A 56,632-nucleotide genomic window follows, 5' to 3' on the forward strand; every position below is an offset into this window, starting at 1 on the left:
GTCGGAGAAACCGAGGTCGGCCTGGGCGGAGGGCAGGGCGATGTTCACGATGGTGGCGTCGAGGACCACCATCAGCTGGGCGATGCCGATGATCGAGAGGATCCACCATCGCCGCTTCGACGCGGGTGCGGGCGCCGGGTCCGCGGCACCCGCGCCGGTGCCTTGGGTCAGGGTCTGGGACATGGGAGAAGCCCTCCAGGGGCGTTGCTCGTTACGTGTACGTAAACGAAACGGTTTCGTACACATCGACGCTCCGACCCTAATCCCCGTCGAGCGAAACGGCAAAGTTTCGCTCGATGGCCGGTGTGTGACGTCCGTCCCATGTATTCCTTGACGGTCATATAACTTCTGAGGCATATTAGGGTCCATGTCCGACGACGCCTCCCTCTGGGCCGCCCTCGCCGATCCCCACCGGCGGGCCATCGTGGCGCTGCTCCTGGAGCGCCCCAGGGCCGTCGGTGAGATCGTCGAGGCGTGCGGGCTCAGCCAGCCGGGCACCTCGAAGCATCTGCGGGTGCTGCGCGACGCCGGGCTCGTCCGGGTACGACAGGAAGCGCAACGCCGGGTCTACGCCCTCGACCCGGCCCCGATCGCCGCACTCGACGCCTGGCTCACCCCGTACCGCACGCTGTGGAACGCGAGCCTGGACGCCCTCGGCCGCCGCCTGGACGGGGATCCGGACCGAGTGGCGGGCGAGCCGTCGGACCACCCCGAAGAGCCGTTCCCGCACGATCGAAGGCAGCCGAACGGCGAAGCACCCCCACTGGACGCACCTTCATCGGAAGCACCCTCACCGAAGGACTGAGCCATGTCCGCCGAAGCCACCGCCCGCACCGGGACGTACCTCACCCTGGACGACGGCCGCCCCGCCGTCCGCTTCAGCCGCACCTACGACCACCCCGTCGACCGCGTCTGGCGGTTCGTGACCGACCCCGGCGAGCTGGCCGCGTGGTTCCCCTCGCGCGCCGAGATGGAGCTGCGGCCGGGCGGCACGATCACGTTCAGCGGCGATCCGAACATGCCGGAGTCGACGGGCCGCGTCCTCGCCGTCGACCCGCCCTGCCATCTCTCCTTCGAGTGGGGCGGCGACGAACTGCGCTTCGACCTCGAAGCCCTCGACGACGGGCGCACCCGCTTCACGCTCACCGACGTGCTCGCCGAACCGAACACGGCCGCCCGCAACGGCGCGGGCTGGGAGGTGTGCCTCACCGCTCTCGACGCGACGGCCCGCGGCGAACGGTCCGAGGGCCCGCACGCCGGCGGGATCGCCGTCTGGAAGGAGATCTACGAAGCCTACGTCGAGGCGGGTGTCCCCTCCGGCGCGCCGGTCCCGGGGACGGACTGACCGCTCACCCCGGTCGCGGGGACGGACCGGCCGCTCAGGCCAGCTGCCGTCGCACCAGCTCGTGCAGCCGCCCGCCCGTGTCCGCCAACAGCTCCGCGGGCGGACCCTGCTGGGCGACCCGGCCGTTCTCCATCACGATGACACGGTCCGCGTCCAGCACGGTCGACAGCCGGTGGGCGATCACCAGCCGGGTGGCGTTGAGCGCCTTGGTGCTCTCGATCACCGTGCGCTGCGTCGCGTTGTCGAGCGCGCTGGTCGCCTCGTCGAAGAAGAGGATGCGTGGCCGACGTATCAACGCCTGGGCGATCATCAGACGCTGGCGCTGGCCGCCCGAGACCGCGCCGCTGCCCGCGACGAGGGTGTGCAGGCCCATCGGCATCCGCCTGATGTCCTCGGCGAGGCCCGCCATCTCGGCCGCCTCCATCGCCTCCTCCGGCGTGTACGGCTCGGTGCCGCAGATGCAGTCGAGGACCGACCCGGTGAACGGCTGAGCGTGCTGGAGCACCACACCGCACTGACGGCGTACGGCGGACTGGTCGAGGGCTCCGAGGTCCTGGCCGTCGTAGAGCACGCTGCCCGACACCGGCCTGTCGAAGCCGATCAGCAGCCGCAGCAGGGTGGACTTGCCGCAGCCGCTCGGTCCGACGATCGCCACGAACTCGCCCGGACCGATCGTGAACGACACGTCGTCGAGGACGAGCGGACCGTCGTCGGCGTACCGGAACGACAGCCGCCGCGCCTCGATCCCGCCGGACAGCACACCGGGCCGGGTGCTCGCGCCTCGCACCTCGGGCGTCGCGTCGAGCACCGGCCTGATCTCCTCGAACATCGGCAGCGCCGCCGCCGCGGAGACGAACGCGCCGGTGATCTGGGTGACCGCGGTCAGCAGCATCGTCATCGACGTGTTGAAGGTGAGGAAGTCCGCGGCCGACAGCGAGCCGTGCGCCGGGCCGGCCAGCAGCATGAACATCAGCAGGGAGCACAGCGGCAGATACACCGCGCCCATCACCGTCGTCAGGTTCTTGACGCGGCCGACCCGCTGCTGGAGTTCACGGCTGCGGGCGAACTCGCCCGCCCAGGCCGCGTACGCGTAGTTCTCGGCCGCCGCGACCCGCAGCTTGGGCAGACCGCGAAGGGTCTGGAAGGCCTGGTTGTTGAGCTTGTTGCCCAGCACCACCAGACGGCGCTGCCCGCGCACCTGCCACAGTCCGAGACCGAGGAACACGGCCGCGATCACCACGAGCATGCCGATCGCGGCCAGCGCCATGGGCACGCTGTACCAGAGCAGCAGACCCAGGTTCATCGCGCCGACCGTGCCCGCCTGCGCGAGTGTCGGGCCCACCCCCGCGAGCAGCCGGCGGATCGCGCTGACGCCCATCGCGGCACTGGCGAGCTCACCGGTCGAGCGGGACGCGAAGAACGCCGTCGGCAGCCGCAACAGCCGGTCCCACACGGCTGGTTGGAGACTCGCCTCGATCCGGCCCTCCATCCGCAGCAGCGTGAGGTTCTGCATCAGCGTGAAGGCCGCCGACACGACACTGGTGACCATGAGCGCGAGACAGACCTGCACGATCAGGCCGTGCTCGGCCTTCGGCACGTACTCGCCGAGCACTCTGCCGGTCGCGATCGGCACCAGCGCCCCGATCGCCACGGTCACCAGAGAACTGATCGCGAGGTTCCGCAGATCGCCGCCGGTGCCCGTGAGACAGAACCGCAGCAGCCGCAGCGGACTCAGCCTCCGCTCGGGCAGCGGGCGGTAGAACATCACCGCCCGCGGCTCGAACTCCGCCGCGTTGGCCTTCTCGACCGGCGTCTCCCGCCCGGACGACGGCTGGACGGCCACGTATCCGCCGCGCCGCCACAGCAGCGCGACCGGCGCGCCGGAAACCGCCCGGTGGCCGACCAGCGGGCCGATGTCGTCGCGCCACCAGCGCCCGTCGAGCCGTACGGCACGGGTACGCACCCGCGAGGCCAGAGCTATCCGCTCGACGGGGTCCAGCCGGTCGCTCTCCGTGCCGCTGCGCGCCTGCTCGGCGAGGGTGATCCCGGCCGCCCGGGCGACCAGCTCGCAGGCCGCGTACGTGGCGTCCGTCCCGGCCGCGGTCGGGCGCTTCGCCGACGGCCTGCCGATCGAGGCGAGCAGCGTGCGGTCGGCCCGGGCGCGCACGGCCTCACCGGCCTCGATGCCCGCCGCCGTACGGTCCTCGTGACCGGCCTCCAGCTCCTCGATCCAGCGGTCGAGCGTGGACAGCAGCCGGTACTGCTGGTCGACCATCCCCTGCCAGACCCCGGAGTCCATCAGCAGATCGGCGGCCGCCTCGGCCCCGTACAGCGAGCCGTACCGCACACTCCCCGGCGGGACCCGCATCCAGAACACGTCTTCGTCGGTGGGCGCCGCCGCGAACTCGGTGGCCATCGGCGCCTGGAAGAGGATGGACAGACCGCGTCCGACGCCGAGCGCGAGGGCGTACTCCAGCGGGCTCTCCGTCGGTGGCACGTGCTGCGGGTTGCCGTAGGCGTCGTACGACCAGGTCGCGGTGTCGGCCTGCTGATACAGCTCCCGCAACCCGATCCGGCGTATCGCGCAGTCCCGCAACGGCCGCCCCACCAGTGTGTGCTGAGGACCCGTCACCGGGCCGAGCAGCAGAGTGCCCGCTTCGAGCCGGCCGAGGTGATGCCAGTGCCCCTGCTGCGCGGCGTCGACCGCGAACAGGTCCATGGCGCCCGCGACCACCAGCCACAGGACCTGCGGACCTTCCAGATCGAGGCGGCTCAGCCCCCCGCAGCCGACCGGCGTGCCCAGGCCGCCGAGCGCGCCGAGCACCATGTCGCCCTCGTGGACACCCTCGTGAACCGTGGTCATCTCAACGCTCCCTGACCAGAGCGGCGTACGGACCGCCGGCCACCACCAGTGCCTCGTGCCGCCCTCGTTCCACGATCGTGCCGTGGTCGAGTACGACGATCTCGTCGCTGTCCCGCACGGTGCTGAGCCGGTGGGCGATCACCACACAGGCGCAGCCGCGCCGGCGCAGGTTGTCCATGACGGTCTGCTCCGTCTCCGCGTCCAGGGCGCTGGTCACCTCGTCGAGCACCAGGATGCTGGGCCTGCGCACCAACGCCCGCGCGATCTCCAGGCGTTGCCGCTGCCCGCCGGAGAAGTTCCGCCCGTCCTGCTCGACCCGGCCGTGGATCCCGCCGGGGCGGCGTGTCACGACCTCGTACAGCGCCGCGTCCACAAGGGCGGCGGCCACCGCGTCGTCCGGGATCGAGGGATCCCACAGGGCCACGTTGTCGCGGACGGTGCCCTCGAAGAGGAACACGTCCTGGTCGACGAAGGACACGGAGGCCGCGAGCGCGCCGCGCGGGATGTCCTCCAGCAGCCGGCCGTCGATACGGATCGTGCCCTCCCACGGCGCGTACAGGCCCGAAATCAGCCGGGACACCGTCGACTTGCCGCTGCCCGACCCGCCGACCAGCGCGACCTGCTGACCCGGGCCGACCGTGAGCGAGAACCCGGTCAGCAGCGGCTTGTCGAGCGGGCTGTAGCCGAACGTGATGTTCTCCAGCTCCACATGACCACGCAGACGCCTGGTCGACTCGCCGGTGCCCGAGCGGGCGTAGAGCGGGTCGGCCCGGAAGTTCTCCACGTCCTTGAGGCGGGCCACGTCAGCGGCGAAGTCCTGGATACGGCCCGCGACGCCGTTGAGCCGCGTGATCGGCGCGGTGAACCGGGTGACCAGCGCCTGGAAGGCGACCAGCAGTCCCACCGAGACATGTCCCTCGACCGCCCGCAGGCCGCCGATCCACAGGATCAGCGCGCTGTTGAGCGCCGCGAGCGTCGGAGCGACCACCCCCAGCCACGCGCTCGGCACACCGAGGCGCTGCTGCTCCTCCAAGGTGGTGGCGTGCTGTCCGGCCCACTTGCGGAAGTAGCCGTCCTCCCCACCGGTGGCCTTCAACGTCTCGATCAACTGGAGCCCGGTGTAAGCGGTGTTGGTCAGCCGGGCGGTGTCGGCCCGGAGCTTGGCGGTGCGGGTCGCGCGCAGCCGGATCACCACCCGCATCGCCACCACGTTGAGCAGCGCGACACCTATGCCGACGGCCGTCAGCTGGGGGTCGTACGTGTAGAGCAGTACGGCGTACAGGACGACGACGACCGCGTCGACGCCCGCGGCGGCGACGTCTCGGGCCAGTGTCTCGGCGACCGCGTCGTTCGACTGGAGCCGCTGCACCAGGTCGGCCGGACTGCGCTGGGAGAAGAAGGTGACCGGCAGCCTCAGCAGATGGCGCAGGAACCGGGCGCTGGAGAGCGTGGAGGAGATGACGCGGCCGCGCAGCAGATTCGCCTGCTGCAACCAGGTCAGCAGTACCGTCAGCAGCACGGAGGCGCCCATCGACGCGAACAGCACCCCGAGCAGCGAGCTCTGACCACCGATCAGATACTGGTCGATGAACGTCCGGCTGAGCGCGGGCACCGCCGCGCCGACCGCCACCAGCAACAGACTCGCCAGCACCGCGGTGGGCATCGTGCCCGAAGTGCCGCGCAGCCGGGCCGGTATGGCGCCGAGCACCCCCGGCCTGCGGCCGCCCCTGCGGAACCCGGGGCCCGGTTCCATGACCAGGACGACTCCGGTGAAGCCGGTGTCGAAGTCCTCCATCGGCACGAAACGGCGGCCCTTGCCGGGGTCGTTGATGTGCACGCCCCGGCGTCCGAAGCGGCGCCCCGTGCCGTCGTACACGACGTAGTGGTTGAACTCCCAGAACAGGATCGCGGGCGCCCGCACCTCGGCGAGCGCGGCCGTGTCCATCTGCATGCCCTTGGCGGTCAGGCCGTAACTGCGCGCAGCCTTCAGCAGGTTGCTCGCGCGGGAACCGTCCCGTGAGACCCCGCACGCGATGCGCAGCTCTTCGAGCGGGATGTGCCGGCCGTAGTGGCCGAGCACCATGGCGAGGGAAGCCGCGCCGCACTCCACGGCCTCCATCTGCAGAACGGTGGGCGTGCGGACGCTCTTGACCCGGCTCCGGGGCACGCTGCGCCGGGGCGGGGCGGCGCGCCGTCTGCCGCGGGTGTCGGGTGCGGTGGTCACGGCAGGAGCCAATCGACGGGGCGTTGACCGGCCAGCCGGATCGAAGCCGTGGCGAGGGTCATGGAGGTGAGGGCGTACGGCGGCCCGTCGGCGGACGACCACTTCAGGCCGCTCCCGGTGGCGGAGGAACGGTCGAGCCGGACCAGGACGGCCACCGGTCTGCCCTTCGCGGTGAACTGCTCGCCCAGCTGGTCGTCGCCCAGATAGGCGGCGATCTGCTGCCGGGTCCGCACGCTCCGGCCCACCGTCCTCACATGGCCGCGCAGCACTCCGTACCGCTGGGTCGGCACCGACTGGACGGTGAGGTCGACGGCCGCGTCGGCGGGAATCGCGGCGGCGCTCCCGGCGGAGACGTACACCGTCGCGTACAGCGGGTCGTGGGCGTGGGCGACCTTCTCCACCGCGGCCACGTTCGCGCCGGTCGGGACGATCGCGCCGATGGCGGCGGCGAGCGTGGTGACACGGCCCGCGGCGACCGTTCGGACGACGGCCGTCTCCCCTCGCGCCGTACAGACCCTGAGCACGGGAGCGTTCGCGGCGAGTTGTTCGCCCTCCCTCGCGAGGACCGCGGTGACCTGCCCGGCGACGGGGCTCTGCAGGATGTAACTGCCCTCCGCGTGCGTCAGGACGGCGGGCGCGTCGACGGTGGAGGTGACGGTGCCGGTCACGGCCCACACGGACGCGGCGGCCATGGCGACGATCGTGACGGACAGGACGAGCCAGCCCTGCGGGCGGGCGAAGCGCACCGGAAGGTCGAGCTCTTCGGGCGACCGCAGCTTGGCGAGGGCCTGTTGGCGGAACTGCACGGGACTTCCCTCACCTGTTCGAGAGGTCTACGGCACCCGAGAGTCCCGGAACCGGTGGGGCGGCTCCGGGACTCGGCGGCGTGAAACGCGATCAGAGACCGGCGACCAGGCCGGTGACCGAGGCGGTGTTCAGGCCGGTCACACCCTCGACGGTGCCGACGGCCGTGCCCAGGACGCCGGAGACCGGGGCAACGCCGTCCACCAGGCCGGTGACGGTGCCGACGGCGTTCAGCGCGAGGCCGCCGGAGACGTTGTCGAGGTCGGCGTCCGAGATCTCGGCGGTCTCGACACGGGGGGTGGAGTTCATGGTGGAACTTCCCTTCATATGGATATTCACAAGGGGGAGAGCGGCCCCCTCCGGGGGACAGACGACGGCCGCCACCGCAGGGGTGCGGCTCCCGTTCCCGGGAGCTGTGCCGCGACCTCCGCGGTGCCACGGATCAAAGCACGGGCGCGGGGCGCGCTTCCAATCAACCAGGGCTCTCACCTGGGAACTTGTGCCCCACGGGCGGTGAACCGTGCAGGCGCCCACACGCCTCTGCGGCCACTTCTTCACATGCTGCGCGGCATCGGTTCACCCGAACCCTTGCCGCTCCCGCACCGAATGGGACAGTCCCGGCGCAATGGCACGCAGGGGGGCGCACGCCTGTGCAGATCCCCCGTACGCGGTGACCTCGTTGAGCACGGGCTGTGCAGATTCCCTGAACCCCGGATTCCGTTCTTGATCGCGGACGGAGCGTCGTCGTCCGGTCGCGCAGCGTGGTGACGGGTGGCCGTGTTCAGGCTTCCGTCGGCCGGGCGGGGAGTGGGCCGTCCGCTTCGAATTCCCGGCCCCGTGCGGCGGAAATGGTCCGGTTGTCGCCGCAATCCACGTCTTTGTGTAGGCCAACTCCCGCTATTTGCAATGGCAGTTGAACGCCCCGGGTGACGCACGCGTATCAACAGGCAACCAGGCGCCCCCCAGTCAGCTGCCGGACGCGGCATCGACCCCGTCCCCAGGAGGTCAAGAGTTGAGTCACAAACGGATACCCAAGCGCAAGGCCGCCATCGCGGTAGGCAGTGTCGCGGCGCTCGGAGCAGCGGCTCTGCTGCTGCCCCACGCCAACGCCTCGCAGTCGCACGGGGACGACGCCACTCCCAGAACGTTCAAGGCGACCGATGTCTCGAGCGTCGCCTCCATGCTCGCCACCCAACTGGGTGACGCCTTCGCGGGGTCCTACTACGACCCGGCGAAGAAGCAGCTGGTCGTCAATGTCGTCGGTAACAACAGCAACGTCGTCAATCAGATCGAGCAGGCGGGCGCCGTGGCGCACCAGGTGCAGAACAGCACCTCGGCGCTGCAGGCCGCCGCCAAGACGCTGAAGGCGGACGCGACGATCCCGGGCACGGCCTGGGCCGTCGACCCGAAGACCAACGAGATCCGGGTGACCGCCGACTCCACCGTCACGGGCACCAAGTGGAACACCGTGGAGTCGACCGTCAAGGACCTCGGTTCGGGCGTGGCGACCCTCAAGAAGTCCGCGGGAACCTTCAAGACGTTCGTCGACGGCGGTGACGCCATCTTCGGCGGCAATGTGCGCTGTTCGCTCGGCTTCAACGTCACCGCGGGCGACGGCACGCCGGCCTTCCTCACCGCGGGCCACTGCGGTGTCGCCGCCGCCAAGTGGTCGGACTCGCAGACCGGTGCGTCCATCGCGACCGTCGACCAGGCCACCTTCCCCGGCAACGGCGACTTCGCCCTCGTCAAGTACGACGACCCGGCCACGCAGACGAACAGCGCGGTCAACGTCGGCAACGGGCAGAGCGTCCAGATCAACGCGGCCGTCGACGCCACCGTCGGCACGCAGGTCTTCCGGATGGGCAGCACCACCGGTCTGCACAACGGCAACGTGACCGGTCTCGACGCCACCGTGAACTATCCGGAGGGCACGGTCACCGGACTCATCCAGACCGACGTGTGCGCCGAGGCGGGCGACAGCGGCGGCTCCCTGTTCACCCAGGACGGCGGCGCGGTCGGCCTGACCTCGGGCGGCAGCGGTGACTGCACCGCGGGCGGCGAGACCTTCTTCCAGCCGGTCACCACCGCGCTGGCGGCGGTCGGCGCGACGCTGGGCGCGGGGGACGCGGGTGCGGGTGCCGGTGCCGGTGCCGTGGACCCGAGCGCGAGCGCGGGCGGTGCCGCGGACCCGAGCGCCGGTGCGGCGGACCCGAGCGCCGGTGCGGGCGGTGCCGCGGACCCGAGCGCGGGCGCCAGTGACGCGGCGGGCGCCGGCGGCCAGGCCAACGGCGCGGCCGACCAGAACGGGGCGGCGGCCGACCAGAACGGCGCGGCGGGTTACCAGTCCGGAGCCGGAATGAACGACGGCTCGGGCATGGTGTCCGCCACTCCGTGAAGCCGGTGACTCCGGCGATCAAGAACCACTGACCGGCCAACGGAACAGGGAATTCCGGTCGACAGTGGACAGGTCCGGCCCTCCGGCGGGAGGGTCGGACCGCTCCTTCTCCGCGCCCGGTCAGCCGGGCGGCCGTACCCTCAGCAGAAGCAGCGCGACATCGTCCGGCCGCTCCCGGTCGTCCCCCTCGCCCTGCTGGAGCAGACTGTCGGCCAGTTCGTCCAGGGGCTGCTCCCCGGTCGCGGCGAGGCGTCGTGCGAGGTCGGCGAGGGCGTCCTCGATGTCGACACCGGGGGACTCGATCAGACCGTCGGTGTAGAGGGCGAGCACGGATCCCGGGACGAGCGGCACCTCCGTCGCCGGATAGACGGCGTGGACGTCGATCCCGAGCAGCGGCCCGCCGGCCAGGTCGAGCACCTTGACCCTGCCGTCCGGCCGGCGCAGCAGCGGCGGCGGATGCCCCGCGCGGGCCATCACGGCCACCCCGCGTGCCGGATCCAGACGCAGATACAGACAACTGGCGAACAGCTCGGTGCCCAGGTCGATGAGCAGCCGGTTGGTGCTCCCCATCACCTCCTCCGGCGCCTGGCCGACCGCCGTGTACGCGCGTACGGCGGTGCGGATCTGTCCCATCAGGCCCGCGGCCGTCACGTTGTGCCCCTGTACATCCCCGATCACCGCCGCCGCCCGCCCGTGCGAGTCCACCAGGTCGTAGAAGTCCCCGCCGATGTCCATTCCCTGAGTGGCCGGCAGATAGCGCGCGGCCGCCTCGATCGAGGCCAGCGGCGGGAGCGAGCTCGGCAGCAGCGCGGCCTGCAGGCCCTGCGCCAGCTGGAGTTTGGCGTCGTAGAGCAGGGCCCGTTCCAGCGCCTGGGCGATCAGCCCGCCCAGACTGGTCAGGACCGCCTGTTCGTCGGTCGCGAAATGGTGGGACTGCGCGTACCCGAGGACGCAGGTGCCCACCGGTCGCCCGGAGGCGATCAGGGGCAGATACGCCCACGCGCCCATGCCGTCGGGTGTCGCGTACTGCGACGGATACAGCCGTTCCAGCTGCTCGCGCGAGTCGAAGAACGCGGGCACACCGGTGTTCAGCGCCTGGGTGCCCGGGGTCTGCTCGCTCAGCGGCAGCCCGTCGAACTGCTCCACGGTGTGAGCGTCCGGATAACCGCGGTGCCCGAGCACGTGCAGGCGGCCGGCCCGGCTGCCGAGGACGGCCAGGGCCTGACTGCCGACGGCGGGCGAGATCTCGTCCGCGATCAGCTGCACCACGTCCTGCACGCCCGCCGCCTCCGTCAGCGCGCTCGCCAGGCTCAGCACATGGGAGATCGTCACCAGCCGCGGACTGCCGTCGCTGTGCCGCGGCCCCGCCCGCGTCATCTCGGACACCGGCCGGGCCCGCGAGATACGGACGCTCAGCCCGTTCGTACTGGGATACAGGCGAAACGACAGCCAGTCGCCCGGCGGGCGCAGCGCGACGAACGAGGTCACGTGCTGGCTGATCAGCGCCGCCCGGTAACGGTCCTCGTAGACCGGGTCGTTCAGCCAGGGCACGGCCGCCCACAGCTGGGTGCCCAGGAGCCGGCTGACGGGCACGCCGAGCAGCTCGGCCGTCGCCGCGTTGGCGAAACCGACCCGCCCGTGCAGATCCAGCGAGCACAGCCCGTACGGCAGTCGGGCCACCATCCGCGTGGCCTCCACCGTGCCGGACGTGCCGGACGGCGATGTCGCGCCCGGTGTCAGCAGATCGGGCTCGGCCTGCAGCGGGCGGTTCTCCGCGACGGCCCGCTCCAGTCGCAGGGCGAGCCGGTCACAGGCCGCGGTGAGGTGTGCCCGCTCCCAGTCGGAGAGTTCCGGCGGATGTGAGCCGGGCCAGGTCAGGAAGGCCGCGCCGTACACGGTGGTCTCCGTCGCCACGGGAAGCGCCGCGAGGGCGAAGGGATAGGGGAGCACCACGGAGATCCGGGGATATCTGCGGGCCATCTCGTGCTCGCCCCCCACCCAGATCAGCCGCCGCTCCCGTACTGCCTCGGCGACCGGGATCGGCGCGCTGAGCCCCACGCGTTCCCACGGCGCCGCGAAGGCCCGCGGCAGCCCGGCGGAGACCGCCATCTCCAGTACCGGCTCGTGGGAGGCCAGCAGGTACACGGCTCCCGAGTGGGCGTGCACGTCGTCCAGGATCGCGGCCAGCGTCAGCGACAGCAACGGCCGTCCCACCGCGGTCGGCCGGCCGGCCGGTGCCTGTGCGGCCTCCTGCCCGTCGGACACGCCGACCACCTCCTCGCGGGGCCGTCGAAGGCCTCCGCACCTCCAGGGATCAAGGCTCCTCCCTGGAGACCCATCGCGCACGGCGAGCGGAGCCGGTTCCCCCGACCCGGCGTCCGTGCCTTCGGCCGCCCCGAGGCACGGACCGGCACACCCGCCGTGAGATCACTGTGCGAAACGCATGAATCAAGACGGATTCGATTTCGTTCGATCGGCCGTCCCGCACGGGCTTCCCCGCAGGCCCGACGCGTCCGGAACGGTCACAGGGGCTGCGCCGGAGCCCCGGAAGCGCTGTAATTACGGCGTGGTCAGTGAGGGTGCTGCGGAACACGGAACGAGAATGTCGCGCGCCGAACTTGCCCTGAAGACGCTTACCGCGGACCTCGACCCGCGCGAACGGCTGCACCGCCTGCTCGAACAGGCACTCGTCTTCACCGGTGCGACCGTCGCCGCCGTGTACTCACCGAGCGTGAGCGGCGGCGAACTGCATCTGGCCGAGTCCGCGGGGGTGCCCAGGACGCTGTACGGGCTCCGCGACAGCTACCCCCTGTCCGACGGCTCCCCGGCCGCCGAGGCCCTGCGCTCGGGGCAGCCGCGCTGGCTCGGGCCGCGGGAGCTCGCCCGCTGCTCCGACGCCCGGCGGCTGTCCTCCCAGGACTTCTCCATGGCCGTGCTGCCCCTGCGGGACAGCGGCTGCATGGTCGCCGTCAGCGAGGGCCCCGAAGGCTTCGGCCCCGTGGACCGGGCCTGTCTGGGGATGCTCGCCGAGGCCGTGATCTGCCCGCCGGCCCCGCTGCCCGACGACGCGGCCGACCTGCCGCCCAGCTCGTTCAGCCTCGCGATGGACACCGGGCGCGTCGAGGTCGACAACGAGGTGCTCGACCTGTTCGGCCTGTCCTCCACCGCCTTCGACGGCAAGGTCGAGACCCTGCTGTCGATGACCGTCCCGGAGGACGTCCCCTCGCTGATGTCCGCGGTGGAGCCGGACCACATGACTCCCGGCGACCGCGAGCTGGAGTTCCGCATCCTCCAGCCGTCCGGCGGACACAAGTGGCTCCGGCTGCGCGCCCGCCTGCTGCCCTCCGGAGAGGGCCTCCCCGCACGGCTCGTGGGCACCGTCTCCGACGCCTCCAAACTGCGCTCAGGCCTGAACGACGTGGGCCGCGTCCAGCGGCTCGCCGCCGCGCTCGCCACCGCCGGCACCGTCCGCGACGTCGGCCAGGCCGTCGTGGCAGCCCTGCGCAAGCCCCTCCAGGCCGACCGGATCGCCGTCGCCGAGCTGGAGGGCGACCGGCTCGTCGTCACGCTCCTGGACCCGCCCCAGGCTGAGTTCTGGCCGGAGCTGTGGCGCAGCGAATGGCGCTCGGAGTGGCCCGACGCCCCGGTCCGCGCCATGCCCACGCTCGCGGCGGCCCTCAACGAGGGGCGGCCCGCCATCTGGCCCGCCGGCGCGGACCTGGAACCCGCGCTCGCCGAGGTCGGCCCCGGCGGCCTCGCCGTCCTGCCGCTGCCCGCGGGCGGGCGTATGGCCGGCGCCTGCCTGATCGGCTGGAACACCCCGCACGATTTCGGCCCGGACGAGCGCGCCCTGCTCACCGCCTCCGCCGGCCTCGCCGGGCAGGCCCTCGTGCGGGCCCACGCCTTCGACGCCGAGCACGAACTGATCGGCATGCTCCAGCGGACCCTGCTCCCGCGACGGCTGCCCCGGCTGCCCGGCGCGGTCGCCGTCGCCCGCTATCTGCCGACCACGTCGGGCCTGGACGTCGGCGGCGACTGGTACGACGTGATCCCGCTGCCCGACAATCATGTCGCCCTCGTCATCGGCGACGTCCAGGGACACAACGCCTCGGCCGCGACCCTCATGGGCCAGATGCGCACCGCTCTGCGCGCCTACGCCGTCGAGGGCCACCCCCCGGACGTGGTGGTCTCGCACGCCAACCGGCTGCTGCTCGATCTGGAGACCGACCTCTTCGCCACCTGCTGCTATGTCGACGTCGACATGGAGGAGGGGTCTGCCTGGTACGTGCGTGCCGGACACATCCCGCCCGTCCTCCGTCACCCGAACGGCGGTACCGAGGTCCCCGAATCCGAGCCCGGCCCGCCGCTCGGCGTCATCCGGCAGACAGATTTCCCCATGAGCCCGCTGCGGCTGCTGCCCGGCACCATCGTGGCGCTGACCACCGACGGTCTGGTCGAGTCCGTCGAGGTCGACATCGAGGACGGTCTGAAACGGCTCGCCGCGGGCCTGGCCGGGTCCGACCCCGCCCACCTCGGTCTCGTCGCCGACGAACTGCTCACGGGCGCCAACCGCAGCGACGACGTGGCCCTCCTGCTGATGCGCTACGACGGCATGGAGGTCCTCCCGCTCCGCGAGAGCTGGACCGTCTGGCGGGTCCCCGAGGCGGTCCGGCACGCCCGCCGGTACACCCGGCGCGCTCTGCGCGCCTGGGGCGTCGGCGCCTACACGGACGCCGCCCTGCTGATCGTCTCGGAACTCGTCACCAACGCCCTGGTGCACACGGACGGCCAGGTCAGGCTCGACCTCACCCTCATCAACCACCGACTGCGCATCTCGGTCGCCGACAACTCGCCCCGCACGCCGATCAAGCCCACCAGCATCGGCTGGGAGGCCACCGGAGGCCGCGGCATCCTCCTTGTCGAGGCCATGTCGGCGACGTGGGGCACGGTGCCGGTGAGCGGCGGGAAACAGGTCTGGAGCGAGATCGCGCTGGACTGACGGGACCGTGCCGGAGCCGCACGGGACCGCGTCGGCCCCCGTTCCGACGGGCGAAGTGACACCCTGAGGCCGTGCGTCTCCTGCTGCTGTCCGACACCCACCTCCCGAAGCGGGCCGGGGAACTCCCCGCCCCGCTGCTCGCCGGACTCCCGCTCGCCGACGTGGTGATCCACGCGGGGGACTGGGTGGACACCGCCACCCTCGACCTGCTGGAGGCCCGTTCGCGACGCGTCATCGGGGTGTACGGCAACAACGACGGCCCCGAGCTGCGGGACCGCCTCCCTGAGATCGCCCGCGCCGAACTGGGCGGCCTGCGCTTCGGTGTCGTCCACGAGACCGGCTCGGCGCGGCGCCGCGAACCGCACTGCGCGGAACGCTTCCCCGATCTCGACGTCCTGGTCTTCGGCCACAGCCACATTCCCTGGGACAGCACCGCGCCGACCGGACTGCGCCTGCTCAACCCCGGCTCGCCGACCGACCGCCGCAGCCAGCCTCACTGCACGTACATGACGGCGACAGTGACCGACGACGGGCGGCTCACGGACGTGATCCTGCACCGACTGCCTCCGCGCACCGGCTGATCCACGGGCTAGCGCGGGTGGATCGCCCCGCCCCGTGCCGTCAGGGGCAGCCCGCTGCCGCCCCAGCGCAGTGCGACGATCTCCGCGGCGACGGACACGGCCACCTCCTCCGGTGTACGTGCCCCGAGGTCGAGGCCGACGGGGGAGCGCAGCCGGGACAGCTCTCGGGCCGACACGCCGGACGCGAGCAGCCGTTCGACGCGGTCGTCGTGGGTACGGCGGCTGCCCATCGCCCCGATGTACGCGGCCGGGCGGCGCAGCGCCTCCTCCAGCAACGGCACGTCGAACTTGGGGTCGTGGGTCAGGACGCAGATCACCGTGCGCGCGTCGGTCGTCGTGCCGCTCAGATAGCGGTGCGGCCAGTCCACGACGACCTCCACGCCCGCGGGGAACCGTCTCGGTGTGGCGAAGAGCGGGCGGGCGTCACAGACCGTGACCCGATAGCCGAGGAAGTCGCCGATGCGGGCCACGGCGGCCGCGTAGTCGATCGCACCGAAGACCAGCATGCGAGGCGGCGGCGCGAAGGAGTGCAGGAAGACGGTGACGGCGTCCTCGCGCCGTTCGCCGTGCGGGCCGTAGTGCCGTCGTCCGGTGGCGCCCTGGGCCAGCTCGCCGCGCGCGTCGGCGGTGACGGCGACGTCCAGGCCCGTCGAGCCCAGCGAACCGGACACTCCGCCGGGCGGCCCCGGCTCCTCGTCCCGCTCCGGATCCTCCTGCGGCCACACGGCGAGCGTGGCTCCGCGCGGCGCGGGTCCGTCGATCACCGTCGCCACCGTCACCGGTCGGCCGGCGGACACCGACTCGGCCACGGCGGCGAAGGCCGGATCGTCGGCGGGTGACACCCGCCGGACCAGCAGTGTGATCTCCCCGCCGCAGGTGAGTCCCACGGCGAAGGCGTCCGCGTCGCTGTACCCGAACGTCTCCAGGCGCGCCTCGCCCGAGGTGATCACCTCCTGGGCCAGTTCGAAGACCGCGCCCTCCACACAGCCCCCGGAGACGCTGCCCACGACCTCGTCGCCCGGACCCACCGCCATGGCCGCCCCCGGGTCGCGGGGCGCGCTGCGGCCCACCGCCACCACCGTCGCCAGTCCGAAGGGCGATCCGGCCGCGTACCACTCGTACAGGGCGGGGAGGATGTCACGCACCGTCCGCTCCTCTCGCCGCGGACCGGGCTGTCCCAGGGCTCAGGTCGCCGTCAAGGATCAGGGTCCGGCCACCTCCAAGGATCCGCCCCCGCGCGAGGAGGCGGCTGGGACGCCGCGCGCGGAAGCGCGTGAAACGAGAAACTTACTCATGAGTCAGAGGTGTTGACGCCTCCCGGTACCGGCGGGACTGTTGTGAACATGTCGAAGTTACGTGCGCGTCTGCTCGGCGTCCTCGTACTCCTCACCGGTTTCCTCACGGCGGCGGGCGCCGGGCCCGCCGCCGCGGACGGTCTCCCCGACTCCCTCTGGTTCGACCAGCCCGCCGCCGCCACCCTCACGGTCACGAACGGCCGCTTCACCGACGGCCTCGGCCGCGAGGTCGTCCTGCGCGGCTACAACGTCTCCGGCGAGACCAAGCTGGAGGAGAAGAGCGGACTGCCCTTCGCCTCGGTCGCCGACGCGGCGAAGTCCGCGACGGCGCTGCGCGCCCTCGGCGGCGGCAACTCCGTGCGTTTCCTGCTCTCCTGGGCGCACGCCGAACCCGCCCGCGGCCAGGTCGACAGTGCCTATCTCGCCGCGGCCACCGACCAGATGCGCGCCTTCCTCGACGCGGGAATCCGTGTCTTCCCCGACTTCCACCAGGACCTCTACTCCCGCCATCTCTTCAACACGGGCAGCTGGTACTCCGGCGATGGTGCCCCCAAGTGGGCTGTGACCGCGGGCGGTTACCCGCAGGAGTCCTGCGGGATCTGTCTTTTCTGGGGCCAGAACATCACCCAGAACAGCGCCGTCCAAGCGGCGCAGTACGACTTCTGGCACAACTCCTACGGGCTCCAGGACGCCTTCCTCACGACGGCCCAGGCCGCCATGACGTACGTCCGACAGCACCTCACCACAGCCGAGTTCGCGGGCGTCGCCGGCTTCGACCCGTTCAACGAGCCCTACGCGGGGACCTACGACTCGGGCCAGACCAGCCGCACCTGGGAACGCGACCTGCTCTGGCCCTTCTACGGGAAGTTCCGGGCCCGCATGGACGCGGCGGGCTGGCAGGACAAGCCCGCCCTCGTGGAACCGAACCTCTTCTGGAACTCCAACATCAGCTCCCAGAAACAGGAGGGCGGACTGCTGGACGCGGGCATACTCGGCCCTCGCTATGTGTTCAACACCCACTTCTACGACCAGAAGGCCATCTCCGGCATCCTCATGTGGGGCAAGGCGGGCGACGGCCAGTACGCCACCGACTTCGCCGCGGTCCGGGACCGGGCCTCGGCCGCCGGGACGACCACGCTCGTCAGCGAGTTCGGCCACCCGCTCTCCGGAACGGTCTCGGACAAGGCCCCGACCGTCGACAAGGCCATGTACCAGGCCCTCGACTCCCGCCTCCCCGGCTCCGGTTGGTGGACCGGAACGGCCTCGTCGGGACCGGTCCTGTCGGGTACCCAATGGCAGTGGGACATCTACAGCGGCCGTCACCACGAGCTGATGAACGACAACCCCGACAAGGTCCTGACCTCGGGCGACGCCTGGAACGACGAGGACCTCTCCGCCGTACGCCTCGACGACTCGGGCACCGCCGTCCTGCGCCAGGACGCCCGACTCCTGGACCGCCTCTACCCCGGCGCCACCGCGGGCTCCACCCTCGCCTTCACCTACGAGGACCGCTCCCGCGACGGTTCCACCACGCTGACCTGGAACCCCGTGCCCTCCACCCTGCCGCAGGTCTCCCAGTTGGTCGGATCGGGGCAGTACGGCCTGCTCGTCTGGCGCTCCGACGGCGGGACCGCCCCGACGGAGCTCCACCTGCCGGCCTCCTTCCCGGCCTCGGCCACGACCGTGGTGTCCGACCTCGGAGCGATCGTCTCCCCGCCCGCCTACACCACTGCCACGCCCGTCGCCGTGGCTCCCGAGCCGGGCGGTACCGGAAGCCGCCGCCTCCTGCTCACCGCGTCCGGCTCGGGAACCGTGCACTACGCCCTGGTCACGAACGGGGCGAGCGCCCCGTCCTCCGCTCTGCTGAACGGTGCCCGGACCGAACTGGCCGCCTGGGCCGCGGCGCGGTTCGGCTGAGCACCGGTCAACTGCCGTACGGACCGCTCCAGTTCGCCTCCACATGGCCGAGGCGAACCCGCTGGGGGTGGTCGCCGACCGGCACCGACACCGTCTTCTGCCCGGTGGCGAAGTCGATGGCGGTGACCTGGTCGGCGCCGCTCTCGGAGACGACACAGTCCTTGCCGTCACCGCTCACGGTCGCCCAGTACGGCTTGGAGGCGGGGACCAGCGGGCCTTCCTGGAGGGTGGTGCGGTCGACGACGGTCGCGTAGTCGTCCATCGTCCCCGCCGCGCACAGTTTGGTGCCCGACGGGTTCATCGAAATGCCGTGGTGGCGCGAGTCGTTGACCCACGTCGTGCGGTCGCTGCTGGTGGCGGGGTTCTTCGGGAGGGTCTTGACCCGGGTGATCCGGTCGGTGGCGACGTCGTACTCCAGGAAGCCGTTGAAGAACGACACCTGGAAGTACAGTTTCGACTCGTCCGGCGAGAAGACGGCCGGGCGGACGGCGTCGGAGAAGTCCGTGAGACCGATCGCGTCGAGGCGCTGACGCATGTCGATCACCTTGACCTGCTTGTAGGTGGTCGCGTCGACGACGGTGATCTTCCGGTCGCCCTTCGTCCAGTCCAGCCAGGGGTCGTCGAGAGCGGTGGTGACGTCTCCGATGGCCATGTTCCAGATGTACTTGCCGTCGTGGGTGAAGATGTTCTCGTGCGGCTTGTCGCCGGTGGCGAAGGAGCCGAGCTGCGCGCCGGTCGTGATGTCGAGTACGTGCACGGTGTTCGCGGTCGAGGCCGAAACCGCGACCCGCGTGCCGTCGGGGGACACGGCCATGTGGTCCGAGCGGTAACCCGCCACGGGGAAACGCCAGTTGATCCGTCCGGTGGCGAGGTCGATCGAGACGACATCGGCGAAGCTCGGTCGCGAGACCACCACCGACCTGCCGTCGGGCGTGGAGTACATGTCGTCGACGAACTGGTCGTGCCCCTCGCCGACGCCGCTACGAATCCCCATGAAATACGCCCACTTGATCGGATCGGCGTTGATCGCCGCGAGCCGCGCGTCCTTGTCCGGGATGACGTTGATCCGGCCGACCTTCGCGAAGTCACCGGTGGACCGGATGACGTCCGCGGTGCCTTCCCAGTTGTTGCCGACGAACATCACCTCACGCAGATCGGTGGCGGAGACCCGCGCGGTGGCGGCGGACGCGGCGTCCGCCGTGGCGCCGAGGGTGAGCGTGAGGGCCGCGGCGAGAGAACAGAGGTGTCTGGCTCTGAGGACGGGCATGGAGGATCCCTGTCGTAGTGGGGGAGTGCGGGTGACGGGCACGGTGAACCGGAAGCGCGCTGTGAATGGCACACGCTGTGAATACCGACGGTGATGTAAATGTCGAGAGCATGACAAGGAGAAATCTGAACATGCCCGCTTTCAAAGTGTGCTTACTGGAAAGTAAGGACTGGGGGAGCCTCTCCACAAGGGGCGGTACACGACAAAATCGCCGAAGGGGCGAACGCTGGTTCGTGTCGGCGCCGAGGGGGGAACGCGTGGCGGGCAGGTTCAGACAGCCCACCGGCCGATACGGCGGCAGGACGGCCGAGGAGCGGCAGGCGGAGCGCCGTCGGCGCTTTCTCGACGCCGGGCTCCAGTTGTTCGGCGACGGGCCCGGGTACCGGTCCACGACCGTGGCGGCCCTCAGTGAGGCTGCCGGGCTGTCCACGCGCCAGTTCTACGAGGCGTTCCGGGGCCTCGAAGACGTACTGGCCGCCCTCCATCTCCAGGTCAACGACTGGGCCGAGGAGGCCGCCCTGGCCGCGCTCGCCGAGGCCCGCGACCTGCCCCTGCCCGAGCGCGCCACCGCCCTCTTCCGCGCCTACGCGGCGAACGTGACGAGCGATCCGCGCCGCATCCGCATCACCTTCGTGGAGATCATCGGCGTGAGCGCGCGGCTGGAGGACCAGCGGCTCGCCCGCCGGGCCCGGTGGGTGGACTTCATCTGCGGCGAGGCGGCGACCGCCGTCGCCCGCGGCGAGGCGGCGCCGCGCGACTACCGCCTGGCCGCGACCGCCTTCATCGGCAGTGTGAACGGCCTGCTGCACGACTGGAACGCCGGATGGGTGGACGCGACCCTGGACGAGGTGGTGGAGGAACTGGTCCGCCAGCTGCTCGGGATTCTGCGCCCGGCCGGCTGGGGCGCGGAGGGGGCCGCCGGTACATGAGCGGGGGTGGTGACGAGTCCGCAGGCGGCGGGCGCGCCCTCATGCCGGTCCGCACCGGGCCCGTGCCCGAGTCCGGCGAACGGCGCCACGTCGACGCGTGAACGCGCGGTCGAGATCGCTACTCGCGCGACGGTCGGGCGGGGTTCGAGACCCGGGGTCCGCCGCTTCGGCGGAGCGAAGGGGGCGGGGCCCGCAAGAAACAGGCCGTGGCGCAAAGTTGCTCTAGCTCGCCGTCATGGCGAATGATCGAATCGGTGCTCGAACAATTCGGTGGTGGGGGTGGACTGCGTGCGGGCGAAGTCGTACATGGATCTGCATCGGGAGATGTCCGCGGACATCGAGGCGGAGCGGAAATCGGCACTGGACCTGCTGGGGCCATCGGCCGCCTCGGTCCGGGCGGCGGTCGCCGAACTCCTGGCACACCGGACGTTCGCCTACCCGCTGTCCGTACTCCCGGTGATCGTCCACGCCGTGGAGACGGGCGAGCCCGGACCGGCTGTTCCGCTGGCCGTCGTCCATGAACTGTGGTGGACCTCGGCGTGCTACCTGGACGACCTCGCCGACGGCCAGGCCGTCTTCGCCGCCGGTGGTCTCGGCGAGAGCGAGGCGCTGCTCGCCACGGTCATCAGCGGAATACCGCTCCCCCTGCTCGTCGTTCAGTCGCCCCGGATCCCCGAAAGGGCGCGCGTACCGCTGTCGGCCGAGATCGTGAGGTGCTGGATCACCGCGACCGAGGGGCAGTTGAGGGACCTTCGCGCGGATGTGGGCGCTGCCACGGTCGACGCCGTGGTCACCGCGTATCTCGGCAAGTCCGGCGCGCCGTTCAGCATGGTCACCGCCATGGCCGCGCAACTGGCGGGCCGTACGGTCGAAAGGGTGGAACTCTGGCGGGAGTTCGGCAACGTCTTCGGCATCCTGTGGCAGCTGTTCAACGATCAGCAGGACATCCTGACCGGCCGCGACGAAGACCTGGCGAACGGCACGGTGACGTATCTGCTGGCGTGCGCCCTGGAGGAGGCCACCCCCGACTCGGTGGGCCACGTCCTGGAACTGCACTCCGCCGCACGCCGCTCGCCGGAGGCGCGTGCGGCACTCACCGGCGTTCTCCTCGCACCGGAAGTGCTGCGCCGGTACGAGAAGGACATCAGCGGCTTTCGCGACAGGGCTCACGGCCTGTTGCGTGAACTCGGCGGAGACTCGGCCTACTTGTCCGTTCTGCATGACCTGGTGGACCAGGCCTCCCCGATGCTCCTTCAGGCGGCGGAGCCGTACGTCCGAGCGGTGCCGGCCCAGCACTGAGGGCGGGTCGGCTGTCCTCGCGGTGGGCCTTCGCCTGCTCAGGGACCCTTCGCGGGCACCCGTCGCGGACGGCCGCGCGTGGCTGCGCGACCGCGGCGACGGGGACCGCTACGGGCGGGCTCGGACGCCGAGCGCGCGTTCGGCGCTCGTGACGGTCTGCTCCAGCAGCACCGCGATCGTCATCGGGCCGACGCCACCCGGCACGGGTGTGATCAGTCCGGCCCGGGTGACGGCGGTGTCGAAGTCGACGTCACCGACGTTCCCGGCGTTGTAACCCGCGTCGATCACGACAGCCCCCGGCTTGATGTCCTCGCCCCGGATCAGCCGGGGCCGTCCCACGGCGGCCACCACGATGTCCGCCTCGCGTACGACGGACGGCAGGGCCGTCGTACGCGAATGGCAGTACGTCACCGTGGCGTCCCTGCCGAGCAGCAGCATGCCGACCGGCCTGCCGAGGATCGCGCTGCGGCCGACGACGACGGCCCGCTTCCCGGCGGGGTCGACGTCGTACGCGTCGAGGAGCCGCATGATCCCGCCGGGTGTGCAGGACACGAAGCCCGGCAGACCGAAACTCATCGCCGCGTACGAGCTCAGCGTCACCCCGTCGACGTCCTTCGCCGGCGCGATGGCCTCGAAGGCGGCGCGCTCGTCGATGTGGGGTGCCATGGGGTGCTGGAGCAGGATGCCGTGCACGGCCGGATCGTCGGACAACGTCGTGAGTTCGGCGACCAGTTCGGCCGTCGTGATACCGGCGGGCAGCGCGAGGTGCCGGGACTCGATGCCCGCCTTGCCGCTGCGGTTCCGCTTCATCCGGACGTAGGTGACGGAGGCGGGATCCTCGCCGACGAGTACCGTCGCCAGGCAAGGGGCCACGCCGGTACGGACTTTGAGGCGGGCCGCGCGCCGCGCGGTGTCATCGAGGATCCGGCGGGCGAGACCGGCGCCGTCCATGAGCTGGGCCTGGGACACGAGTTCCTCCGGGGCGCTGCTGACAGTCGCCCAGGCGCGCGGCAAAGACGTCTGCGTCAGGCCGCTCCCCGGTGGTACTCCACCTCAGCGCCAGTCACGGCCCACCGACCAGACTAGCCCCTACGATCGCCTGCCCGCGGCATTCGACGAAGGGGGTGCCGTGGGGTCGGCGCCGGCCAGGAAGCCGTGGGCCTGCGCCTCCGTGGTCACGGCACCTATGGCTCCCGCCCAGCGCTCCACTTCCCGGGCCAGCGCGGCGGCTCCGGCCTCGTCGCCCGTGTCACGGGCCAGCACCGCGAGAAGCATCTGCTGCGAGAGGGTGCCGGGGACAGTGCCGGCGCGGGCGCCCAGTTCGGCCGCGCGGCGCCAGCGTTCCAGGGCCCGCGGGTGGTCGCCGCTGTCGTGGTCGTGATCGCCGAGGTGCCGCAGCGCTTCCCGCGACAACAGGTCGTCCCCCGACTCGCCGGCCCGCAGCGCGGCCTCGTAGTGCGCGGGCGCGAGATCGCGTTCGGCGAGGAGGTTGTCGGTGATGAGGCCCAGGTACATCTCCGCCCAGCCCCGGCGCACCGCGTCCGGCGCCCGGTCGCGCAGGCCCCCCGCGTCGGCGTGGAGAGCGGTGAGAGCTGCAGGGTCCTTGCCGTCGGGTCCGGGACGGAACCGGCCGTCGATCCGGACCAGACCGAGGTAGCCGTGGCGCAGCAGGAGGAAGCCCAGATCCCAACCGCCGTCCAGACGGGCTTCCTTGAACGCCCGCTCCGCCGCGTCGAGCCGCACACCGGCCAGGCTCGTTCCGCCGAACCAGTCGCTCTCCAGGGCGACTTCGGCGGCGGCCATCGCGAGCCGGGCGCGGTCGCGGGCCTCGGCGGACTGGGCCGCGTCCAGCAGGTCCGTCGCGCGCCTCCAGCGACCGGCGATCATCAATCCACTTACGGCCGAAAGGAGTTGGTCCAGCGGAATGACTGTCGTGATGGTGCTCGCGGTGTTCGTCATGGCGAGGAAAGTAGTAATCCGAAAAACTATCCACAAGGAAACTACTTTCGGAGGACCGTATGACAGAGCCGTCCGATGCGCCGACCCCGGATTCCGTCGACCGGCATGTCGCGCTCTGGTCGAGGGAGCTCGACTGGATGGATCCGGTCAAGGAGGCGATCTTCGCCCGGCTCGCCGTCCTGGCCCGGCACGCGGACCGGGCCCGCCGGGACACCCTCTTCTCCGGCGGCCTCCAGCGCGGGCAGTTCAAGGTCCTGCTGATGCTGCGCAGGCTCGGCCCGCCCTACGAAGCGAGCCCGTCGGACCTCGCCGACATGCTCGGCCTCACCCGTGGCGCCCTGTCGGCGCGGCTCGGCCCGCTGGAGGACACGGGACTGATCACCCGCAGTGCCGGGACGGCCGACCGCCGCCGGGTACGGGTGCGGCTCACCGGGGCCGGATATGAAGCCTTCGAGCGGCACGCGGCGTCGGAGGACGAGGGTGAGAACGCGCTGCTCGCAGTACTGAGTCCAGCAGAGAGGCAGACACTCGCAGGCCTGCTGCGGCAACTGGTCGTCGCCGCCGAGGCCGGTTCGGACGGGTCCTTCCCATTGCCGCACCAGCCGAGAAGGTCCAGGTCAGACGTGATGTGACCTGGACCTTCGGCCAGTTCCTCCCTACTCGTCCCATGCCTGTACCAGTGTCTGCTCGATGATCTTCCCGTCGCGCAGCGACATCATCGACGTGCTCATCACCCGTACCCCGTCCGCGTACACGCAGGTTTCGGTGAAGGCGACGTGGTCGCCCTGGACGACGCACTGGTCCATCTTGTGCGTCATGTCCCGGCTGTAGACGTCGTCGAGCATCTCGGCGATCTCGGTGCGACCGTGTTTGACCATCGGGTGACTGGGCTGCGTATTGCGGTCCACGACGCGCAGTTCCGCGTCGTCCGCGTAGAGCGACAGCAGATCTGCCGCACTCTGTCCTTCAATGCCCCGGCGCAGTGCCTCGGTGTCGAAGACGGGGGCTGCCGCTGTGCCCATGAGTGACCTCCTCAGGAAGGCGCGGGCCGGCCAGGAGCCGACCGCGAAGCGCCTCATAACCGAGCGTCCTCCGCCCCGGCTCCCAGGGCAAACGCAAGAGCCCGATGCGCCTCTCGGGTGAGGGCGGGGACCGGACCGTGTCCGCCCGGGGGCCGATGCCGTTGCTGGATGCATGATCTCAACACGACGTATCGTCGCCGCCGTTGGTCTCGCCGTCGGCGTAACGGGACTCGCCGCGCCGATGGCGACGGCCGCGGGTTCCGAGGCCCACGACGCCGGGAAGACGAACTCCGTCTCCACGCTCGACTCGCTCGCGCTGAGTGACATCCCCGCAGAGAATCAGGCCGAACTCATGCGGCCCTCCGCCCAGCTCGGCGGCCTGAACCGGCTGAACGACCTGAGCCGGTTGCGCCAGGTCACCGATCTCGGCACGCCTGCCACCGGGTTGGCCGGGGGCATCGAGAGCTAGTGGATGGCGCGAGCCGGCGGGCAGCGGCCGCGTCGGACGCGGCCGCGGCGGGCTCCGCCGGAACGTCGCCGTTCCGCCGGTACCCGACCCGGCCCGCCGCGGCCGGTACCCGACCCGGCGGACCTGCCGGACCCGGGCGGACCAGTCCGACACGCCGGACCCGGTCCGGCCCGATGCGGTGGGACCCGACGCGGTGCGACCCGGCGTGTCCCGGCCCCGTCCTGCTGGTCCCCTCCTGGCCAGGCGCGTCCCGGCCCGTCCGGTGCGCCCCGGTCAACACATCGGCCGGCACGTTCACGGACCGGCCGCGCGCTCGGTTCGCGGGGTGAAATCCTCTTCGTCCCGTGCCCCCGGGATGCCCGTGCCCGCTCCGCGTACCGCCGTCCGGAACGCGATCGGTGCCTGCCCGGCACGCTGGTGGAAGTACTTGGCGAAGTTCGTGGCACTGGAAAAGCCCAGCTGGGCGGCGATGCGGGCGGCGGCCAGGTCCGTGTGGGCGAGCAGTCGCTTGGCCTCCAGGACGACCCGGCGGTCGATGAACTCCTTGGCGCCGATCCCCGCCGAGTCGAGGGCGGCCCGGGACAGCGTGCGGGCGGAGTAGCCGAGGACGAGCGCGTAGTCGTCCACCCTGCGGGTGCGCGCGAAGTCCCGCTCGACGGTCTCGCGGAACCGAAGAAAGGTTTCGCTTGGTCCGGCGGCGGGACTGTCGGCGGCGGGACTTTCGGGCGCCTCAAGATGGGCCAGGCGCAGGATCAGCACGTCCAGCAGATGGCGCAGCACGGCGATGTGCGCGTCGAGCGGCAGCCGCCCCGGTGCCAGGAACTCGTGCTCCAGATGTGCCGTGGCCACCTGTAGTGACGCGGCGTCCTCGGCCTTCGGGGTGCGCAGCACGCCCGCGTGCGGATCGTCGAGCCGGGCCGCGCGGACGGTGGCCGCGCCCGGGAAGTCCCGCGCGAATACGATCAGCGTTCCCTCGGCCCCGGTGAGATCTCCCCACTGGAGGACCTGCCCGGGGCGCGTCCACAGCCAGGAGTCCGGTTCGACGTCGCGGGCCGTGAAGTCCACGCTCTGGCGCAATTCGCCGGAGGCGAGCGTGAGCACCTGGTGGACGGCGGGGCGCTGCGGCACGCCAAGGTCGGTTCCGTTGGCGCGGGACCGGGCGCGCAGCCCGGCCAGCGAGATCACTTCCAGGCCGGCGGGTGCGCCGACGGGGGCCGCGAAGATGATCTCGGGGACGGCCTGGCCGGCCGGGTGTCGGTTTTTGGCCATGATCAGTCGCCTGCGTATCCGGGTGGACGTGCCTTCCCGCCCGGTCACGGGTGGTCGCGAGCGGACGACCGCCCCGCGTGGCGGAAAGAGGGCATCACGATAGAGGAGAGTCGGTCCACGGCCAAGGAGCTCGAGGAGATCGCCGACGTACCGAAATGTTCGGGGAGCCCGGCGAGTTCGGTGCCTTCTCCGGCTCGGCGGTCTCCTCCGGGCGCGGTGCGGTCCGATCGCCGCGGGAGCCCGGTGACGGACCCCGGGCCGCGCGAACCGGCCCGGCTGGCCGTCGCAGGTTCCTTCCATTCCTACGGCCCTGCGCTCGTGCGCTCGTGGCCTCCTGCGCTCCTTGCGCACCGGAACGCGGTGCCGAGGTGAGGTCATCGTGCCGAGGTCATCCGGCGGTCGCGAGGAACTGGGTGGCGGCCAGTTCGGCGTAGAGCGGATCCGCGGCGACGAGTTCGCGGTGCGTACCCACCGCGCGGACCCGGCCCGCGTCCATCACGACGATGCGGTCGGCCGTCGTGACGGTGGACAGCCGGTGCGCGACCACCAGAACCGTGGTCGTACGGGCCACATCGGCGACCGTGTCGCGCAGCGCGGCCTCGTTGACGGCGTCGAGCTGCGAGGTGGCCTCGTCGAGGAGCAGCAGCCGGGGGCGACGCAGCAGGGCCCGGGCGATGGCGACGCGCTGGCGCTCGCCGCCCGACAGTTTGGTGCCGCGATGGCCGACCAGCGTGTCCAGGCCGCGCGGCAGCCGGGCGACCAGCCCGTCGAGGCGGGTCGTCTTCAGCACCCGGGTCACCTCGCCCTCGTCGGCCTCCGGGTTGCCGAGCAGGAGATTGTCACGCAGGGAGCCCGACAGCACCGGCGCGTCCTGCTCCACATAGCCGATGACGGAACGGAGCCGGGGCAGATCCCAGTCCTCCAGCGCGCGGCCGTCCACGGTGATGAGGCCCGCCTCGGGATCGTAGAACCTCTCGATGAGCGAGAAGACGGTGGTCTTGCCCGCGCCGGAAGGCCCGACGAACGCGGTCAGGCCGCGGGCCGGCACGGTGAACGTCACCCCGTGGTGGACGTACGGCAGATCGCCGGCGTACCGGAAGCGGACGTCGTCGAAGGCGAGTGCCGCCGGTTCGGCGTCCGGGGCGGGCAGGGGTGCGGGCAGGGCGGCCGGTTCCGCGGGCAGCCGCAGGGCCTCCTGGATGCGGGCGAGCGCGGCGGCGCCGGTCTGGTACTGCGTGATCGCGCCGACCACCTGCTGGATCGGTGACATCAGGTAGAAGACGTAGAGCAGAAAGGCGACCAGGGTGCCGATGCCGATGGCGCCGGTCGCGACACGGGCGCCGCCCACCGCGAGAACCGTGATGAAGGCGATCTGCATCGCCAGACCGGCCGTATTGCCCGCGGCCGCCGACCACTTGGCGGCCCGCACGCTCTGCCGCCAGGACTCCTCGGCGGCCTCGTGGACGGTGAGCTCCTCGCGGTGCTCGGCGCCGGACGCCTTGATCGTGCGCAGCGCGCCGAGGGTCCGCTCCAGCGAGGCCCCCATCACCCCGACGGCGTCCTGAGCCCGCCTGCTCGCCCGGTTGATGCGCGGCACGATCAGGCCGAGCACCGAACCCGCGCACAGGACCACGCCCAGCGTGACACCGAGCAGCACCAGGTCGACCAGGCCCATCATCACCACCGTGGCGGCGAGGGTGAGGCCGCCGGTGCCGAGTCCGACGAGGGAATCGGTCGTGACCTCGCGCAACAGGGTCGTGTCGGAGGTGATGCGGGCCATCAGGTCGCCGGGCTCGCTGCGGTCCACGGCGGGTATCCGCAGCCGCAGCAGGTACGAGGAGAGGGCGCGTCGCGCGCCGAGCACCACCGACTCGGCGGTGCGCCGCAGAACGTACGAACCCAGCGCCCCCACCGCCGCGTTGGTCACCACCAGGGCCGCCATACCGGCCAGGGCCCGTCCGATCGGCCGGTCGTGCGACAGGTCGTCGATGAGCCCGCGTGCCACCAGCGGCAGCAGCAGGCCGGTGGCCCCGGTCGTGAGCGCCAGCAGCGCGCCCGCGAACAGCGCCCGGCGGTGAGGTCGTACATACCCGAGCAACAGGCGCCACGCGGGCACCTCGGGCTCGGCCTCGGTCAGGCTCACGGCGCTCCTCGCGGGAGTTGGGACGGAGCACTCAGGCTACGTCGCAGGCGCGTCCGGACCGATCCCGACTGCTCGAAGTCCGCGCGGACTTGAGGACACGCGATCCCCAAGTGCCGCCAGGGTGGCATCGAGGTCCGCCGGGCGCGGCCGGTTGTGCGGGAGCCTGGCGAGCAGCGCGGCCATGCCGCAGGTGTCGGTGAGCGCAGAGAAGACCAGGCCGCCCGCGATGCCGGCGGCGACCAACCGCCAGGCGGGGTGCCGGAGTCCGAGGCCGAGGCCGGTGAGAACCACGGAACCGGCGGTGAACCGGACCTGGCGCTCCATGGACCAGCCGGCCCGTGTGGAGCCGGCCGGGCGGTGCAGTTCGTGTCCGCGCTCCGTCCAGGCGCCGGTGCCGCCGGTGAGGGTGGCCGCCGGTACACCGTGCTCGGCCAGCAGGGCGCAGGCGTTCGCCGAGCGGGCGCCGGAGGCGCAGACCACGAGGAGCTCGGGACGCGCGTCGCCGAGCACGGACAGCGCCCTGTGGAGTCGGTCGAGGGGGATGTTGAGGGCACCGGGCAGATGCCCGGAGGCGTATTCGCCGGGGGTGCGCACGTCGATGACGGTCAGCTCGGTGAGCCGGCCGCGGGCCTGGTCGACGTCGAGGGAGTGAGGGGTGTTCACGGGGAGTGTCATCCTTGCTCTTCGGGGTGCCCCGCAGGGCGGAGTATCATACCCCTAGGGGTATGGCCTAAGGAGTGTTCGTGGAGCTGGAACTCGAGGGTGCCGAGCTGAAGTCCGTGCTGAACCGGCTGCGCCGGGCACAGGGACAGATCGCCGGAGTGATCCGGATGATCGAGGAGGGACGCGACTGCGAGGACGTGGTCACCCAGCTCGCCGCGGCCTCCCGCGCCCTGGACCGGGCCGGATTCGCGATCATCGCCACCGGGCTCCAGCAGTGTCTGACCGACGTCGAGAACGGCGCCGGGAGCGGTGAGACCAATGAGCAGATGCGGGCCCGGCTGGAGAAGCTCTTCCTGTCGCTGGCCTGATCCTCACAGAACGACGTCCAGGAGCATCAGCGCGGCCACGGCCAGCAGAGCCCAGGCGAAGATCCGCTGAAGTGTGCCGCCTGACACCTTGGCCGCCAGGCGCTTCCCGTCCCAGGCGCCGAGGACGGCCGCCCCGGCGAACGGTGCGACTACCGCCCAGTCGAGGTCCTGTGCCGTTCCGGCCCGGGCGAGCAGCGCGGCGAGCGAATTCGCCGTGATCACCAGCAGACTGGTGCCGACGGCGGCCCGCATCCGCAGACCCACGACGTTCACCAGGGCCGGTACGGCGAGAAAGCCGCCGCCCACGCCCAGTACCCCTGTCACCGCTCCGAGGCCCGCCCCCGTGCCGGTGATCCGGCCGCTCCGCGCGGGCCTGACACCGGGCTCACCGGCCGCCGGCCGGAGCATCCGGACCGCCGCGAGGCCCGCGATCAGTGAGAACGCGCCGGTCAGGACCGCGGGGGGCAGCTGTCCGGAGACCGCCCCGCCCAGTGCGGCGGGAATCAGCCCGGCCGCCGCGAACAGCGCGCCCGCATGCCAGCGGACGGTGCCCTCCCGGGCGTGCGCCGACAGGGCGGTCGCCGAGGTGACGGTGACGATGACCAGGCTCGCGGTGGTGGCCGCCGAGGGAGTGAAGCCCAGCAGGTAGATCAGGGCGGGCACGGTCAGCACGCTGCCGCCACCGCCCAGCGCTCCGAGCGCGAGCCCCGTCACGGCGCCGGCCGCGAGAGCGAGGATCAGGACGCTCACGCCTCGGGGCCGTCGAGCTCAAGGGCCGCCGCGGCGAGCCTGGCCTGGGCGTCGTCGCCGTACGCCTGGTTGCCGTGCGCGTGACGAGATGCGGGTGCGGGGGCAGAGGCAGTGGCAGGGGTGAGAGCGGAGGCGCGAGCGGGGCTGGACTCGTCGGTGGGGGGCTCCGCCCGTCCGCCCGGTCCGGGCACGTCCGGCGTGGCCGCACCGGCTCCGCGGCCCCCGGGCTCCCGGGCTCCCGCGGGCGCGGTCCGCGCCATGGGCAGCCCGGAGGTGCCCGCGGCGGCGAAGGAGTCGTCGACGGCCACGACCTCGCGGCCCGCCGCGTCGAGCAGCGAGGCGGCGATGGCGGCCCGCATGCCTCCGGCGCAGTGCACCCAGACGGTTCCGTCGGGTATCTCCGTGAGCCGGTCGCGTACCTGGTGGACGGGGATGTGCACCGACCCCGAGATGTGGCCCCCGGCGCGCTCGGAGTCGCGCCGCACGTCCAGGATGACGGCTCGGCCGGGTACGGCGTACGCCGCGGCGAGCTCGGCGAAGCCGGCACGCCGGAAGGTGCGCGCCCGTTCGCCCTCGCGCAGCCAGTCGCCCGGTGACCCGATCGCCGCGGCGGCCGGCCGGTCCACGCCGACCTGCACCAACTCCCGCTGTGCGTAGGCGAGTTGTTCCTGAGACTCGGCGAGCAGGGTGACCGGTCTGCCCCAGGGCAGCAGCCAGGCCAGATAGACGGCGAGCTGACCGTCCGCCTCGAAGTTGACCGCCCCGGCGACATGCCCCGCGGCGAACGCGGTCCGGCTGCGCAGATCCACGGCCCATTCGCCTGCCGCGAGTCGTGCGGCGATCTCCGTGGCGTCCGCGAGCACCGGCGGGGTGAGGTCGACGGGGGCCGGGCCCCCGGCGTTGGCCGGGCCCATGTGGGCGTAGTGCGCGGGTACGTCGTCGAGCCCGGCGAGGAGGTCCGCGACGAACGTGTCGACATCCTTGACCAGGGCTTCGTTGCTGTCGCGCGCACGCCCGACCGTCGTCGCGACGCCGTCGGCGCCTCCGGCGGAACAGAAGCTGCCGAAGCCGTGGGTGGGCAGGACCGCGGTGTCGTCGGGCAGCTCGGCGGCGAGCCGGTGCGCCGACGCGTGCTGTGCTCGGGCCAGCTCCCCGGTCAGCCGCGGTTCCACCAGATCGGGCCGGCCGACCGTGCCGATCAGCAGGGAGCCGCCGGTGAAGGCCGCGAGGGCGCGCCCGCTCTCCTGGAGGACGTACGAGGTGTGGTGCGGGCTGTGTCCGGGGGTGGCCAGCGCGCGCAGTGTCAGTCCGGCGTCCACCTCCACCAGGTCCCCGTCGGCCACCGGCACCCGTGCGAACGCGACCCGGGCGCCGGCCGGGACCAGATGGGCGGCCCCGGTGAGCCGGGCCAGTTCCAGGCCGCCGCTCACGTAGTCGTTGTGCAGGTGCGTCTCGACGACGTACGCGATGCGCACGCCCCGCCGGGCGGCCGCCGCGATCACCCGCTCGACGTCCCTGGGCGGATCGACGGCGACGGCGGTGCGCGGACCGCCGGCCAGATAGCTCCGGTTGCCCAGGCCCGCCACCTCGATGGTGTCGACGAAGAACACGGCAGCACTCCTCTCCTGCGTGAAGCCCGAGGGCTTCGCGGCTCTGACGAAATTACCCCCGGGGGTATATCTCCACCGTAGCAGAGGTACCCCCGGGGGTATCTGGGGGCTGAGGTCGACGCACCGCCGATGCGCGGGCGGCCGTCCGCCGTACCGGGCCCGGGGCCGTCGTGAGCCACCTGGCCTGCTACGGGCCGGTCACCCCGTAGGGTCGGTTGACGGAACGTCGATCGACCTAGGGAAGGCTCACTCACATGGCGCAGGAAGTACGGGGCGTGATCGCACCGGGCAAGAACGAGCCGGTGCGCGTCGAGACCATCGTCGTGCCCGATCCGGGACCGGGCGAGGCCGTGGTGAAGATCCAGGCCTGCGGGGTCTGCCACACGGACCTGCACTACAAGCAGGGCGGCATCAACGACGACTTCCCGTTCCTGCTCGGCCACGAGGCGGCCGGAGTCGTGGAGTCGGTCGGCGCCGGAGTCACGGACGTGGCACCCGGCGACTTCGTCGTCCTCAACTGGCGCGCGGTGTGCGGGCAGTGCCGCGCGTGTCTGCGTGGACGGCCCTGGTACTGCTTCGACACCCACAACGCGAAGCAGAAGATGACATTGAAGGACGGGACCGAACTCTCCCCGGCCCTCGGCATCGGCGCCTTCGCCGAGAAGACACTGGTCGCGGCCGGACAGTGCACCAAGGTCGACCCCGCGGTCTCCCCGGCGGTCGCCGGACTGCTCGGCTGCGGAGTGATGGCCGGCATCGGGGCCGCCATCAACACGGGCGACGTCGGCCGGGGCGACACGGTCGCGGTGATCGGCTGCGGCGGAGTCGGCGACGCGGCGATCGCAGGCTCCCGGCTCGCGGGCGCGGCGAAGATCATCGCCGTGGACATCGACGACCGCAAGCTCACGACCGCCCGGAAGCTCGGCGCGACGCACACCGTCAACTCCCGCGAGACCGACCCCGTCGAGGCGATCCGCGAACTCACCGGTGGCTTCGGCGCCGACGTCGTCATCGAGGCGGTCGGCCGCCCGGAGACGTACCGACAGGCCTTCTACGCCCGCGACCTCGCGGGCACGGTCGTCCTCGTCGGCGTGCCGACCCCGGACATGAAACTCGAACTCCCGCTGATCGACGTCTTCGGACGCGGCGGCGCCCTCAAGTCCTCCTGGTACGGCGACTGTCTGCCCTCCCGCGACTTCCCGATGCTGATCGACCTGCACCTCCAAGGGCGCCTCGACCTGGGCGCGTTCGTGAGCGAGACCATCGCGCTGGACGACATCGAGGCGGCCTTCGAGCGGATGCACCACGGCGACGTGCTGCGCTCGGTGGTGATCCTGTGACGAGCGCCCGCGTCGAACACCTCGTCACCTCGGGCACGTTCTCGCTCGACGGCGGCACCTGGGACGTCGACAACAACGTGTGGATCGTGGGAAACGACCACGAGGCGATCGTGATCGACGCCGCTCATGACGCCGACGCCATCGCCGAAGCGGTGGGAGACCGGCGCCTTACGGCGATCGTGTGCACCCACGCCCACAACGACCACATCGACGCCGCCCCCGCCCTGGCGGAACGCACCGGAGCCACCATCTGGCTCCACCCCGACGACCTGCCGCTGTGGAAGTTCACCCACCCGGACCGGCTGCCCGACGCCTGGCTCCAGGACGGCCAGGTGATCGAGGCGGCGGGCGCGGACCTGACCGTGCTGCACACCCCGGGCCACGCCCCGGGTGCCGTCTGCCTCTACGACCAGGGCCTCGGCACCCTCTTCTCCGGGGACACCCTCTTCCGGGGAGGCCCGGGGGCGACGGGCCGGTCCTACTCGCACTTCCCGACGATCATCGAGTCGATCCGCGACCGGCTGCTCTCTTTGCCGGCCGACACGGTCGTTCGTACGGGACACGGCGATTCGACCACCATCGGCGAGGAGGCTCCGCACCTGGAGGAGTGGATCGCACGCGGCCACTGACACCGCGCCCGCGACGAGGCGGTCCGCCGCCCCGTCGCGCTGCCGCCCCGACGCGCCGAACCTCCGTCTCCGCCGTGCCGCGACACGGCGGAGACGCCATGGATACCTGACAGAAGATGTCCGGCTTCCGGGAGACGCTCGTAGCAGCACATGGGTGACAGGAGCCCGTGGACGCCACGCGCGAGGAGGTCGGACATGTCGGGGCCGCTGGAAGGCACGCTGCGGGGCAAGGTCGCACTGGTGGCGGGCGCGACCCGGGGGGCGGGCCGGGGAATCGCCGTGGAACTGGGCGCGGCCGGCGCCACCGTCTACGTGACCGGGCGCAGCACGCGGGAACGCCGCTCGGAGTACGACCGTCCGGAGACCATCGAGGACACCGCCGACCTGGTCGGCGCGGCGGGCGGGCGGGGTGTCGCGGTCCCCACGGACCACCTCGTGCCGTCCGAGGTGGCCGCGCTCGTCGCGCGGATCGCGGACGAACAGGGCCGCCTGGACGTCCTGGTCAACGACATCTGGGGCGCCGAGAAGCTCTTCGAGTGGGACGCCCCCGTCTGGGAGCACGACCTCGACAACGGACTCAGGATGCTCCGGCTCGCCGTGGAGACCCACGCGATCACCAGCCACCACGCGTTGCCCCTGCTGCTGCGCCGTCCCGGCGGCCTGGTCGTCGAGATGACCGACGGCACGGCGCAGTACAACCGGGACACCTACCGGGTCTCGTTCTTCTACGACATCGCCAAGTCGGCCGTGCTGCGCATGGCGTTCGCCCTCGGACACGAACTGGGCCCGCGCGGCGCCACCGCCGTGGCCCTCACCCCCGGCTGGCTGCGCTCGGAGATGATGCTCGAAGCCTTCGGCGTGACCGAGGAGAACTGGCGCGAAGCCGAGGAACGCGTCCCGCACTTCGGGATCTCGGAGACGCCCTCCTACGTGGGCCGCGCGGTCGCCGCACTGGCCGCCGACCCCGAAGTCGCGCGCTGGAACGGCACATCCCTCTCCAGCGGACAGCTCGCCCAGGTGTACGGCTTCACCGACCTCGACGGCAGCCGTCCGGACTGCTGGCGGTACATGGTCGAAGTGCAGGACAAGGGGAGACCGGCGGACGCGACGGGGTACCGCTGAGCGGATCGGCCCGGAGACCGGATCAGGCGGGTACGTACGGCTGCCAGCGTGCCGAGTGACCCGGAGGCAGAGCCAGGTCGTCGCGGACCGCCGTGTAGTACGCCTCCCGCGTGGCGCGCTGCTCTTGGAGCAGGTCCCGCCAGGCGTTCTGGCCGCGCACCCGTTCGTTCGGGAAGTTCTCCATCCGCATCGCCATGAGGGCCCACTCCCGGGCCTTCTCCACCACCTCCGGCGTGCCCAGCATGAGCAGCGCCTCCCAGGCCGGATCCCGTGCGTCGAGCGCCGCCGCCAGCAGCGGAGCCGCCTCCTCCGGCGGCAGCGGATGCGGGTGGGGGTCGTCGCCGAGATGGGCGGCGACGCGGTACGTCAGCGTGATCGTCTTCTTCAGGCACCTTGCATAGTCGGAGTACACCGCGAGTCGCCGCTCTTCCCAGCGGGCCGCCTGCTCGCGGCCGAAGCGGGCCCGGTCGCCCCGCACGATCGCCAGATACGAACCGAGGGCACCGATGACCACGCCGATCAGCGCCGGGAGTTGCTGCATGAAGGCGGACATGGCCGCACGGTATCTGTCGCCGCGACGATCACGGCAGTACCTTCCCTGCCATGACTGCGATCACTGCGATGAGGCGTTTCGAGGGATACGGGGTTCTGATCACGGGCGCGGCGCGGGGTATCGGCGCGGCGACCGCCCGCCGCCTCGCCGAGGAAGGCGCCCAGGTCCTCGTCACCGACGTCGACCTGGCGGAGGCCGAGAAGACCGCCGCCACCCTGCGCGAACTCGGCGCGCGGGCCGAGGCGTTCACCTGCGACGTGGGGGAGCGGGCACAGGTCGAGGCCGCGGTGGCGTACGCGGTGGACACCTTCGGCTCGCTCGACGTCCTGGTCAACAACGCCTTCCGGTGCAACCCCGACGCCAGGCTCTTCGAGGACGAGAGCGACGAGGTGTGGGCCGGTGACCTGGACATCACCCTGACCGGCGCCTACCGCTGCGCCCGCGCCGCGCTCCCGCACCTGGTCGCCTCCGGCCGCGGGTCCATCGTCAGCATCGGCTCCGTCAACGGCATCCAGGACTTCGGCAACCACGCCTACAGCGCGGCCAAGGCCGGACTGATGTCGCTCACCCGCACCCTGGCGGGCCATGCCGCCGACCGGGGCGTCCGCGTCAACCTGGTGGCGCCGGGGACCGTCCGCACCACGGCCTGGGAGGGCCGCGAGGACGATCTCGCCATCGCGGCCGGCCTGTATCCGCTGGGCCGGGTCGGCGAACCGGAGGACATCGCGGCCGCCGTCGCCTTCCTCGCCTCCCGCGACGCGTCCTGGATCACCGGCACGACCCTGTGCGTCGACGGCGGCCTGACAGGCGTGAACACCGCGTTCCGGCAGGCGGTCAGACTGCACGGTGGCGACACCGGCAACGGGAACGACAGCCCCTGACCAGGACCCGGCGCCGCAGGTCCGCTCCACCGTGATCGACCGGACCTCCTAGCCGCGCGGTTCCGCCGAGTGCCGCTCGACGGCGTCGAACACCCGGTCCGTGTCCGCCTCGCTCGTACGCCAGTTGCTGAACGCGGCGCGCAGCCCGTGCGTCCCGTCGTAGAACGTCGGTGTCACGAAGGCCTCGCCCGAGGCGGCGACGGCGGCGGCCAGGGCGTGGACCCGCTGTTCGCTCGGGTCGTCGGCGAGGGTGAAGCAGACGACGTTCAGCCGGACGGGCGCGAGGAGCCGCAGACCGGGGACACCGGCGATCCGCTCGCCCAGTCGCCTGGCGAGCGCGACATTGCGCTCGACGATCTCGCGATGCCCCTCGCGGCCGTACGCCGCCAGCGAGAACCAGGCCGGGAGCGCCCGCAGCCGACGCGAGTTCTCCGGGGTCAGGTGCAGGAAGTCGGGGTCGCCGGTGGGGAGTCCGAGATAGGGCGAGGCGTTGTGGAAGACCTTGACCTGGAGATCCTGGCGGCGGGTGAACTGGACGGCCGCGTCGTAGGGGACGTTGAGCCACTTGTGCAGGTCGACACAGACGGAGTCGGCCGCGTCCAGGCCCGCCACCAGGGAGGCGTACGCGGGTGACAGCGCGGCGAAGCCGCCGAACGCGGCATCGACGTGCAGCCAGAAGTCATGGCGTTCCTTGAGCGCGGCGATGGCCCGCAGATCGTCGAAGTCGACGGTGTTCACCGTTCCGGCGTTCGCCACGACGACGGCCGGGCGTCCGCCGAGCGCCTCCAGGGCCTCGTCGAGCCGTTCCACGTCCACGGCCTCACGATTGCCGGGCAGTACCGGCACCGGGCGCAGACTGTCCCGGCCGAGGCCCAGCACGGACAGGGCCTTGGCGACACTGGAGTGCGGACTGCCCGACAGCACGTCCACCCGACCGAGCGCACCGGTTCCCTCGTGCGCGACCGACACCCCCCGCCGCTCACCGAGCCATTCCCGGGCGATGGCGAGCCCGACCGTGTTGGAGACCGTGGCCCCGCTCACGAACGCCCCGCGGTGCGCCTCGCTCAGCCCGAACAGCTCACGCAGCCAGCCCAGCGTCTCGTGCTCCAGCGCGCTCGCGAAGGAACCGCCGCTTCCCGACACGTTCTGGTCGTACGCGGCGGTGAGCCAGTCCCCGGTGAGCGAGGCGGGCGTCGCGCCACCGGTGACGAAGCCGAGGTAGCGCGGGCCCGCGGAGCCGGAGAAGCCCGGTGCCCAGCGCCCGGCGAACAGGTCCAGGGCTCCCTCGGCGCCGGCTCCCCCGGCCGGCAGGGACGTGGTTCCCGGCGTCTCGCCGAGGTGGGCGACGGGACGGCCGTCGAGGCCGCTCACCTCCCGGAGGGCGAAGTCACGGGCGGCCTGGAGCAGTTCGGGAAGGTGTTCGAGGTCTTCGGCGAGTGTGCGGTGCATGTGGGCAGCGTAGGCGGGAGAGCAGCCGGAACACTGGTCCATTTCGCATAAAGTGGACCAGTGCACGGAGGATTCACGGAAGCGCTCGGCGGCTGGCGCACGGAAGGGGAACCGCTCGCACGGTCCCTGGCCGGGGCGGTCCGGGCGGCGGTGTTCGACGGACGCCTGCCGACCGGCACCCGGCTGCCGTCCGAGCGTGAACTGGCCCGGTCCCTTGGGCTGAGCCGCGGCACCGTCGTCACGGCCCTCACCGAGTTGCGCGACGACGGCTGGCTGCACACCCGGCACGGCAGCGGCAGCGTCGTACGCCTGCCCGCGCGGCTCACCGAGCGCACCACGCCGTGGTCCCTGGACCGGGGCGGCGCGCGGGACGCGGACCTCGATCTGACCCTCGCCGTCACGGCGGCTCCGCACGAGGCCTACCGTGCGGCGCTGGAGCGGGCTGTCGGGCGCAGCTCGGCCCTGCTGCTGGACTCGGGGGTCGCGACAGCGGGCCTGCCCCGGCTGCGCGAGCTGCTCGCCGAGCGCTACACCCGGTCCGGCCTGGCCACCCGCCCCGAGCAGATCCTGGTCACCTCGGGCGCCCAGGCCGCGCTGACCCTCCTCACCGATCAGCTGCACACGGACCGCAGGGCTCCGGTCGTGGTCGAGAGTCCCACCTATCCCGGAGCGCTGGCCATCCTGCGACGGCGCCGGGCCCGCCTGCTCTCGGTGCCGGTGACCGGTCGGGACGGGTGGGACATCGAGCGGCTGAGGGACCACGTGGGCGGCAGGAGGGCCCGACTCGCCTATCTCGTCCCGGACTTCCACAACCCGACGGGCGCGCACATGAACGCGCGGACCCGGACCGAGGTCGCCGCCCTCGCCGACCGGCATCAGCTGACCGTCGTCGTCGACGAGACCATGCGCGACCTCGACCTGCGGACGCCGCCGCGACCGGAGCCTCATCTCGGCGGAACGCGGGTGATCCAGATCGGATCGGCGAGCAAGGTGGTGTGGAGCGGGCTGCGGGTGGGTTGGATCCGGGCGGGAGCGGGCCTGGTACGCGCACTCGTGCGCAACCCGCTCCAGGCCCAGTTGTCGCCGCCCCCGCTGGAACAGCTGATCGCCATCGAGCTGTTGGGCGACGGCGACGGCGACGGCGAGGGTGACAGCGACGTCGAGGACGAAGGCGGGCGCGCGGATGACGGGCGCGGCGGAGGCGACGGCGGACGCGCGGGCGAGCGCGGGGGTCTCGACGCTGTCCTCGCCGATCGCCTGACCCGGCTGCGAGCACAGCGCGACCACCTCGCCGGACTCCTCGCCGGGACGGGATGGAGGTACACCGTGCCGGACGGCGGTCTCTCCCTCTGGGTGCACCTCGGCGACACCACGACCGCCACGGAACTCGCGGCCCGTGCCGCCCGGCGGGGCCTGGCCGTGTCACCGGGCCCCTTGTTCGCGCCGGACGGCACGACGCTGACACATCATCTGCGGCTGCCGTTCACGGCGACACCGGAGGTGCTCACGCGCGCGGTGGGCCTGCTCCACCGGCCGACGGACTCGGCGTGAGGGGCCCGGAGGCCCAGCGCCCCGCGAGGAATGTCACTGTTTCGTCCCGGGCTCGCCGACCGTACAACGGAATATCCTCAACGACGGTCTAGTAGGCAGACAGACACATGACGGACACGGCAGGAAGGCACGCCATGGGGGACAGAAGCAGACGAGGAGCCGTCGCGCTCGGGCTCACCGGACTGGTCGCACCACTCACCCTCGCACTGGGCTCGACGCCCGCGCAGGCCGCGAGCTGTACCACGGCCACCGGCCCGAACCAGAAGCAGGTGGAGAAGTTCCTCGGGCGGCCCGTCGACGGACGGCAGTCCGCCGCGGACTGCAAGGCGATCCAGGCCTTCCAGACCAAGCACGGCATCACCCCGAACATCGGCTACGCGGGACCCGTCACCTGGGGCGTGATGGATCTCATGAACAAGCAGAAGGCCGTGGGGAGCAACCCCAACCGGGACGGCAAGTGCCCGGTGAACAAGGGCCGTATCGCCTGCGTCAACCTCACGCTGCAGCTCAGCTGGATCCAGGACGGCAGCCGGCTGGTCTACGGACCGGTCCCGGTCCGCACGGGCAGGAACGGGTACGAGACCCGCACCGGCCTCAAGAAGATCTACTGGCGGGACATCGACCACGTCTCGAACATCTACAACGTGTCCATGCCCTACAGCCAGTTCTTCGACGGCGGTCAGGCCTTCCACTCGGTGGGCCTCAGCATGTGGAACCCGCCCGGTTCGCACGGCTGCGTCAACATGACCCCGACCACGGCCAAGAAGTACTGGTCGCTGCTCAAGAACGGCGACGACGTCGCCGTGTACGGCCGCAAGCCCGGTACGTGAGTCCCGAGTGACGAGGTTCACGGTCCGTTATGTCGCCCGATGAGCCTTTACTCACACCATCTTCACGTCAAGGACCGTATGCTTCACGCCATGTGCACCACTCTTGACAACGACACTCAGCGATCCGCTGCCGAAGTCAACGAGGAGATCCGGGCCCTGTGGTTCCGGGCGGGTGGGACGCTGAGCATGGAAGAGCGGCGCGAGTACCAGGCCCTCGTCCTCGAGTGGGCGGAAGCCGCCCCGTCGTCGACTCGGGCCGCCTGACCTTCCGCGTCCGGCCGGGCTCCCCGGAACCCAGGGGAGCCACCGCCTCGGACCTCGGGGCACCCGGCTCCCGCGGCTCGGCTTCAACTCCGGTCACCCGGACCCGACTCCGAGCCGCTCGGCCGGCACCCGCGAACCGCTCAGCCCCAACTCTGCGAATACTGCCGTCGGTAGGCCTTGCGGTCCTGCTCGGTACGGATGAAGCGGGTCGCCACCAGCGCGATGACGCTTCCCCCGATGACGAGCAGGCCGGGGCCGACGTTCTGCGGGTCGGTGAGCTCGGAGACGAACGTCTGGGCCGCATCCGTACCGCCCACCGCCTCCACCGCACCCGGTGCCGCCGCACCCGGCGCTCCTCCCTGCGACGCCATGGCCGAAGCCGACGTGGAGGGCGCCAGGGACGGCTGGGCCGCACCCCCGGCGGAGCTCTGCGGAGGCTGGCCCGCGAGCGTCACTCCCAGTGCCGTCAGTGCCTTGGTGACGGGCTGGAAGAACGTCGTACCGCCGCTCTTGCAGTCCCCGTTGCCGCCCGAGGTCACCCCCAGGGCGATGCCCTCCGAGAACAACGGGCCGCCGCTGTCCCCCGGTTCGGCGCACACCGTGGTCTCGACCAGCCCGGTGACCGTGCCCTCGGGGTAGTTGACCGTCGCGTTGAGTGCGGTCACCTGGCCGTCGTGCAGCCCGCTGGTGCTGCCGCTGCGGAAGACCCGCTGGCCCACGGTCGGATCGGCGGCGCCGGTGATCCGTACACCGTTGCCGCCACCGATGGCTACGACGTTGGTGCCGGGCGACGTCTCCTGCCCGGCGTCGTACTGGATGAGGGAGAAGTCACTGCCGGGGAACGCCGTGGTGACCGTGCGCCCCACCTGCTGCCGGCCCGTGTTGTCGGAGAACCAGACCGATCCGGCGGGGCCGCAGTGCCCCGCCGTGAGGATGAACTCGCTCTGCCCGTTGGTCACGTTGAACCCCGACGAGCAGCGGCCGCCGGTCGAGAAGATCGCCTGTGCGCCGTTCACCCGCGTGGTGAACGTGCCCTGGGTCCGCTGCATCCGCACCGAGTCGCCGATTCCGTGGGCCAGTTTCGTCATGCTCGACCAGTCGGTGGCGGAGACCGTGCTGTCGGCCTGCACCACCACCTCGTTCTTCGTGTAGTCCACCGCCCAGGCCGTGCCCGGCACCCGGGGCGCCGAACTGAGCGTCTGCGCGGCGGACTTGAGGTCCTGCATGCTGTGCGTCACGACCTTCGGTCGAGCACCCGCCCGCTTCACAGCGTCCGCCGCGTCCGCGTCGGTGACCGCGACGACGGGACGCCCGTCGGCGGCTATCCAGTTGCCGGCGGTCCGCGAGGTGCCCAGCCGGGACACGAGCCCCGCACCCGTATTCGCAGCGGCCTGAGCCGAACTCGCCGTGGTGCGCGACGCGTCGGACGGTTCGCTCGCCATGGCGCGCGTCACCATGAACCCTCCGCAGAGCAGTCCGCCGACGGCCGCGAGGCGCGCCCCCCGTCGGACGATCCGTCGTCGTGCGTGCCTCATGCGTGGGCTCCCGAAGCCGTACGGAGCGGCGTCACCGCCGCCGCGGGCCCCGGTCGAGGGCCCTCCACTCATACGTGCGTCCGGGCCCGCGTGTTCACCGCCTCCCGGAGGTCTCGCACAGGTGGCCGGTTCGTGTCGTGAACCGGCCACCATGATGAGCGCGGGTGTGTGCTGAACACGCTCCGCGACCACGGCTTCGACGTCACCGCGTCGCCGAAGCCGCCGTACCCTGGCGGACGCCGACGCGGGGTGCCGGCGGCCCGGCCGTCAAGCCGACGTCGTGGCCGGGCACCGTCGGCATCCGCCACCATGACCGATCGGGCACGTCCTACGCGTCGGTGCGCGTCCGGGCGGTCACCTCGTCCCGGGTCAGATACACATCCGTACGCTCGAAGTCCCGCAGGGTTCCCTTTCGGCCCGCGAGGAAGCCGGTGCGGACGAAGTCGTCGCCCGCGACCGCGTTGAGCAGCCAGTTGGCACTCGTACGGAACCGGGCGGCCCCCGTGCGCAACGCGTACAGGTGGTATCCGCGGGCCACGACCTGGGCGGGCGCGCCCTTGAGGGCGATGCCGAGCGGTTTGGACACGGCGTCGTGGCCGCCGAGGTCGACGACCAGGCCGAGGTCCCGGTGCCGGTAGGGGAAGGTGGGCTCGCCCCGCAGCTTCGCCACCAGGACCTTGGCGGCGTGCCGGCCCTGCCGGGCAGCGTGCTGGGCGGTCGGCGGACAGGCGGAGCCGTCGTCCTTGGCCAGGTCGGGCACCGCCGCCGCGTCACCGAGCGCGAACACCCCGTCGAGCCCAGGCACCCTGAAGTCGGGCTCGGTGACGATCCGTCCGCGCACGGTCTCCGCGCCGAGCGAGTCGACCAGCGGGCTCGCCGCGACGCCCGCGGTCCACACCAGCGTCCGCGAGGGCAGCACCCGCCCGTCGGTGAGGGTGACCTCGTCCTTGGTCACGGACGCGACGGACGTACCCAGCGAGATCCGCACGCCGCGGTCGCTCAGCATCCGCAGCGCGCTCGCGCCCAGCTTGTCGCCCAGTTCGGGCAGCAGTTTCGGGGCCAGGTCGATCAGATGCCACTTGATGAGACCGGGGTCGATACGGGGGTGGTAGCGCTTGGCCGCCGCGGTGGTCAGGCGTTGCAGACAGGCCGCCGTCTCGGTGCCGGCGTAGCCGCCGCCGACCACCACGAACTGAAGCCGGGCCGCCTGCTCGTCGTCGTCCGACGTGGCCGCCGCCAGGTCGAGTTGGGCGATCACATGGTCGCGCAGATACACGGCCTGGGCGAGCGTCTTCATACCGCGCGCCTCGTCCGCCAGGCCGGGGATGTCGAAGGTGCGGGTCACGCTCCCGGGAGTGAGGAGCAGATAGTCGTAGCGCAGGTCGACGAGGTCTCCGGTGATCTTGCGGACGACGCAGACCTTGGCCCCGGGATCGACACCGATCACCCCGCCGGGGACCAGCGCGGTGCGGCGCAGGATCCGGCGCAGCGAGGGCGCCACGGACTGGGGGGTGACGACACCGGCGGCGACGTGCGGCAGCAGCGGGAGATACAACTGGTAGTCGGTGGGGCTGATCAGGGTGATCCGGCCCTCGCCGGGGGTGAGCGTCCGTTCGAGGCTCCGGGCGGCCTCGACTCCGGCGAAACCCGCGCCGACGATGACGATGTTCGGTCCTTGCATCCGAGCAGCCTCTTTCCACTGGTGCCAGCCGCGAGCCCCAGGCTCACACGGGTCACGGGCGTCTGCCACCGCACCGCGGGCAGCACGCGCCGCGTGAAGCACGATCTCTACCGATCAGTAACTAGGTCTTCCCCCTCCGTGCACGCGCCGCCGGGATCATGTCTGCCGCGGCGGCGGTCCCATGAGCGGGCACCGTCGTGTCGCGTGTGCGGACTCGACCGACAGACGCGGAACCGACCGACAGATCCGAACAGGGGACAGGCATGACAGGACTTGGTGTGGGGCGCCGGATGGGCGTGGTGTCGGCGGTCGTGGCGCTGGGAATGGCGGGGACGGTCACCGCGGCCGGGTCCGCGGCCGCGGCTCCGGCCCAGGCGGTGGCGAGCACGTCCGCGACGGCAGGCGTCGACTACGCCACCTGGCAGAGTGACGTCCAGGCCGTCATCGACCAGGCGGTGCCGTACGTGGAGCAGCGCACCGCGAACGCGGGCGGCCAGAAGCTCGCGGTCGTCTTCGACATCGACAACACCGCGCTGGAGACCGACTTCCACGCCTGGTACGAGCTGCCCACTCCGGCGGTCAAGGCGTCGCTGGCACTCGCCCGCTACGCGCACTCCCGCGGTGCAGCCGTCTTCTTCGTGACCGCACGTCCGGGCATCATCGCCAGTGAGACGAAGTGGAACCTGACGAACGCCGGCTACCCGGTCGACGGACTCTACGTGCGTGACCTGGCGGACCTCTTCGGCGAGGTCGGAGCCTACAAGACCGGCAAGCGTGAAGAGATCGAGTCCCGCGGCTACACGATCATCGCCAACGTCGGCAACAACACCACCGACCTGGTCGGCGGCCACGCCGAGCGGACGTTCAAGCTGCCTGACTACGACGGTCAGCTGTCCTGACCCGGACGGCTCGGGCGCCGTGGGGTCCGCGGACGGGTCCGCCTACACTGCGGCCATGGACGAGGCTGCGCTGGACGCGCTGGGATCGGGCAAGTACCTGCTGATCACCAGCTATCGCAAGAACGGTACGGGGGTGGCCACGCCGGTCTGGGTGGTGCCGGACGGTACGGCGCTCGGCGCCTGGACCGTCGCGGACAGCTGGAAGGTGAAGCGCATCCGCAACCGGGCCGACGTACTGGTCGGCCCGTGCGACGTGCGCGGCAGGCCGACAGGGGAGCCGGTCCCCGCCACGGCCGAGATCGTCGACGCGGCCCAGACCGCGCGGTACCGGAAGCTCATCGCCCGGAAATACGGGGTGATGGGCCGTCTCACCCTGTTCGGCAGCCGCCTGCGCCGTGGAGAGAGCGGTACGGTCGGCATCCGTATCACCCTCTCCTCCTGATGCCTTGTCACCACCGCACCGTCTCTCCTTGACGTCTCTCAGTGGCGTCGTGACGCCGTGAGTCCGCGGTCGTACGGAGGTCCCGGAAAATCCGGACCCCCGTACGGCCGCTTTCGGCTTTCCGGGGCGGGCCGCAGAGCCGGCCGCGCCGCGCGCAGGGCAGGCAGGCCCGGTTCATCGGGGTGCGGGTATCGGGCTGGTTCGTGAGTCGGCCGGATGTGTTCTGTGGGAAGCGTTGACTAGAAAGCGCTTACCGTTTACGTTCCCGTTCAGCAGCGTGACCCGTGTGTGACATCTCGTATACGAGACATCAGATCTCCGAGCCGCACCACCTGGGCAAGTCGCAGTCTCCAGCCCGCGTTTCGGTCCGTAGGTGTCACATCGCACGCCATGTGTGGTTCAGATACAGGAACGTCATTCGCGAACTTGATTCATGGTCAACTCCGAAGGGACACACCCGCATGCGTACTCGCCCCCCACTGAAGCGCTCCCGCCTCGCCCTGCTGACGGCCGGGGCCGCCACTCTGGCGGTCACCACGGCACTCGTCCTGCCGCAGTCGGCCGGAGCCGCCGAGACCGCGCCGGTCGGCTACGCCGCCGGGACCACCGGCGGCGGCAGCGCGACCGCCGTCACCGTCACGACGCTGGCCGCCTTCAAGACCGCCGTCACCGGCGACACGGCCAAGGTCGTGAAGGTCAGCGGGCTGATCTCGCTCAGCGGCCAGGTCGACGTCGGCTCCAACACCACCGTCCTGGGCGTCGGTTCGGCGTCCGGGTTCACCGGCGGCGGACTGCGTCTGAAGAAGGTCACCAACGTCGTCGTCCGCAACCTCAACATCAGCAAGCCGGTCGCGCCCGCCGACGGCATCACCGTCCAGGCCTCGACGAAGGTGTGGATCGACCACAACGCCTTCTCGTCCGACCGTGACCACGACAAGGACTACTACGACGGACTGGTCGACATCACCCACGCGTCCGACTACGTCACCGTCTCCTGGAACACCTTCAAGGACCACTACAAGGGCTCACTGGTCGGCCACAGCGACAGCAACGCCAGTGAGGACACCGGGCACTTGCGGGTGACGTATCACCACAACTGGTTCAACAACGTCAACTCCCGCATCCCCAGCCTGCGTTTCGGCACCGGGCACTTCTACGACAACTACGTCGTCGGCGCCGACACCGCCGTCCACTCCCGCATGGGCGCCCAGATGCTCGTCGAGAACAACGTCTTCCGGAGCACGGCGGTCGCCGTCACCACGAACCGAGACAGCGACGTGGACGGCTACGCCAACCTCACCGGCAACGATCTCGGCGGAGCCGCGACCGAGATCTCGCAGGTCGGCACCTTCACGAAGCCGCCCTACAGCTACACCGCCGAGCCGGCCTCGACCGTCGTCGCCTCGGTGACGTCCGGCGCGGGCACCGGAAAGCTCTGACGGCCCCCGCGTCGAGCGTCCCGCCCCGGCCACCTCTGCCGAACCACCCTCACCCGACCACCCCCACCTGGAAGAAGGCATCGGGACATGACGTCATCAGCACGACCGCGCGCCCGGCGGCGCGCCCTCACCGGCACCCTCGCCGCGCTCGGTCTCTCGGCCGCCATGGTGATGGCCGACGGCGCCCTGACACCGGCGAGCGCCGCCACCTGGCCCACCGCGAGCGGCAGCCAGGCCGTCTCCTCCACCATCTCGGTCTCCGGTACCAAGGACTACGGGATGAAGCGGCTCTACGGCACGGGCGACCTGGGCTCGGACAGCCAGGACGAGGATCAGGGGCCGATCCTGGAACTGGCCGCGGGAACCGTCCTGAAGAACGTCATCATCGGCGCGCCCGCCGCCGACGGCATTCACTGCCTGGGCAGTTGCACGCTGCAGAACGTCTGGTGGGAGGACGTCGGCGAGGACGCGGCGACGTTCCTCGGCTCCTCCTCGTCCAACGTCTACACCGTCAGCGGCGGTGGCGCGAAGGCGGCCAGCGACAAGGTGTTCCAGTTCAACGGTGCCGGAACGCTGAACGTGTCGAACTTCGCGGTACAGACCTTCGGCACGTTCGTCCGCTCGTGCGGCAACTGCAAGACGCAGTACAAGCGGACGATCAATCTCAACGCCATCGAGGCGACCTACAAGGGAAGCAAGCTCGTCGGCATCAACACCAACTACGGTGACAGCGCGACCCTCAGGTCCATCAAGATCGTCGGGGACGGCAGCAAGAAGATCGTCCCCTGCCAGAAGTACATCGGGAACAACACCGGGGCGGAGCCGACGACGAACGGCAGCGGCCCCGACAGCACCTACTGCAAGTACGCGACGTCCGACATCACCTACGGCTGACGGTCGTCGCCCGGCGGCTGAACGGACCGGTCCCGCACGCCGGTTCGTTCAGCCGCGCACGGCTGTCCGATCCCGGCCCGGGGGCCGTCCGGCGGGGGTGGGCGGACAGCGGCTCGCGGTGCGGACCGTCCGCCGGTACTCAGTGCCAGCCGCCGTAAGGGCCGTCGACGAGCTGGAACACCGGCTGTCGGCGTACCGGGTCCTGGGCGGTGGAGAGCTGGACCCGGTCGCCGCTGTGGATGGTGGCGGGCGAGCCCATGACCCGGCCCCGGACCGTGAAGCCCTCCGCCATCTCGATGAGCGAGACGTTGCGGGCCGCCGGGGTGTTGCGGTGGATCACCGTGGAGTGGCGCACGACGCCCGAGCCGGCGCTCGCCTCCGTCCGCAGGTCGCTGCCCGCGCACACCGGGCAGAGAAGGCGGCTGAACATGGCGGTGGCACACCAGTGGCACCGCTGGAAGAGCAGTACGTCCCCGGCGTGCTCCGCGGAACCGGGGTCGAGTACGTCCGTCACGGGGTCGATGCCCGGGTGAAGAGCGATTCCTGGGTGGTACACGATGCCATCTCCCTGCACTCAGCCGGAATCCGATGTGCGCGGAACGCCGTGCACGATCACAGGCTATGGCACTCAGTGCCACACGTAAAGGTACTGCGTACCGAAAAAATGGAACGGGGTGCGGGAGGCTCGGCTCCCGCTCGGCCCTGCCCGAGGGTCGACTCGATCTCCTGGATCACGCGCCACATCGGTGCCCCGCGCCGCGAGGCGACGATCACCATGTCCTCGGCCTCCTCGGCCTCCTTGTGTGCCGGTTCGACGGGCGAGGAGCCGAACGTGGTCTGTACGTACCCGAGCGCTCGGTCCACCGCCGCTTCCGCTTCCCCCGTTCCGTCCGAACGCAGCCAGGAGCGCAGGGCGTTGTTGTGTGCGTACCGAAGCGAGTTCGCGGCGTCCGCCGTGGCGGCCGCTCGGCCGACCGCCACGGAGTACGCGATTCCCTATGTGGCTGATTCGTGTTCACTCGTGAAGTGCTCGTGCATGGAGTGGAGTTGACACTCCGTGGGCGATGATCGAATATGTGGTCGAGCTGTGGCCCACATGACCAAGGGGTCCAGCGTTCTTCGACCACTCATCCCCGGGACGGCCCCAGGCTGCCGAGTGCTGCCCCGCCGCCGTCGACCGGGTCTCGCATCATCAGGATGGGATCCGCATGTCCAAAGCGAGACGTGTCACCCTTCGCTGCCTGCTGGGGACGGGCGCGGCGGCCTTCGCTCTCTGCGCGGTCACCACGACCGCTTCGGCGAGCGACCGGCCCGGCGGTGACGGCTGGGACAAGACCGGCAGCGGTTTCGCCCCCGGGCAGGGAGCGGGTACGGCCACCGCGACCGACCGCTGTCAGTTCTCCCTGGACGGCAAGAACTTCTACGACTCCGTCCGGGTCGACGACGAGAACCTGAAGCCGACCGACGACGGCAAGGTCCACATCAAGGTCCGCGCCGCGGACGGGGCCGGCAACTGCACCGCCTCACTGGCCGCGTACCGCACGCACGGCGACACCTTCAACACCTCCGGAGTCCAGGTCTTCCACGACTTCGACACCGTCTCGGTGAAGCCGGGGGCCACGGACTCCCTCGACATCTCGGTGCCCGACGCCGGCTGCTTCGCGCAGATCGACCTGTACCGCGGAGCCGTCAGGTTCGACGGCAAGCACGACGCCCAGGACGGCTTCGAGCACGGTGACCTGCCGGCGGGGCCGGACCACGCGGTCATCAAGGACAAGCTCATCATGGCGTGGAACGGCGGCAAGAAGGACTGCACCGCGCAGCCGACCACTCCCGGGACCCCGCCGGCCTCGACGCCGCCCGCGCAGACGCCGGGTACCCCCGCCTCGTCCTCGCCCGCGACTCCGTCGACCCCGGCGACGCCCTCGGCTCCCGAGACGTCCGCTGCCCCGTCCGCCCCCGAGTCGGCCACGCCGGCCGCCCCCTCGCCGAACGGCGGCGGGTCGACCCCGTCCGGCGGTCTCGCCGAGACCGGTGGCGGCAGCACCCTGCCGATCGCGGGTGCGGCTGTGACCGTCCTCGCGGCCGGTGCCGCCATCACCGTCGCCACCCGCCGTCGGCGCGCGGCGGGCGCTCGCTCCTGACGTACCGGGTCATCGCCCCCCCCGATGACCTGGTGGAGAGCCCCGGTAATCGCGTTCCGCGTGAGTGCCGGGGCTCTTCGCTGTTCCCGCCCGGGTTTCCATGGTGGAAGCGCCCGCCTCGGGGCCCAGCACGAGGGAGCGTTCGGCCGCGACGGTTCTCGACAGGGCGGTTGACGGCTCTCGACAGGCCGGTGACGCCTCTCGTCCCGGACGGTCAGCGGTCGTTGCAGTTCGCCGAGAAGATGTCGTCGCCCGCCATGTGCCCGTTCAGATGCGCCTGAAGAGCGACGCTCACCAGGGTCAGCAGGAGGTCGATGTCCGAGTCGACTTCGAGATGAATGGTCACCCAGCGGGAGCCGGGCACCATGCGGATGGCCGTGGAGGTCTTGAGGTGGTCCTCGAAGCGCCGGATCGCCCGGTCCGTGAGGTGCAGGTCGACATCGTGGTCCGAATGGAAGTGGACGATCTCGCATTGCGCCGCGCACAGTGCGCGGCCCGTGCCGCAGCTCGGCAGGGACTCCGCGAGGTCGGGCCAGTTGGCCAGTCGCGTCATGGCTCTGGAGGCCAAGGTCATGCGCCCATCATGACGAGCACATCTCCTGGCCACCAGGACTTGGGGGAGATGTAATCCCTCCGTAGTCTGGGAATGTCCGGTTTTCGCCTCGGATTTGAAGGCGCTCTTCATCTGGCTGTTCCCGGCCCGGGGCAAAGGAGAGCGGCCCCGGACTCCGTGGTCCGGGGCCGCTCCTGATGCCGGGAGCCGGCCTGGCGGCCGGTCCGGATCACGCCATCCAGAAGAAGACGGCGGTCATCCGTTTGTCCTCCATGGTGGTCCCGCAGTAGTCGGTGGCGCTGTGCATCAGGTTGGCGTTGTAGAGGAGCAGCCGGTTGTGGCGGTGCGGGACGCGGATGTCCTCGACGAAGGAGTCCGGCGGGACGAAGCGCGTACCGAGGGCCTCGACCAGGTTGTTGTGCGGTGCGACGACGACGTTGCCGCCCAGCCGGCCGCCCGGCAGACTCTGCCGGAAGAAGCTCGTTCCGCAGTTCTTGGGGACGTTCGGGTTCAGATAGAGCACCGCGGCGTAACGGCACAGGGCGCGGGAGTCCGTGTGGGGGCGGGGTTCCCCCTCGTCCTTGCCGACGACCTGGACGCAGTTGTGGTTGAGCGTGGCGCCCGACGGAGTCGACTGCTGCCACAGTTCCCGCGCGCCGGTGGCCTTCTTCACCAGTCGCTCTACGCGCGTCAATTCGTCCGGTTCCAGTCCCGGCATGGTCCGCAGACCCGGCCAGCTCTCCGAGGTGTACGGATGACCCTTGACCCAGTCGTCCTTGCCGAGGCACCGGGCCCGTACGGCGTCCGCGTCGGGCAGTACGTCGTCGAAGACCCAGTAGTCCCGGTCGCGGGTGGGTTTCCGATAGGGGAGGACCGGCAACGCCGGTGTTCTCGGAGGTTGTGGGGGCATGCGGCCGACCCTATAGACGGCTCCGTCAGTGATCTCCAGGGATTTGGTCAACCTTCCGCCAACTCGGCTTCATGGACCGCCCATGGCGAGGGCCTGCCGCGTCCGCCAGGACCCGTGCGCGATCTCCGGCCGTCAACATGACCTGAGATCGGCCGAGTTCGTCCCGTGAGCCCGAGTCCTGGCGGTGGCCGGCCGAGCCCGGCGCCGGTCATCGGGGTGGGGTGGCGCGCTGAACGTCCGGGCCCGCGCCCCCGTATCTCTGCACAGGGACGGCGGGAGACCGCGTGCACGGAAGGAGAGCAGTGTGTCGACACGGCCCGAACGCGGGAAGTCCACCGGGCGCTCAGTGATCGAACCCACTCACATCGAGCGCCGTCGGCGCTCCGAGTCCCTGGCGGAGCTGCTGCGGCAGGTGCGCGAGAAGGAGGGGATGACGGACGCGGACGAGGACTACGAGTCGATCGCCGCGCCCACGTCCGTCGTGCGGCTTCTGGCCGACCCCGAGGAGGGCGAGACCGAGGAACTGCCCCCGGTCCCCGACGGGGAGGACTACATGGCCGGAGTGCCGCGGACGGACGGAGCCGACGGACCCGCCGCCGAAAGCGGACGCCCGTCCGGAGGGAGACCCGCGGGCGTTCACGGCCTCGGGCGCGACGCGGGCCTGCGCCGCGCCGCGATCACGGTCGCGGTCGTCGCGGCGGCCCTGATCGGCTTCGCCTTCGCCCTCCTGGTGCCGGGCGCGAGCCGGGACGACGCGTCCCCGGCGGGAGCGGGAGTGAACCCGTCGACGGCTCCGGCCGTCCGGGCCCCGGCAGGGGCCACCGATCCGGACGGCGCCGGCACCCTCCGGGAGGGCGACAGCGGTCCCGAGGTGGCAGATCTTCAGCAACGGCTGCTCCGCATCCCGAACGTGTACGACCACGGCAGCACCAGCGGCACCTACGACGCCACGCTCGCCGCGGCCGTCGCCCGCTTCCAGCTCTGGTACGGAGTGCGGGGCGACGAGTCCGGCGTCTACGGCAACGACACCCGGGCCGACCTGGAATCCAGGACGGCGGCCCCCTGAGACGGCCGGGGCGGGCGGCGCGGTGACGGTCGCTCCCTCCGCCCCGGCCCCCACATCGCCTTCGGACACCGTGATGTTCGGCGCGCCGACACGTTCGCTCCCCCTCGCGCTCATCCGGCGCCCCGGCCTCCGCGCGAACCTGGCAGAGGACGTGGCGACCTTCGGAACGAGGGACCGATCTGCGGTGCATCTTCCTTACCAGCGGCGCCCGTTGCACGACCTCCCCGACGATCCGGCCGCCTACGACGCCGTCCTCCGCGCCGTCACCGAGGAGGCACTCGCCCGGCTCACCCCCGAGGGCAGCCTCGAACACCCCGCGGCCGGAAACGATATCGGCGACACCTCGCTCGGGATCACCTCCCTGCTGGCCCTCGCCTGGCAGCGCACGAAGGACCCCCGCCTGCCCGAAGCCGTCCGCCGCAGCCTCGCCTTCCACCTGAGCGAGCGGGTCCACACCGAGGACAACCCCGGCTACCCGAACCTGCGCCGCCGCAACTCCGGTGAACCGTATGCCCGTTACGTGCCGGACCCGGGCGCGCACCCGCTCGGCGACTGGCCCAGCACGGTGTGGGCACTCCTCCAGGCCGTGAACCTCCTGGACAGCGGGGACGGCATCCTCGCCACCGGACAGCACCGCGAACTGGTCGAGTTGGCCTACGGCTACTGGCGATGGCTGACGCAGGTGACCTTCTTCAACCCGCAGGAAGCCGGCAACCAGGCGATCGGCTGTGTCGTCGGCGGCCTGATGCTCGCGCGGCAACTCCCTTCTCCGGACGCCGCGTCGGTCCGCGCGTGTGCCATGCGGCTGTATCTGGACCGGATCCGCGCCCGTCGCGTGCGCGACCGGGGCGCCCTGCTGCCACCCGAGCACGGCGGCGCGTACGACAACAACTACGGACCCATCTCCCTGTCCTTTCTCGCCCAGGCCCACCGGATCAGCGGCGAGGACGCCTTCGCCGAGGACGGCGAGGCGCTCGCCCGTTACCTCGACGCGCGCCTGACCACCGGCGGGTTCGACGTGGGTGGCCCCCGGTACAGCGAGCAGCACTGCGGCTTCGAGGCCGTCCTCGGACTGCGCTACTTCGGCCGGCGCGTCGGCGCCGACCTCGGCCGCTACCGCGGCGACACCCGCTGGGGCCGGCACGCGGTCCACCACGAAGGCGGCGTCGACGGCCACTTCGCGTTCATGCTGGTCTGGCAGATCCAGGACGGCACACGCTGGCACCGCCTCCCCCCGACGGACCCGGTACGGCACCAACTCCGGTCGGGCTCCGTCTCGGTGGCCTTCGACGACCGGATGACACCCTCCCTCGTCGAGGCCGCCGGCACGTACTTCCTGCCCGCCGTGGTGAACCGGCAGCACGGCTTCGGTCCGGTGCTGGACGGATTCCTGTACTGCCGCCCGCTGGGCGAGGTCCGCGTGCGGGACCTGCGCACCGGCCCGCTGACCGGCAAGCTGGTCACCAAGCCGGTCGTCGGCCGCGACCAAGTCCTGCGCCACGTCCGGTCGCTGTACGTCACCGACGGCACCCGCCTGTGGCTGACGGTCGCCGTGGAACGCCTCCCGGGCAGCCCCTATCTGCTCGCCGGGCTGCCGTACGCCGCGGACGACGGCGAGCGGGTGCGCAGAACCGCCGAGGCGGACGTGACGTCCGCCGGCGCCCTGCGCCTGACGCACCCCCGGGCCGAGGGGGGCGCCCACTTCGACGCCCGGTCGGAGACCACCCAGGAACAGGCGGCCTTCGCGCTCGCCGCCGACCCGCGCGTCTACGGCGACCCGGACGAGGGCTGGCGCCACCTCGTCTCCTCCACGGCCCTCGAAGCGGATCCCGCGCCCGGCGCCCCGGACGGCCTGCACGTCTTCGCCGTCCGGTACGGGCCCGGAGGCCCCCATGCCCCCACATTCGCCGGAACGTCGGCCGAACTGACCGTCCGCACCGAGGCGTTCACCGCGCGGATCGGCGATCCCGCGGGCGATGCCCACGGGGAACCCGAACTGGAGATCCGGCGTCGCTGCCTGACTGCCTGACTGCCTGACTGCCTGACTGCCTGACTGCCTGACTGCCTGACTGCCGGGTGCCCGCCGCCTTGGCGACCCCTTCTCCGGCGACCGGTTCCGGCGACCTCTTGTCAGGTCACCGGTTCTCCGGAGGCCCCCGTCCCGACGACCGCCGTCCCGACGACCAGGTCGGCGCGGTCGCGGGTCGCGGCGACCAGTTCGGCGTTGCGCTGATCCGTTCCGAGCACCCACGCCACCGCCGAGTCGTGATCCTTCCCGAACTTCTCGTGGCGGGCGACCAGCCGCCGGACGCGGTCGTCCTCGTCGAGCTCGCAGAACCACACCTCGTCGAGCTGCGCGCGGGCCCGCGCCCAGGCGTCCTCGCGCAGCAGCAGATAGTTCCCCTCGGTCACGATCAGACGGGCGGCCCGGGGCACCGGAAGCGCTCCCGCCAGGGGCTGTTCGAGGACCCGCTCGAAGCCGGGCGCGTAGACGAGCTCCTCCTCGTCCTCGCGCAGTCTGCGCAGCAGCGCCGCGTACCCCGCCGCGTCGAACGTGTCCGGAGCCCCCTTCCGGTCACGGCGCCCCAGCCGGTCCAGCTCGGCATCCGCGAGGTGGAACCCGTCCATCGGCACGTGTGCGACGCGAAATGCCCCGTCCTCGTCGAGCCGCCGGACCAGTCGCTCGGCGAGCGTCGTCTTGCCCGCCCCGGGGCTGCCGGCGATACCGAGGAGGGCGCGCCGGCCGGGACGTACGAGCGCGGCGGCCCGCTCCACCAGGTCGTCGAAGACCGGACCCGCATCGGTCATACGAGCCCGGACCGGGGCACGAGGGCAGCGATTTCCATGCCCCCAGTATCGACGACGCGGGGCACAGGGGAAGTCCCGTGCCCCAGGCGGCGAGCGCCGCGCGGCTGAACCCGTCGCCCGGTGTTGTGGCGCGCGCCACCCGCTGGAGACGGTTCCGGGGGGAAGACTGCTCCTATGACTGAGCTCGGCCTGCCGAAACAGATCCTGGCCTGCCTCTTCGACCTCGACGGGGTCATCACCAAGACCGCCGTGGTCCACGCGGCCGCCTGGAAGCGGACGTTCGACGACTTCCTGCGCGGACGCGACGGCGACGGATTCCGCCCCTTCGACGACGCCGACGACTACGCCGCGTACGTCGACGGACTGCCCCGCGCCGACGGCGTCCGCACCTTCCTCGCCTCGCGCGGCATCGAACTCCCCGAAGGAACACCCGACGACCCACCGGACCGCGCGACCGTCCACGGCCTGGGCAACCGCAAGAACGCGCTGCTCCTCGAAATGATCCGCACGGACGGAGTCGAGGCCTACGAGAGCACCCTGCGCTACATCGAGGCCGTCCGGGCGCACGGCCTGCGGACCGCCGTCGTCTCCTCCAGCGCCAACTGCCGGGACGTCCTGCGCTCGGTGGGAGCGGAGTCCCTCTTCGACGTACGCATCGACGGTGTCGTCGCCCGGGAACGGCGGCTGCCGGGCAAGCCGCGCCCCGACACCTTCCTGGCCGCGGCCGAGGACCTAGGGGTCGAGCCTTCCGAGGCGGCCGTCTTCGAGGACGCGCTCGCCGGCATGGACGCGGGCCGCTCGGGCCACTTCGGGTACGTCGTCGGGGTGGACCGCGTCGGCCAGGGCGCCGCCCTGCGCGCCCACGGCGCCGACATCGTCGTACGCGATCTGGCCGAACTGGGGGACCTCGCGTGATAACCCATTCGTCGTACGGAGTCGAACCCTGGGCCCTGCGGGAGAGCGAACTGCACCTCGGGCTGCTGCCGCAGAGCGAGTCCGTGTTCGCCCTCGCCAACGGCCATGTCGGCTGGCGCGGCAACCTCGACGAGGGCGAACCCCACGGCCTGCCCGGCTCGTACCTGGGCGGCGTCCACGAAGTCCATCCGCTGCCCTACGCGGAGGCGGGCTACGGCTATCCGGAGTCCGGGCAGACGGTCATCAACGTCACCAACGGCAAAATCGTCCGGCTGCTCGTGGACGACGAACCGTTCGACCTGCGCTACGGACGACTGCGATCCCACGAGCGCGTCCTCGACCTGCGCACCGGCCTGCTCACCCGCACCTGCGAGTGGACCTCACCGGCCGGCTCCACGGTCCGGGTGCGCTCCACCCGGCTCGTCTCGTTCACCCAGCGGGCGATCGCGGCCGTCGCCTACGAGGTGGAGCCCGTGGACAGCCGGACCCGGGTCGTCGTCCAGTCGGAGCTGGTCGCCAACGAGCAACTGCCCGGCCGCACGGGTGATCCGCGGGC

At 71.4% G+C, this 56,632-nt stretch carries 51 protein-coding genes, 1 pseudogene and 1 riboswitch (2 of these 53 cut by a window edge); of the genes and pseudogenes, 27 read left to right on the forward strand and 25 right to left on the reverse strand.

The annotated features are described in order from the left end of the window. On the reverse strand, positions 1-183 hold the beginning of the coding sequence (locus ACFYW8_RS00735) for an MFS transporter (RefSeq protein WP_389065194.1). 1,320 nt of this gene lie to the left of the window's left edge; only the first 183 of its 1,503 coding nucleotides appear in the window; it begins with the start codon at positions 181-183; its stop codon lies beyond the left edge, outside the window. Between the two features lie 184 nt (positions 184-367). Here ACFYW8_RS00735 and ACFYW8_RS00740 point away from each other — a divergent pair, with 184 nt between their 5' ends. Together ACFYW8_RS00740 and ACFYW8_RS00745 are read left to right on the forward strand one after the other, a co-directional pair. Next, positions 368-805 (forward strand): ArsR/SmtB family transcription factor, encoded by a 438-nt coding sequence (locus tag ACFYW8_RS00740; protein ID WP_389065198.1) that lies wholly within the window; start codon positions 368-370, stop codon positions 803-805. Positions 806-808: 3 nt separating this feature from the next. Next, positions 809-1,345: an SRPBCC family protein gene (locus ACFYW8_RS00745; RefSeq protein WP_365872083.1), complete on the forward strand. Its 537-nt coding sequence runs from the start codon at positions 809-811 to the stop codon at positions 1,343-1,345. A gap of 34 nt (positions 1,346-1,379) precedes the next feature. Here the strand turns inward: ACFYW8_RS00745 and ACFYW8_RS00750 are convergent, their stop codons facing one another. The 4 genes from ACFYW8_RS00750 to ACFYW8_RS00765 all read right to left on the reverse strand — a co-directional run bounded on the left by ACFYW8_RS00750 (position 1,380) and on the right by ACFYW8_RS00765 (position 7,545). After that, entirely contained in the window at positions 1,380-4,208 is a 2,829-nt protein-coding gene (locus ACFYW8_RS00750; protein ID WP_389065203.1) for an NHLP bacteriocin export ABC transporter permease/ATPase subunit, read from the reverse strand. Position 4,209: 1 nt separating this feature from the next. Continuing rightward, complete coding sequence (locus ACFYW8_RS00755; RefSeq protein WP_389065207.1) at positions 4,210-6,432, reverse strand: NHLP family bacteriocin export ABC transporter peptidase/permease/ATPase subunit; 2,223 nt, start codon at positions 6,430-6,432, stop codon at positions 4,210-4,212. Then, positions 6,429-7,238, reverse strand: a complete 810-nt coding sequence (locus ACFYW8_RS00760; protein ID WP_389065211.1) for an HlyD family efflux transporter periplasmic adaptor subunit — start codon at positions 7,236-7,238, stop codon at positions 6,429-6,431. Before ACFYW8_RS00760 ends, ACFYW8_RS00755 begins: the two co-directional genes overlap by 4 nt. Before the next feature lie 91 nt (positions 7,239-7,329). Beyond that, entirely contained in the window at positions 7,330-7,545 is a 216-nt protein-coding gene (locus tag ACFYW8_RS00765; protein ID WP_389065216.1) for a type A2 lantipeptide, read from the reverse strand. A gap of 703 nt (positions 7,546-8,248) precedes the next feature. Here ACFYW8_RS00765 and ACFYW8_RS00770 point away from each other — a divergent pair. After that, positions 8,249-9,631, forward strand: coding sequence for a S1 family peptidase (locus tag ACFYW8_RS00770; RefSeq protein ID WP_365872092.1), 1,383 nt, complete (start codon positions 8,249-8,251; stop codon positions 9,629-9,631). Between the two features lie 120 nt (positions 9,632-9,751). Here the strand turns inward: ACFYW8_RS00770 and ACFYW8_RS00775 are convergent, their stop codons facing one another. Continuing rightward, complete coding sequence (locus tag ACFYW8_RS00775) at positions 9,752-11,905, reverse strand: SpoIIE family protein phosphatase (protein WP_389065222.1); 2,154 nt, start codon at positions 11,903-11,905, stop codon at positions 9,752-9,754. 328 nt (positions 11,906-12,233) lie between these two features. On the opposite strand from ACFYW8_RS00775, the gene ACFYW8_RS00780 reads away from it, so the two are divergent. Further along, a complete protein-coding gene (locus ACFYW8_RS00780; RefSeq protein ID WP_389065227.1) occupies positions 12,234-14,630 on the forward strand; it encodes a SpoIIE family protein phosphatase in 2,397 nt (798 codons plus the stop codon). Positions 14,631-14,701: 71 nt separating this feature from the next. Next, positions 14,702-15,211 (forward strand): metallophosphoesterase family protein, encoded by a 510-nt coding sequence (locus ACFYW8_RS00785; RefSeq protein ID WP_389065234.1) that lies wholly within the window; start codon positions 14,702-14,704, stop codon positions 15,209-15,211. An 8-nt stretch (positions 15,212-15,219) separates the two neighbouring features. Here the strand turns inward: ACFYW8_RS00785 and ACFYW8_RS00790 are convergent, their stop codons facing one another. Next, positions 15,220-16,356 carry an XdhC family protein gene (locus ACFYW8_RS00790; RefSeq protein ID WP_389065239.1) on the reverse strand — a complete coding sequence of 379 codons (1,137 nt, stop codon included), beginning with the start codon at positions 16,354-16,356 and terminating at the stop codon, positions 15,220-15,222. Between the two features lie 198 nt (positions 16,357-16,554). Between ACFYW8_RS00790 and ACFYW8_RS00795 the strand changes: the two genes are divergently transcribed. Continuing rightward, a complete protein-coding gene (locus ACFYW8_RS00795) occupies positions 16,555-18,423 on the forward strand; it encodes an endoglycosylceramidase (RefSeq protein ID WP_389065244.1) in 1,869 nt (622 codons plus the stop codon). A gap of 7 nt (positions 18,424-18,430) precedes the next feature. Here ACFYW8_RS00795 and ACFYW8_RS00800 read toward each other — a convergent pair whose 3' ends face one another. After that, positions 18,431-19,690 (reverse strand): YncE family protein, encoded by a 1,260-nt coding sequence (locus ACFYW8_RS00800; RefSeq protein WP_389065248.1) that lies wholly within the window; start codon positions 19,688-19,690, stop codon positions 18,431-18,433. Between the two features lie 257 nt (positions 19,691-19,947). On the opposite strand from ACFYW8_RS00800, the gene ACFYW8_RS00805 reads away from it, so the two are divergent. After that, positions 19,948-20,619: a TetR/AcrR family transcriptional regulator gene (locus tag ACFYW8_RS00805; protein ID WP_389065253.1), complete on the forward strand. Its 672-nt coding sequence runs from the start codon at positions 19,948-19,950 to the stop codon at positions 20,617-20,619. Positions 20,620-20,892: 273 nt separating this feature from the next. Further along, complete coding sequence (locus ACFYW8_RS00810) at positions 20,893-21,918, forward strand: polyprenyl synthetase family protein (RefSeq protein WP_389065260.1); 1,026 nt, start codon at positions 20,893-20,895, stop codon at positions 21,916-21,918. Between the two features lie 108 nt (positions 21,919-22,026). On the opposite strand, the gene ACFYW8_RS00815 is transcribed toward ACFYW8_RS00810, so the two are convergent. After that, positions 22,027-22,887 carry a bifunctional 5,10-methylenetetrahydrofolate dehydrogenase/5,10-methenyltetrahydrofolate cyclohydrolase gene (locus tag ACFYW8_RS00815; RefSeq protein WP_389065264.1) on the reverse strand — a complete coding sequence of 287 codons (861 nt, stop codon included), beginning with the start codon at positions 22,885-22,887 and terminating at the stop codon, positions 22,027-22,029. A 21-nt stretch (positions 22,888-22,908) separates the two neighbouring features. After that, positions 22,909-22,995: riboswitch (ZMP/ZTP riboswitch) on the reverse strand. Between the two features lie 12 nt (positions 22,996-23,007). After that, entirely contained in the window at positions 23,008-23,877 is an 870-nt protein-coding gene (locus ACFYW8_RS00820; protein ID WP_389065268.1) for a hypothetical protein, read from the reverse strand. A 59-nt stretch (positions 23,878-23,936) separates the two neighbouring features. Here ACFYW8_RS00820 and ACFYW8_RS00825 point away from each other — a divergent pair, with 59 nt between their 5' ends. Next, on the forward strand, positions 23,937-24,509 hold the full coding sequence (locus ACFYW8_RS00825) for a MarR family transcriptional regulator (protein WP_365872113.1): 573 nt from the start codon (positions 23,937-23,939) through the stop codon (positions 24,507-24,509). Between the two features lie 24 nt (positions 24,510-24,533). Here the strand turns inward: ACFYW8_RS00825 and ACFYW8_RS00830 are convergent, their stop codons facing one another. Further along, positions 24,534-24,899 carry a nuclear transport factor 2 family protein gene (locus ACFYW8_RS00830; RefSeq protein WP_365872115.1) on the reverse strand — a complete coding sequence of 122 codons (366 nt, stop codon included), beginning with the start codon at positions 24,897-24,899 and terminating at the stop codon, positions 24,534-24,536. Positions 24,900-25,071: 172 nt separating this feature from the next. Here ACFYW8_RS00830 and ACFYW8_RS00835 point away from each other — a divergent pair, with 172 nt between their 5' ends. Continuing rightward, positions 25,072-25,368, forward strand: a complete 297-nt coding sequence (locus ACFYW8_RS00835; protein WP_389065277.1) for a hypothetical protein — start codon at positions 25,072-25,074, stop codon at positions 25,366-25,368. A 294-nt stretch (positions 25,369-25,662) separates the two neighbouring features. Here ACFYW8_RS00835 and ACFYW8_RS00840 read toward each other — a convergent pair whose 3' ends face one another. From ACFYW8_RS00840 to ACFYW8_RS00850, 3 genes are all read right to left on the reverse strand, one after another. Then, positions 25,663-26,637, reverse strand: coding sequence for a helix-turn-helix transcriptional regulator (locus ACFYW8_RS00840; RefSeq protein WP_389065282.1), 975 nt, complete (start codon positions 26,635-26,637; stop codon positions 25,663-25,665). A 388-nt stretch (positions 26,638-27,025) separates the two neighbouring features. After that, the gene (locus ACFYW8_RS00845; RefSeq protein WP_389065286.1) at positions 27,026-28,780 is read right to left on the reverse strand and encodes an ABC transporter ATP-binding protein; all 1,755 of its coding nucleotides are present in this window, start codon (positions 28,778-28,780) and stop codon (positions 27,026-27,028) included. Positions 28,781-28,816: 36 nt separating this feature from the next. Then, the gene (locus ACFYW8_RS00850) at positions 28,817-29,455 is read right to left on the reverse strand and encodes a rhodanese-like domain-containing protein (RefSeq protein WP_389065289.1); all 639 of its coding nucleotides are present in this window, start codon (positions 29,453-29,455) and stop codon (positions 28,817-28,819) included. Between the two features lie 68 nt (positions 29,456-29,523). On the opposite strand from ACFYW8_RS00850, the gene ACFYW8_RS00855 reads away from it, so the two are divergent. Further along, positions 29,524-29,811: a metal-sensitive transcriptional regulator gene (locus ACFYW8_RS00855; protein ID WP_365872125.1), complete on the forward strand. Its 288-nt coding sequence runs from the start codon at positions 29,524-29,526 to the stop codon at positions 29,809-29,811. 3 nt (positions 29,812-29,814) lie between these two features. Here the strand turns inward: ACFYW8_RS00855 and ACFYW8_RS00860 are convergent, their stop codons facing one another. Together ACFYW8_RS00860 and ACFYW8_RS00865 are read right to left on the reverse strand one after the other, a co-directional pair. Continuing rightward, positions 29,815-30,561 carry a sulfite exporter TauE/SafE family protein gene (locus ACFYW8_RS00860; protein ID WP_389065294.1) on the reverse strand — a complete coding sequence of 249 codons (747 nt, stop codon included), beginning with the start codon at positions 30,559-30,561 and terminating at the stop codon, positions 29,815-29,817. A 263-nt stretch (positions 30,562-30,824) separates the two neighbouring features. Next, positions 30,825-32,171 (reverse strand): annotated as a pseudogene (locus ACFYW8_RS00865) (rhodanese-like domain-containing protein); the annotation flags it as partial. Between the two features lie 254 nt (positions 32,172-32,425). Between ACFYW8_RS00865 and ACFYW8_RS00870 the strand changes: the two are divergent. From ACFYW8_RS00870 to ACFYW8_RS00880, 3 genes are all read left to right on the forward strand, one after another. Continuing rightward, a complete protein-coding gene (locus ACFYW8_RS00870) occupies positions 32,426-33,511 on the forward strand; it encodes an S-(hydroxymethyl)mycothiol dehydrogenase (RefSeq protein ID WP_389065299.1) in 1,086 nt (361 codons plus the stop codon). Further along, positions 33,508-34,140 carry an MBL fold metallo-hydrolase gene (locus ACFYW8_RS00875; protein WP_365872133.1) on the forward strand — a complete coding sequence of 211 codons (633 nt, stop codon included), beginning with the start codon at positions 33,508-33,510 and terminating at the stop codon, positions 34,138-34,140. Before ACFYW8_RS00870 ends, ACFYW8_RS00875 begins: the two co-directional genes overlap by 4 nt. A gap of 195 nt (positions 34,141-34,335) precedes the next feature. Then, complete coding sequence (locus ACFYW8_RS00880) at positions 34,336-35,262, forward strand: SDR family oxidoreductase (RefSeq protein ID WP_389065304.1); 927 nt, start codon at positions 34,336-34,338, stop codon at positions 35,260-35,262. 22 nt (positions 35,263-35,284) lie between these two features. On the opposite strand, the gene ACFYW8_RS00885 is transcribed toward ACFYW8_RS00880, so the two are convergent. Then, entirely contained in the window at positions 35,285-35,815 is a 531-nt protein-coding gene (locus ACFYW8_RS00885) for a hypothetical protein (RefSeq protein ID WP_389065307.1), read from the reverse strand. A 59-nt stretch (positions 35,816-35,874) separates the two neighbouring features. Here ACFYW8_RS00885 and ACFYW8_RS00890 point away from each other — a divergent pair, with 59 nt between their 5' ends. Next, positions 35,875-36,696, forward strand: a complete 822-nt coding sequence (locus ACFYW8_RS00890; RefSeq protein ID WP_389066557.1) for an SDR family NAD(P)-dependent oxidoreductase — start codon at positions 35,875-35,877, stop codon at positions 36,694-36,696. Between the two features lie 48 nt (positions 36,697-36,744). Here the strand turns inward: ACFYW8_RS00890 and ACFYW8_RS00895 are convergent, their stop codons facing one another. Then, complete coding sequence (locus ACFYW8_RS00895; protein ID WP_389065312.1) at positions 36,745-38,145, reverse strand: pyridoxal phosphate-dependent decarboxylase family protein; 1,401 nt, start codon at positions 38,143-38,145, stop codon at positions 36,745-36,747. A 60-nt stretch (positions 38,146-38,205) separates the two neighbouring features. Between ACFYW8_RS00895 and ACFYW8_RS00900 the strand changes: the two genes are divergently transcribed. The 3 genes from ACFYW8_RS00900 (at position 38,206) to ACFYW8_RS00910 (ending at position 40,790) form a co-directional block, all read left to right on the forward strand. Next, complete coding sequence (locus tag ACFYW8_RS00900) at positions 38,206-39,696, forward strand: PLP-dependent aminotransferase family protein (RefSeq protein WP_389065316.1); 1,491 nt, start codon at positions 38,206-38,208, stop codon at positions 39,694-39,696. Between the two features lie 134 nt (positions 39,697-39,830). Then, positions 39,831-40,526, forward strand: coding sequence for a L,D-transpeptidase family protein (locus ACFYW8_RS00905; protein ID WP_389065324.1), 696 nt, complete (start codon positions 39,831-39,833; stop codon positions 40,524-40,526). 78 nt (positions 40,527-40,604) lie between these two features. Then, positions 40,605-40,790 (forward strand): hypothetical protein, encoded by a 186-nt coding sequence (locus ACFYW8_RS00910; RefSeq protein ID WP_365872145.1) that lies wholly within the window; start codon positions 40,605-40,607, stop codon positions 40,788-40,790. A gap of 140 nt (positions 40,791-40,930) precedes the next feature. Here ACFYW8_RS00910 and ACFYW8_RS00915 read toward each other — a convergent pair whose 3' ends face one another. After that, positions 40,931-42,325 carry a S1 family peptidase gene (locus ACFYW8_RS00915; RefSeq protein WP_365872147.1) on the reverse strand — a complete coding sequence of 465 codons (1,395 nt, stop codon included), beginning with the start codon at positions 42,323-42,325 and terminating at the stop codon, positions 40,931-40,933. A 328-nt stretch (positions 42,326-42,653) separates the two neighbouring features. Then, complete coding sequence (locus ACFYW8_RS00920) at positions 42,654-44,006, reverse strand: NAD(P)/FAD-dependent oxidoreductase (protein WP_389065338.1); 1,353 nt, start codon at positions 44,004-44,006, stop codon at positions 42,654-42,656. A gap of 263 nt (positions 44,007-44,269) precedes the next feature. On the opposite strand from ACFYW8_RS00920, the gene ACFYW8_RS00925 reads away from it, so the two are divergent. The 4 genes from ACFYW8_RS00925 (at position 44,270) to ACFYW8_RS00940 (ending at position 47,680) form a co-directional block, all read left to right on the forward strand. Then, on the forward strand, positions 44,270-44,905 hold the full coding sequence (locus ACFYW8_RS00925; RefSeq protein WP_389065343.1) for an HAD family acid phosphatase: 636 nt from the start codon (positions 44,270-44,272) through the stop codon (positions 44,903-44,905). 55 nt (positions 44,906-44,960) lie between these two features. After that, positions 44,961-45,347: a PPOX class F420-dependent oxidoreductase gene (locus tag ACFYW8_RS00930; protein WP_365872153.1), complete on the forward strand. Its 387-nt coding sequence runs from the start codon at positions 44,961-44,963 to the stop codon at positions 45,345-45,347. Positions 45,348-45,808: 461 nt separating this feature from the next. After that, entirely contained in the window at positions 45,809-46,786 is a 978-nt protein-coding gene (locus ACFYW8_RS00935) for a polysaccharide lyase family 1 protein (RefSeq protein ID WP_365872155.1), read from the forward strand. A gap of 87 nt (positions 46,787-46,873) precedes the next feature. Beyond that, positions 46,874-47,680, forward strand: coding sequence for a pectate lyase (locus tag ACFYW8_RS00940; protein ID WP_389065351.1), 807 nt, complete (start codon positions 46,874-46,876; stop codon positions 47,678-47,680). A 139-nt stretch (positions 47,681-47,819) separates the two neighbouring features. On the opposite strand, the gene ACFYW8_RS00945 is transcribed toward ACFYW8_RS00940, so the two are convergent. Then, positions 47,820-48,203, reverse strand: a complete 384-nt coding sequence (locus ACFYW8_RS00945) for a Zn-ribbon domain-containing OB-fold protein (RefSeq protein ID WP_389066562.1) — start codon at positions 48,201-48,203, stop codon at positions 47,820-47,822. An 89-nt stretch (positions 48,204-48,292) separates the two neighbouring features. Beyond that, positions 48,293-48,661: a hypothetical protein gene (locus tag ACFYW8_RS00950; protein WP_389065356.1), complete on the reverse strand. Its 369-nt coding sequence runs from the start codon at positions 48,659-48,661 to the stop codon at positions 48,293-48,295. A gap of 227 nt (positions 48,662-48,888) precedes the next feature. Here ACFYW8_RS00950 and ACFYW8_RS00955 point away from each other — a divergent pair, with 227 nt between their 5' ends. Next, a complete protein-coding gene (locus tag ACFYW8_RS00955) occupies positions 48,889-49,824 on the forward strand; it encodes a hypothetical protein (RefSeq protein WP_389065360.1) in 936 nt (311 codons plus the stop codon). Positions 49,825-50,038: 214 nt separating this feature from the next. Here the strand turns inward: ACFYW8_RS00955 and ACFYW8_RS00960 are convergent, their stop codons facing one another. Then, the gene (locus ACFYW8_RS00960; RefSeq protein ID WP_261706314.1) at positions 50,039-50,398 is read right to left on the reverse strand and encodes a luciferase family protein; all 360 of its coding nucleotides are present in this window, start codon (positions 50,396-50,398) and stop codon (positions 50,039-50,041) included. A gap of 208 nt (positions 50,399-50,606) precedes the next feature. Then, a complete protein-coding gene (locus ACFYW8_RS00965; protein ID WP_389065366.1) occupies positions 50,607-51,287 on the reverse strand; it encodes a DUF6445 family protein in 681 nt (226 codons plus the stop codon). 304 nt (positions 51,288-51,591) lie between these two features. Here ACFYW8_RS00965 and ACFYW8_RS00970 point away from each other — a divergent pair, with 304 nt between their 5' ends. Next, on the forward strand, positions 51,592-52,353 hold the full coding sequence (locus ACFYW8_RS00970) for a peptidoglycan-binding protein (protein ID WP_389065370.1): 762 nt from the start codon (positions 51,592-51,594) through the stop codon (positions 52,351-52,353). 184 nt (positions 52,354-52,537) lie between these two features. After that, positions 52,538-54,382, forward strand: coding sequence for a hypothetical protein (locus ACFYW8_RS00975; RefSeq protein WP_389065374.1), 1,845 nt, complete (start codon positions 52,538-52,540; stop codon positions 54,380-54,382). Between the two features lie 101 nt (positions 54,383-54,483). On the opposite strand, the gene ACFYW8_RS00980 is transcribed toward ACFYW8_RS00975, so the two are convergent. Then, positions 54,484-55,161, reverse strand: coding sequence for a nucleoside/nucleotide kinase family protein (locus ACFYW8_RS00980; RefSeq protein ID WP_389065378.1), 678 nt, complete (start codon positions 55,159-55,161; stop codon positions 54,484-54,486). A gap of 174 nt (positions 55,162-55,335) precedes the next feature. Between ACFYW8_RS00980 and ACFYW8_RS00985 the strand changes: the two genes are divergently transcribed. Both ACFYW8_RS00985 and ACFYW8_RS00990 read left to right on the forward strand, forming a co-directional pair. Next, a complete protein-coding gene (locus ACFYW8_RS00985; RefSeq protein ID WP_389065383.1) occupies positions 55,336-56,076 on the forward strand; it encodes a beta-phosphoglucomutase family hydrolase in 741 nt (246 codons plus the stop codon). Continuing rightward, on the forward strand, positions 56,073-56,632 hold the start of the coding sequence (locus ACFYW8_RS00990) for a glycoside hydrolase family 65 protein (RefSeq protein WP_389065387.1). Its footprint extends 1,786 nt past the window's final position; the window shows 560 of its 2,346 coding nt (coding positions 1-560); the start codon lies at positions 56,073-56,075; the stop codon falls past the right edge of the window. The genes ACFYW8_RS00985 and ACFYW8_RS00990 overlap by 4 nt, the downstream gene beginning before the upstream one ends.

This window comes from Streptomyces sp. NPDC002742, from assembly GCF_042888885.1.
GTDB lineage: Bacteria > Actinomycetota > Actinomycetes > Streptomycetales > Streptomycetaceae > Streptomyces.

Coding starts and splice junctions, on each gene's coding strand:
- ACFYW8_RS00985 (WP_389065383.1), top strand. CDS start 55,336: ATGACTGAGCTCGGCCTGCCGAAACAGATCCTGGCCTGCCTCTTCGAC.
- ACFYW8_RS00830 (WP_365872115.1), bottom strand. CDS start 24,899: ATGGGCACAGCGGCAGCCCCCGTCTTCGACACCGAGGCACTGCGCCGG.
- ACFYW8_RS00940 (WP_389065351.1), top strand. CDS start 46,874: ATGACGTCATCAGCACGACCGCGCGCCCGGCGGCGCGCCCTCACCGGC.
- ACFYW8_RS00820 (WP_389065268.1), bottom strand. CDS start 23,877: ATGACGAACACCGCGAGCACCATCACGACAGTCATTCCGCTGGACCAA.
- ACFYW8_RS00910 (WP_365872145.1), top strand. CDS start 40,605: ATGCTTCACGCCATGTGCACCACTCTTGACAACGACACTCAGCGATCC.
- ACFYW8_RS00795 (WP_389065244.1), top strand. CDS start 16,555: ATGTCGAAGTTACGTGCGCGTCTGCTCGGCGTCCTCGTACTCCTCACC.
- ACFYW8_RS00745 (WP_365872083.1), top strand. CDS start 809: ATGTCCGCCGAAGCCACCGCCCGCACCGGGACGTACCTCACCCTGGAC.
- ACFYW8_RS00870 (WP_389065299.1), top strand. CDS start 32,426: ATGGCGCAGGAAGTACGGGGCGTGATCGCACCGGGCAAGAACGAGCCG.
- ACFYW8_RS00955 (WP_389065360.1), top strand. CDS start 48,889: ATGTCCAAAGCGAGACGTGTCACCCTTCGCTGCCTGCTGGGGACGGGC.
- ACFYW8_RS00960 (WP_261706314.1), bottom strand. CDS start 50,398: ATGACCTTGGCCTCCAGAGCCATGACGCGACTGGCCAACTGGCCCGAC.
- ACFYW8_RS00800 (WP_389065248.1), bottom strand. CDS start 19,690: ATGCCCGTCCTCAGAGCCAGACACCTCTGTTCTCTCGCCGCGGCCCTC.
- ACFYW8_RS00895 (WP_389065312.1), bottom strand. CDS start 38,145: ATGCACCGCACACTCGCCGAAGACCTCGAACACCTTCCCGAACTGCTC.
- ACFYW8_RS00750 (WP_389065203.1), bottom strand. CDS start 4,208: ATGACCACGGTTCACGAGGGTGTCCACGAGGGCGACATGGTGCTCGGC.
- ACFYW8_RS00835 (WP_389065277.1), top strand. CDS start 25,072: ATGATCTCAACACGACGTATCGTCGCCGCCGTTGGTCTCGCCGTCGGC.
- ACFYW8_RS00965 (WP_389065366.1), bottom strand. CDS start 51,287: ATGCCCCCACAACCTCCGAGAACACCGGCGTTGCCGGTCCTCCCCTAT.
- ACFYW8_RS00980 (WP_389065378.1), bottom strand. CDS start 55,161: ATGACCGATGCGGGTCCGGTCTTCGACGACCTGGTGGAGCGGGCCGCC.
- ACFYW8_RS00935 (WP_365872155.1), top strand. CDS start 45,809: ATGCGTACTCGCCCCCCACTGAAGCGCTCCCGCCTCGCCCTGCTGACG.
- ACFYW8_RS00840 (WP_389065282.1), bottom strand. CDS start 26,637: ATGGCCAAAAACCGACACCCGGCCGGCCAGGCCGTCCCCGAGATCATC.
- ACFYW8_RS00885 (WP_389065307.1), bottom strand. CDS start 35,815: ATGTCCGCCTTCATGCAGCAACTCCCGGCGCTGATCGGCGTGGTCATC.
- ACFYW8_RS00850 (WP_389065289.1), bottom strand. CDS start 29,455: ATGACACTCCCCGTGAACACCCCTCACTCCCTCGACGTCGACCAGGCC.
- ACFYW8_RS00915 (WP_365872147.1), bottom strand. CDS start 42,325: ATGAGGCACGCACGACGACGGATCGTCCGACGGGGGGCGCGCCTCGCG.
- ACFYW8_RS00930 (WP_365872153.1), top strand. CDS start 44,961: ATGGACGAGGCTGCGCTGGACGCGCTGGGATCGGGCAAGTACCTGCTG.
- ACFYW8_RS00880 (WP_389065304.1), top strand. CDS start 34,336: ATGTCGGGGCCGCTGGAAGGCACGCTGCGGGGCAAGGTCGCACTGGTG.
- ACFYW8_RS00905 (WP_389065324.1), top strand. CDS start 39,831: ATGGGGGACAGAAGCAGACGAGGAGCCGTCGCGCTCGGGCTCACCGGA.
- ACFYW8_RS00740 (WP_389065198.1), top strand. CDS start 368: ATGTCCGACGACGCCTCCCTCTGGGCCGCCCTCGCCGATCCCCACCGG.
- ACFYW8_RS00925 (WP_389065343.1), top strand. CDS start 44,270: ATGACAGGACTTGGTGTGGGGCGCCGGATGGGCGTGGTGTCGGCGGTC.
- ACFYW8_RS00780 (WP_389065227.1), top strand. CDS start 12,234: ATGTCGCGCGCCGAACTTGCCCTGAAGACGCTTACCGCGGACCTCGAC.
- ACFYW8_RS00765 (WP_389065216.1), bottom strand. CDS start 7,545: ATGAACTCCACCCCCCGTGTCGAGACCGCCGAGATCTCGGACGCCGAC.
- ACFYW8_RS00825 (WP_365872113.1), top strand. CDS start 23,937: ATGACAGAGCCGTCCGATGCGCCGACCCCGGATTCCGTCGACCGGCAT.
- ACFYW8_RS00920 (WP_389065338.1), bottom strand. CDS start 44,006: ATGCAAGGACCGAACATCGTCATCGTCGGCGCGGGTTTCGCCGGAGTC.